Source organism: Streptomyces sp. NPDC003943, assembly GCF_053605265.1.
This window is the reverse complement of sequence record NZ_JBSGIW010000016.1, coordinates 57,265-108,093: the sequence shown is the minus strand read 5'-3', so window position 1 is coordinate 108,093 and position 50,829 is coordinate 57,265. Positions and strand designations below refer to the sequence as shown.

Annotated in this window: 47 protein-coding genes and 1 pseudogene (1 of these 48 only partly in view); 28 read left to right on the top strand and 20 right to left on the bottom strand. The window is 72.9% G+C overall.

Annotated features, from left to right (window positions below):
• Window positions 1-113: 113 nt before the first annotated feature.
• The 3 genes from ACWEV0_RS10145 to ACWEV0_RS10135 form a co-directional block, all read right to left on the bottom strand.
• A complete protein-coding gene (locus tag ACWEV0_RS10145; protein ID WP_453148128.1) occupies window positions 114-677 on the bottom strand; it encodes a hypothetical protein in 564 nt (187 codons plus the stop codon).
• Window positions 678-857: 180 nt separating this feature from the next.
• Window positions 858-1,622 carry a bestrophin-like domain gene (locus ACWEV0_RS10140; RefSeq protein ID WP_453148126.1) on the bottom strand — a complete coding sequence of 255 codons (765 nt, stop codon included), beginning with the start codon at window positions 1,620-1,622 and terminating at the stop codon, window positions 858-860.
• Between the two features lie 121 nt (window positions 1,623-1,743).
• On the bottom strand, window positions 1,744-1,878 hold the full coding sequence (locus ACWEV0_RS10135) for a hypothetical protein (protein WP_453148124.1): 135 nt from the start codon (window positions 1,876-1,878) through the stop codon (window positions 1,744-1,746).
• A 340-nt stretch (window positions 1,879-2,218) separates the two neighbouring features.
• Between ACWEV0_RS10135 and ACWEV0_RS10130 the strand changes: the two genes are divergently transcribed.
• The 3 genes from ACWEV0_RS10130 (at window position 2,219) to ACWEV0_RS10120 (ending at window position 5,908) form a co-directional block, all read left to right on the top strand.
• Window positions 2,219-2,347 carry a hypothetical protein gene (locus ACWEV0_RS10130; protein ID WP_453148122.1) on the top strand — a complete coding sequence of 43 codons (129 nt, stop codon included), beginning with the start codon at window positions 2,219-2,221 and terminating at the stop codon, window positions 2,345-2,347.
• Window positions 2,348-2,876: 529 nt separating this feature from the next.
• Window positions 2,877-3,689 (top strand): SAM-dependent methyltransferase, encoded by an 813-nt coding sequence (locus ACWEV0_RS10125; RefSeq protein ID WP_453148121.1) that lies wholly within the window; start codon window positions 2,877-2,879, stop codon window positions 3,687-3,689.
• Window positions 3,686-5,908, top strand: coding sequence for a putative bifunctional diguanylate cyclase/phosphodiesterase (locus ACWEV0_RS10120; protein ID WP_453148119.1), 2,223 nt, complete (start codon window positions 3,686-3,688; stop codon window positions 5,906-5,908). The genes ACWEV0_RS10125 and ACWEV0_RS10120 overlap by 4 nt, the downstream gene beginning before the upstream one ends.
• Before the next feature lie 32 nt (window positions 5,909-5,940).
• Here the strand turns inward: ACWEV0_RS10120 and ACWEV0_RS10115 are convergent, their stop codons facing one another.
• Window positions 5,941-6,837, bottom strand: a complete 897-nt coding sequence (locus ACWEV0_RS10115) for a LysR family transcriptional regulator (protein WP_453148117.1) — start codon at window positions 6,835-6,837, stop codon at window positions 5,941-5,943.
• Between the two features lie 95 nt (window positions 6,838-6,932).
• Between ACWEV0_RS10115 and ACWEV0_RS10110 the strand changes: the two genes are divergently transcribed.
• The 4 genes from ACWEV0_RS10110 to ACWEV0_RS10095 all read left to right on the top strand — a co-directional run bounded on the left by ACWEV0_RS10110 (window position 6,933) and on the right by ACWEV0_RS10095 (window position 11,357).
• Window positions 6,933-7,652 carry a succinate dehydrogenase gene (locus tag ACWEV0_RS10110; RefSeq protein WP_453148115.1) on the top strand — a complete coding sequence of 240 codons (720 nt, stop codon included), beginning with the start codon at window positions 6,933-6,935 and terminating at the stop codon, window positions 7,650-7,652.
• 1 nt (window position 7,653) lies between these two features.
• Window positions 7,654-9,606 carry a fumarate reductase/succinate dehydrogenase flavoprotein subunit gene (locus ACWEV0_RS10105; protein WP_453148114.1) on the top strand — a complete coding sequence of 651 codons (1,953 nt, stop codon included), beginning with the start codon at window positions 7,654-7,656 and terminating at the stop codon, window positions 9,604-9,606.
• Window positions 9,603-10,352, top strand: a complete 750-nt coding sequence (locus ACWEV0_RS10100) for a succinate dehydrogenase/fumarate reductase iron-sulfur subunit (protein WP_453148113.1) — start codon at window positions 9,603-9,605, stop codon at window positions 10,350-10,352. The genes ACWEV0_RS10105 and ACWEV0_RS10100 overlap by 4 nt, the downstream gene beginning before the upstream one ends.
• 171 nt (window positions 10,353-10,523) lie before the next feature.
• On the top strand, window positions 10,524-11,357 hold the full coding sequence (locus tag ACWEV0_RS10095; RefSeq protein ID WP_453148111.1) for a class II glutamine amidotransferase: 834 nt from the start codon (window positions 10,524-10,526) through the stop codon (window positions 11,355-11,357).
• A 34-nt stretch (window positions 11,358-11,391) separates the two neighbouring features.
• Here the strand turns inward: ACWEV0_RS10095 and ACWEV0_RS10090 are convergent.
• Both ACWEV0_RS10090 and ACWEV0_RS10085 read right to left on the bottom strand, forming a co-directional pair.
• Window positions 11,392-13,788: pseudogene (locus ACWEV0_RS10090) on the bottom strand (ATP-binding cassette domain-containing protein).
• A 9-nt stretch (window positions 13,789-13,797) separates the two neighbouring features.
• Complete coding sequence (locus ACWEV0_RS10085; protein ID WP_453148109.1) at window positions 13,798-14,838, bottom strand: MsnO8 family LLM class oxidoreductase; 1,041 nt, start codon at window positions 14,836-14,838, stop codon at window positions 13,798-13,800.
• Window positions 14,839-14,913: 75 nt separating this feature from the next.
• On the opposite strand from ACWEV0_RS10085, the gene ACWEV0_RS10080 reads away from it, so the two are divergent.
• On the top strand, window positions 14,914-15,402 hold the full coding sequence (locus ACWEV0_RS10080; protein ID WP_453148108.1) for a phosphatase domain-containing protein: 489 nt from the start codon (window positions 14,914-14,916) through the stop codon (window positions 15,400-15,402).
• Window positions 15,403-15,410: 8 nt separating this feature from the next.
• Here the strand turns inward: ACWEV0_RS10080 and ACWEV0_RS10075 are convergent, their stop codons facing one another.
• Window positions 15,411-15,626 carry a dodecin gene (locus ACWEV0_RS10075; protein ID WP_453148107.1) on the bottom strand — a complete coding sequence of 72 codons (216 nt, stop codon included), beginning with the start codon at window positions 15,624-15,626 and terminating at the stop codon, window positions 15,411-15,413.
• A gap of 236 nt (window positions 15,627-15,862) precedes the next feature.
• Here ACWEV0_RS10075 and ACWEV0_RS10070 point away from each other — a divergent pair, with 236 nt between their 5' ends.
• From ACWEV0_RS10070 to ACWEV0_RS10060, 3 genes are all read left to right on the top strand, one after another.
• Window positions 15,863-17,110 (top strand): extracellular solute-binding protein, encoded by a 1,248-nt coding sequence (locus ACWEV0_RS10070; RefSeq protein ID WP_453148105.1) that lies wholly within the window; start codon window positions 15,863-15,865, stop codon window positions 17,108-17,110.
• 183 nt (window positions 17,111-17,293) lie between these two features.
• On the top strand, window positions 17,294-18,121 hold the full coding sequence (locus ACWEV0_RS10065; RefSeq protein ID WP_453148103.1) for a GNAT family N-acetyltransferase: 828 nt from the start codon (window positions 17,294-17,296) through the stop codon (window positions 18,119-18,121).
• The gene (locus ACWEV0_RS10060; RefSeq protein WP_453148101.1) at window positions 18,118-19,188 is read left to right on the top strand and encodes a lysophospholipid acyltransferase family protein; all 1,071 of its coding nucleotides are present in this window, start codon (window positions 18,118-18,120) and stop codon (window positions 19,186-19,188) included. Before ACWEV0_RS10065 ends, ACWEV0_RS10060 begins: the two co-directional genes overlap by 4 nt.
• Here the strand turns inward: ACWEV0_RS10060 and egtD are convergent.
• From egtD to egtA, 4 genes are read right to left on the bottom strand one after another with little or no spacing between them, the layout of a single operon-like run.
• On the bottom strand, window positions 19,083-20,048 hold the full coding sequence (egtD, locus tag ACWEV0_RS10055; protein WP_453148099.1) for an L-histidine N(alpha)-methyltransferase: 966 nt from the start codon (window positions 20,046-20,048) through the stop codon (window positions 19,083-19,085). The genes ACWEV0_RS10060 and egtD overlap by 106 nt on opposite strands.
• Window positions 20,045-20,797, bottom strand: coding sequence for an ergothioneine biosynthesis protein EgtC (gene egtC, locus ACWEV0_RS10050; RefSeq protein WP_453148097.1), 753 nt, complete (start codon window positions 20,795-20,797; stop codon window positions 20,045-20,047). The genes egtD and egtC overlap by 4 nt, the downstream gene beginning before the upstream one ends.
• The gene (egtB, locus tag ACWEV0_RS10045) at window positions 20,797-22,116 is read right to left on the bottom strand and encodes an ergothioneine biosynthesis protein EgtB (RefSeq protein WP_453148095.1); all 1,320 of its coding nucleotides are present in this window, start codon (window positions 22,114-22,116) and stop codon (window positions 20,797-20,799) included. Before egtB ends, egtC begins: the two co-directional genes overlap by 1 nt.
• Window positions 22,113-23,381, bottom strand: coding sequence for an ergothioneine biosynthesis glutamate--cysteine ligase EgtA (gene egtA, locus ACWEV0_RS10040; protein ID WP_453148093.1), 1,269 nt, complete (start codon window positions 23,379-23,381; stop codon window positions 22,113-22,115). Before egtA ends, egtB begins: the two co-directional genes overlap by 4 nt.
• 175 nt (window positions 23,382-23,556) lie before the next feature.
• Between egtA and ACWEV0_RS10035 the strand changes: the two genes are divergently transcribed.
• The 3 genes from ACWEV0_RS10035 to ACWEV0_RS10025 all read left to right on the top strand — a co-directional run bounded on the left by ACWEV0_RS10035 (window position 23,557) and on the right by ACWEV0_RS10025 (window position 25,071).
• Window positions 23,557-24,378: a TIGR02452 family protein gene (locus ACWEV0_RS10035; RefSeq protein ID WP_453148091.1), complete on the top strand. Its 822-nt coding sequence runs from the start codon at window positions 23,557-23,559 to the stop codon at window positions 24,376-24,378.
• A gap of 65 nt (window positions 24,379-24,443) precedes the next feature.
• Window positions 24,444-24,614, top strand: a complete 171-nt coding sequence (locus ACWEV0_RS10030; protein WP_453148090.1) for a hypothetical protein — start codon at window positions 24,444-24,446, stop codon at window positions 24,612-24,614.
• An 82-nt stretch (window positions 24,615-24,696) separates the two neighbouring features.
• Entirely contained in the window at window positions 24,697-25,071 is a 375-nt protein-coding gene (locus tag ACWEV0_RS10025; protein ID WP_453148088.1) for a hypothetical protein, read from the top strand.
• Between the two features lie 81 nt (window positions 25,072-25,152).
• On the opposite strand, the gene ACWEV0_RS10020 is transcribed toward ACWEV0_RS10025, so the two are convergent.
• The 3 genes from ACWEV0_RS10020 to ACWEV0_RS10010 all read right to left on the bottom strand — a co-directional run bounded on the left by ACWEV0_RS10020 (window position 25,153) and on the right by ACWEV0_RS10010 (window position 28,202).
• Window positions 25,153-26,553, bottom strand: coding sequence for a flotillin family protein (locus ACWEV0_RS10020; protein ID WP_453148087.1), 1,401 nt, complete (start codon window positions 26,551-26,553; stop codon window positions 25,153-25,155).
• A gap of 82 nt (window positions 26,554-26,635) precedes the next feature.
• The gene (locus ACWEV0_RS10015) at window positions 26,636-26,854 is read right to left on the bottom strand and encodes a hypothetical protein (RefSeq protein WP_453148085.1); all 219 of its coding nucleotides are present in this window, start codon (window positions 26,852-26,854) and stop codon (window positions 26,636-26,638) included.
• Between the two features lie 73 nt (window positions 26,855-26,927).
• Complete coding sequence (locus ACWEV0_RS10010) at window positions 26,928-28,202, bottom strand: MFS transporter (RefSeq protein ID WP_453148083.1); 1,275 nt, start codon at window positions 28,200-28,202, stop codon at window positions 26,928-26,930.
• 204 nt (window positions 28,203-28,406) lie between these two features.
• Here ACWEV0_RS10010 and ACWEV0_RS10005 point away from each other — a divergent pair, with 204 nt between their 5' ends.
• The 3 genes from ACWEV0_RS10005 to ACWEV0_RS09995 all read left to right on the top strand — a co-directional run bounded on the left by ACWEV0_RS10005 (window position 28,407) and on the right by ACWEV0_RS09995 (window position 31,085).
• Window positions 28,407-29,429, top strand: coding sequence for a LacI family DNA-binding transcriptional regulator (locus ACWEV0_RS10005; protein WP_453148081.1), 1,023 nt, complete (start codon window positions 28,407-28,409; stop codon window positions 29,427-29,429).
• Between the two features lie 33 nt (window positions 29,430-29,462).
• Window positions 29,463-29,783: a hypothetical protein gene (locus tag ACWEV0_RS10000; RefSeq protein ID WP_453148079.1), complete on the top strand. Its 321-nt coding sequence runs from the start codon at window positions 29,463-29,465 to the stop codon at window positions 29,781-29,783.
• A 114-nt stretch (window positions 29,784-29,897) separates the two neighbouring features.
• Complete coding sequence (locus ACWEV0_RS09995; RefSeq protein ID WP_453148077.1) at window positions 29,898-31,085, top strand: thiolase family protein; 1,188 nt, start codon at window positions 29,898-29,900, stop codon at window positions 31,083-31,085.
• 115 nt (window positions 31,086-31,200) lie between these two features.
• Here ACWEV0_RS09995 and trxA read toward each other — a convergent pair whose 3' ends face one another.
• A complete protein-coding gene (gene trxA, locus ACWEV0_RS09990) occupies window positions 31,201-31,566 on the bottom strand; it encodes a thioredoxin (protein WP_453148075.1) in 366 nt (121 codons plus the stop codon).
• Window positions 31,567-31,685: 119 nt separating this feature from the next.
• Here trxA and ACWEV0_RS09985 point away from each other — a divergent pair, with 119 nt between their 5' ends.
• Both ACWEV0_RS09985 and ACWEV0_RS09980 read left to right on the top strand, forming a co-directional pair.
• Window positions 31,686-33,119, top strand: a complete 1,434-nt coding sequence (locus ACWEV0_RS09985; protein WP_453148073.1) for a dihydrolipoyl dehydrogenase family protein — start codon at window positions 31,686-31,688, stop codon at window positions 33,117-33,119.
• Entirely contained in the window at window positions 33,116-34,072 is a 957-nt protein-coding gene (locus ACWEV0_RS09980) for a hypothetical protein (protein WP_453148071.1), read from the top strand. The genes ACWEV0_RS09985 and ACWEV0_RS09980 overlap by 4 nt, the downstream gene beginning before the upstream one ends.
• On the opposite strand, the gene ACWEV0_RS09975 is transcribed toward ACWEV0_RS09980, so the two are convergent.
• Window positions 34,069-34,692 (bottom strand): LysE/ArgO family amino acid transporter, encoded by a 624-nt coding sequence (locus tag ACWEV0_RS09975; RefSeq protein ID WP_453148069.1) that lies wholly within the window; start codon window positions 34,690-34,692, stop codon window positions 34,069-34,071. The genes ACWEV0_RS09980 and ACWEV0_RS09975 overlap by 4 nt on opposite strands.
• Before the next feature lie 70 nt (window positions 34,693-34,762).
• Between ACWEV0_RS09975 and ACWEV0_RS09970 the strand changes: the two genes are divergently transcribed.
• On the top strand, window positions 34,763-35,668 hold the full coding sequence (locus ACWEV0_RS09970) for a LysR family transcriptional regulator ArgP (RefSeq protein ID WP_453148067.1): 906 nt from the start codon (window positions 34,763-34,765) through the stop codon (window positions 35,666-35,668).
• Window positions 35,669-35,735: 67 nt separating this feature from the next.
• Here the strand turns inward: ACWEV0_RS09970 and ACWEV0_RS09965 are convergent, their stop codons facing one another.
• On the bottom strand, window positions 35,736-36,302 hold the full coding sequence (locus ACWEV0_RS09965; RefSeq protein ID WP_453148065.1) for a TetR/AcrR family transcriptional regulator: 567 nt from the start codon (window positions 36,300-36,302) through the stop codon (window positions 35,736-35,738).
• A gap of 204 nt (window positions 36,303-36,506) precedes the next feature.
• Between ACWEV0_RS09965 and ACWEV0_RS09960 the strand changes: the two genes are divergently transcribed.
• The 5 genes from ACWEV0_RS09960 (at window position 36,507) to ACWEV0_RS09940 (ending at window position 44,667) form a co-directional block, all read left to right on the top strand.
• A complete protein-coding gene (locus tag ACWEV0_RS09960; RefSeq protein ID WP_453148063.1) occupies window positions 36,507-37,958 on the top strand; it encodes a purine-cytosine permease family protein in 1,452 nt (483 codons plus the stop codon).
• Between the two features lie 28 nt (window positions 37,959-37,986).
• Window positions 37,987-39,630 (top strand): amidohydrolase, encoded by a 1,644-nt coding sequence (locus ACWEV0_RS09955; protein ID WP_453148061.1) that lies wholly within the window; start codon window positions 37,987-37,989, stop codon window positions 39,628-39,630.
• A 91-nt stretch (window positions 39,631-39,721) separates the two neighbouring features.
• Complete coding sequence (locus ACWEV0_RS09950; protein WP_453148059.1) at window positions 39,722-40,261, top strand: cupin domain-containing protein; 540 nt, start codon at window positions 39,722-39,724, stop codon at window positions 40,259-40,261.
• Window positions 40,258-40,662, top strand: a complete 405-nt coding sequence (locus tag ACWEV0_RS09945; RefSeq protein WP_453148057.1) for a VOC family protein — start codon at window positions 40,258-40,260, stop codon at window positions 40,660-40,662. Before ACWEV0_RS09950 ends, ACWEV0_RS09945 begins: the two co-directional genes overlap by 4 nt.
• A 285-nt stretch (window positions 40,663-40,947) precedes the next feature.
• On the top strand, window positions 40,948-44,667 hold the full coding sequence (locus tag ACWEV0_RS09940) for a choice-of-anchor D domain-containing protein (protein WP_453148056.1): 3,720 nt from the start codon (window positions 40,948-40,950) through the stop codon (window positions 44,665-44,667).
• A 193-nt stretch (window positions 44,668-44,860) separates the two neighbouring features.
• Here the strand turns inward: ACWEV0_RS09940 and ACWEV0_RS09935 are convergent, their stop codons facing one another.
• The 3 genes from ACWEV0_RS09935 to ACWEV0_RS09925 form a co-directional block, all read right to left on the bottom strand.
• Window positions 44,861-45,505 (bottom strand): DUF305 domain-containing protein, encoded by a 645-nt coding sequence (locus ACWEV0_RS09935; RefSeq protein WP_453148054.1) that lies wholly within the window; start codon window positions 45,503-45,505, stop codon window positions 44,861-44,863.
• A 91-nt stretch (window positions 45,506-45,596) separates the two neighbouring features.
• Window positions 45,597-45,989: a DUF6153 family protein gene (locus ACWEV0_RS09930; protein WP_453148052.1), complete on the bottom strand. Its 393-nt coding sequence runs from the start codon at window positions 45,987-45,989 to the stop codon at window positions 45,597-45,599.
• A 177-nt stretch (window positions 45,990-46,166) separates the two neighbouring features.
• Entirely contained in the window at window positions 46,167-46,454 is a 288-nt protein-coding gene (locus ACWEV0_RS09925) for a tetratricopeptide repeat protein (RefSeq protein ID WP_453148132.1), read from the bottom strand.
• Between the two features lie 186 nt (window positions 46,455-46,640).
• Between ACWEV0_RS09925 and ACWEV0_RS09920 the strand changes: the two genes are divergently transcribed.
• The 3 genes from ACWEV0_RS09920 to ACWEV0_RS09910 form a co-directional block, all read left to right on the top strand.
• Window positions 46,641-47,606, top strand: coding sequence for a pirin family protein (locus ACWEV0_RS09920; RefSeq protein WP_453148050.1), 966 nt, complete (start codon window positions 46,641-46,643; stop codon window positions 47,604-47,606).
• Between the two features lie 206 nt (window positions 47,607-47,812).
• Entirely contained in the window at window positions 47,813-49,396 is a 1,584-nt protein-coding gene (locus ACWEV0_RS09915; RefSeq protein WP_453148048.1) for a sigma-70 family RNA polymerase sigma factor, read from the top strand.
• Window positions 49,397-49,662: 266 nt separating this feature from the next.
• Window positions 49,663-50,829: the start of a non-reducing end alpha-L-arabinofuranosidase family hydrolase gene (locus tag ACWEV0_RS09910; RefSeq protein WP_453148047.1), read on the top strand. Its footprint extends 1,224 nt past the window's final position; the window shows 1,167 of its 2,391 coding nt (coding positions 1-1,167); it begins with the start codon at window positions 49,663-49,665; the stop codon falls past the right edge of the window.

Here is a 50,829-nt window from a genome sequence, read left to right as displayed (position 1 = left end):
GCCCCCGAGTCCCGGCCAGGACTCGGGGGCGACGGGCGTTGCGGGCGTTCCCGCGGTGACAGGTGTGCCCGGTGGCGAGGGCCGTGCCGGGCGGCGAGGCACCGTCCGCGCCGTCAGTGGCGCCGGGCCGCCGCCGCCTTGCGACGGATCACGTAGACCACACCGCCCGCGGCGACGAGCACCATGGCCCCGCCGCCGGCCATCGCCCAGGCGCCGGCCGAGTCCACCGAGCCGCCCAGACCGCCCTGCACCCCGCGCGGCGGGACGAGCACGGTCGAACGGGCCGAGGGCGTCGACGTCGCGCCGCCGCTGATGGCCAGGTCCACGGAACCCTGGACCCCACCCGTGCAGTTGAACGAGACGGTGTAGACGGCACCCCGCTTGGCGTCGAGGTCCACCGTGGCGGTGGCCGCCGAGCCCGGCGCGATGGTGACCGTGTCGAAGATGCCTGACGAGGCCGTCGCCGTACTGGCGCAGCCCGGGGCACTGAGCGTGACCCGGCCGCCCGGCGCGACCACCGAGGGGGAGACGACGAAGAGGCTCGCGACCTTCCCCGGCCGTCCGCCGGCCTTGGGCGCCGGGACTCCGTCGGCGGCCGCGGATACTGCGACGGGGGCGGTCAGGGCGAGGGCGGCCGCCCCCAGAACTGTGATGGACGCGGCACGTATCGCGCGCATGATCAGACCTCCGGGTCCCCGAGGAGCAGCTGCGGAAGGGGTTTCCACAAAGGCAGGGGATGCACCTCGATACCCGAAACGCTAGGAGCGCCCTATCACAGTCGCGATCCCAGGCGCGCGAATGGGGCACCGGTGTCCCCCGAACGGCCCACGGCCCGTCCGCCGTCACGGCACCCCGGGTCAGCCCGTGAGCTGCGGGAACAGGTCGGTGAACGGCCCGGCGGTGGCCGCGATGCCCCGTCCGAACGGCGCGTCGAAGTCCCAGATCAGGAACAGCAGGAAGGCGATGAGCGCGCTGAACAGGCCGGCGAGCAGCAACTCCCGTCCGGTGCGCCGGATCTGGAGCGTGAAGATCAGGCCCACCGTCACCAGGGCGCCGATGATGAGGCCGAACCAGACCACGCCCGGCATCGTCTCGCCCGCGTTCTGCCCGCGCGCGCCGCGCGCGTCGTCGACGACGGCGACCTGGTCCACGAGCGGCTGGTACGCCTGGCCCTCGAAGTCGTTGGCGGGCTGGTAGTCCGTCACGCCGCGGCGGATCTTCTCGAGCAGCTCCGTCCCCTTGTCGCTGAGCTCGCCGTGGTCCGCCATGTACGGGAACTCCTCGTCGACGACGTACGACACGTACGCGTCGATGTCTGCCCGGATCTTCTGCCGCACCGGCACCGGGTAGACCTCGACCCGCTCGGAGATCTCGTGCAGCGCCTGCGCCTCCTGTCGCACGGTCTCCTGGGCGGCGCTGCGGGCCTCCCAGACGCCGGCGATGGCGAGGCCGAGGACGATGGCGTACACCACGCCGATCATCATCGTCATGTACTCGATGACGTCAGGGGTCTCGCTGGGGTCGTCGTCCTCGGGGATCCGGCGATGGTTGAAGACCACGATGGCGAGCACGACGGCGCACGCCGCGGCCATCGCGAGAGTGAGAACAAGCCATTCGGACAAGGTTTCTCCAGAATCGTCAGAATCGTCGTAAGAGGTTGATCAGGTGCCAGGTGCCAGGTGCCAGGTGCCAGGTGCCAGGTGCCAGGCGATCAGGTGGTCGGCCGGTCGGGCGGTCGGGAGGTCAGCGGGACGAGCGGGGGCGCAGGATGGCCGTCGCCAGTACCGCCGGGGCCGTGACGAGCAGGGTCGTGGTGAGCACGTTCGGGGAGCTCTTGGGCTTGGCCCGGGCCGCGCGCTTGTAGTGCGGCAGAGCCACCGGCCCGGGGGCGGGCGGACGCGGGCGCACGGTCGGCGAAGGGGGCGGGGACGGCGGCGGTGGCGTCGGCTCCGCCTCCGGCGTGGCCGGATCCGGGGCGGGGCGCGGCGGCGCGGGCCGGGGCGGGGCCGGCTTCGGCGGGGGAGCATGCCGCGGCGGCTTCGGCGCGGGCGGCGGCGGTGCGGGCTTCGGCTCCGGCTTCGGCTTCGGCGGATGTGTCGGGTGCGGCGGATGCGTGGGGTGCGGAGGGTGCGACGGGTGCGGGGGATGGCTCGGGTGCGGGGGATGCGACGGGTGCGGCGGGTGGCTCGGGCGGCAGGGCCCCGGCCCGACGGACACGATGGCGACGCTCGACCCGTCCGGCCCGGTCGAGGCGTACGCGCACGCGTCGGCGGTCGCGGGCACGGGTGTGGCGAGCAGCCACACCAGCGCGCCGGCCGCGAACGGCCGCGTCAGGAGCGGCCCGTAGCGGGACAACCCGTTCTGAGACAAGAGAGACACGCCGAGCAGCTTGATCAGACGCGTCGCCCCGGCGGGCCGGAACGGCCCCGGATTCCCCGGATGGAGCGGATCTCGCGGTGTACGGGTTTGACGTTTCGGCGTCTTCTGTCGACTCACGCGTGATCAACGCCGCCAACGCCCTTGCCGTTGCGGGTGGTTAGGGAGTATTGAGAGACGTCCGACGAGGTCCGGAGCCGTCCGTGCCCGGAACTGGCCGGTTGTCGCCGCTCGTTGGTCGGGACCGACCGGGCCGCGGCCCTCCGGGCTGCGACGGAAGCCTCGTTCGAGCATCCGCGCGACCATGTGCACGTGAATGTGCACGGTCTGAAGGCGTGAACTCTTCCTTACCTACCGCACATGCCATTGGCGTGTGACCAAGAACGGATCGCGAATTTCCGTTTCTACTCGCTCTCTCGGCGGGCGATCAGTAGCCTCAGCTCGAACGTCGGCCGCGCACACCTGGCCGCATCCCCCATGGCGACTTGTTGGAGACTTTGATGGAGCGTCCCGCCTGGGCCCCGCCGGGCATCGATATTTCGGTGCCGAGCGTGTCCCGTATGTACGACTTCTATCTGGGCGGCTCGCACAATTTCGAAGTGGACCGGGAAGCGGCCCGGAAGGCCATGGAGTTCCTGCCGGGGCTGCCGAAGATCATGCAGGCGAACCGTGCCTTCATGCGCCGAGCCGTACGCCACGCCGTCGACAACGACGTCACCCAGTTCCTGGACATCGGCTCCGGCATACCGACCTTCGGCAACGTCCACGAGGTCGCCCAGGCCGCCACGGACCAGGCGCGGGTCGTCTACGTCGACCACGACCCGGTCGCCGTCGCCCACAGCCGGGCCGTGCTCGACGGCGACGACCGCACGGCCGTGGTCGCCGCCGACCTGCGCAAGCCGCGCGAGATCCTGCACAGCCCCGAGGTCGGCGAACTCCTCGACCTGGACCGCCCGGTGGCCCTGCTGCTCGTCGCCGTGCTGCACTTCCTGGAGGACGCCGACGAGCCCGCCGCCGCCGTGGCCGAGCTCCTCGACGCGCTCGCGCCCGGCAGCCTCCTGGTCGTCACCCACGCCTCCTACGAGGGCGTCCCGGTCCCGCAGGAGCGGGCCGCCGGCACCGTCGGCGTCTACCGCGACATCCGCAACCCGCTGGTGATGCGCTCCCGCGAGGAGATCGCCCGCTTCTTCGAGGGCACCGAGCTCGCCGAGCCCGGACTCGTCCCGATGCCGCTGTGGCGGCCGGACAGCCCGGACGAGGAGGAGGATCCGTACGCCTTCTCCGGCTACGCAGGGGTGGGGCGCAAGCCGTGAAGGTGTCCTCCACGACCTCCGTCGCCGACGCCGACGGGCCCGAAGACAGACTCAGGCGGTTCGTGACCATCTGGAGCCGTGCCGTGTTCCCGGTCACCGCCACCTCGATGACCCGCCAGGAGTTCGAGCGGCACCTGCTGCCGCCGGCCCGGGAGCTGTGCGCGGCCCTGCACGCCCGGCCCTTCGACAGCGCCCCCGCGCACCGCGTCGGGCAGGCCCTGGTGGCCGCCCACTGCACCGACCCGGACGCGCTCGCCCGCAGCCTCGGCGTGGTCGACGCGTACCTGGTGCTCTACTGCGCGGAGGGCGCCGACGGCGCGGGCACGGCGGAGGGTGCCGTGCCCGACACGGCGCTCGACGCACCGCTCGACGCCGAGGAGCTGCGCGCCCGCTGCTCCCGGCTCCAGCACGCCATGGCCGCCGGCTTCGCGCAGGCCCTGCGCGAGCGGACGCTCGCCGAGCAGGAGTCCATCGCCCACTCGGCGCTCTCGGCCCGCAGCGCCGCCGAGTTCGCCCTGCACGCCACCGAGAGCCGCTTCCGCGCGGTCTTCGAGGGCGCGGCCATCGGCATCGGCATCGCCGACCTCGACGGCAACGTCCTGGAGGTCAACGAGACCCTCACCCGGATGTTCGGCGGCCTGGAGCACACCGTGCTCAGCCGCAACATCGTCGACTGGGTGCACCCCGAGGACGGCCCGCACGTCTGGCGGCTCTACGACGAGCTGGTCCGCGGCGAGCGCGAGAACTACCGCGTGGAGAAGCCGTTCTACCGCAGCGACGGCACCGCCCTGTGGACCAACCTCACCGTCTCGCTGCTGCGCGACGCGGCCGGCGTCCCCCGCTACCAGCTGGCGCTCATGGAGGACACCACCGAGCGGCGGCTGCTCAACCTGCGGCTGCGGTACGAGGCGACGCACGACGCCCTCACCGGCCTGCCCAACCGCACGCTGTTCTTCGAACGCCTGGAGAAGGCCCTCGGGCCGGGCGCCGACAGCCGCTTCGGGCTCTGCTACCTCGACCTCGACGGCTTCAAGGTCATCAACGACAGCCTCGGCCACTCCACCGGCGACCGGCTGCTCGTCGAGGTCGCCGACCGGCTGCAGAGCTGCGTCACCGCGCCCGGCGAGATGGTCGCCCGGCTGGGCGGCGACGAGTTCGTCGCCCTGACCACCGGGCCCGGCACCGAGCGCCAGGTCGCCGAGCTCGCCGAGCGGATGCTCGCCGCGCTCGCCACTCCCATCGGCGTCGACGGCCGCGAACTCACCGTGCGCGGCAGCGTCGGCATCGTCGAGGGGCCGGCGGGCGAGCGGACCGCGGCCGAGGTGCTGCGCAGCGCGGACATCACCATGTACCGGGCCAAGTCGGCGGGCGGCAACCGCTTCGAGTACGCCGACGCCGAGGCCGACGCGCGCGCCATCACCCGGCACGGGCTCACCACCGCGCTGCCCGCGGCCCTGGAACGCGGCGAGTTCTTCATCGAGTACCAGCCGCTGGTCCACCTCGGCGACGGCAGCGTGCACGGCGCCGAGGCGCTCGTCCGGTGGTGCCACCCGCAGCACGGGGTGCTCGGGCCCGACCGGTTCATCCCGCTCGCCGAGAACACCGGCCTGATCGTGCCGCTCGGCCGCTGGGTGCTCCAGGAGGCCGTGCGGCAGGCCCGCTTCTGGCAGGACGAGGCCCCCGGCGGCCAGCCGGCCACCGGCCCGCTGCGGATCAACGTCAACCTGTCGCCGACCCAGCTGCACCACCCGGGCCTGGTCGCCGAGACGGTCGACGTCCTGGAGCGCGCCGGACTCGAACCGGGCGCGCTCTGCCTGGAGGTCACCGAGTCGGCCCTGATCGGCGCGGACGAGGACCTGCTCAAGCCGCTGCGGCAGCTCGCCGAGATGGGCGTGGACATCGCGCTCGACGACTTCGGCACCGGTTACTCCAACCTGGCGAACCTGCGCCGGCTCCCGGTGAGCGTCCTCAAGCTGGACCGTTCCTTCACCCAGGGCATGCAGCAGCACCCGGCGGACCCGGTCGACCTCAAGATCGTCGAGGGCATCGTCCAGCTCGCCCACAGCCTGGAGCTGGCCGTCACCGTCGAGGGCGTCGAGACCGGCGCCCAGGCACAGCAGCTGCGCGACCTCGGCTGCGACACGGCCCAGGGCTGGTACTACGCGCGTCCCGGCGCCCCGGACCGGATCCGCTCGCTGGTGCTCGCGGACGCCGTCTAGGGCCTGTCCGGCCATGCTCCGCCGGACCGGCCTCAGTCCTTGGGGGCGCCCCTGCGGGAGGCCATGAGCAGCTTCTGCAGCTCGCGGGCCGCCCGCGGAGGCGCCACGTCGCTGCGGTGGGCCAGCGCGATCGTCCGGCGCAGGCCCGGCCGGGCCAGGGCCGTGACCCGCAGGTCGCGGCCCGTCCGCGCCGCGACCATGGCCGGCACGACCGCGAGGCCGAGCCCGGCCCGTACGAAACCGAGCACCGCGTCCATCTCGCCGCCCTCCACCGTGAACGACGGCTCGAAACCCTCCGCCCGGCAGGCCGCCACGGTCAGCTCCCGCAGGTCGTAGCCGTGCCGGAACATCACGAGCGGCTGGTCGCGCAGATCCGCGATCCTGACCGGCCGGCGCGGCGCGGGCGCCGAGGCCGCGGAGACCACCACCAGGTCCTCGGTGAGCAGCTCCACCGTGGTCAGCGCGGGCGACGGCGTCGGCAGCGGCAGCACCACCAGCGCCAGGTCGAGCGCGCCGCGCGCCAGGTGCCGTACGAGGTCGTGCGAGCCGCCCTCCTCGATGAGCAGCCGGATCCCCGGGTGCAGGTCGTGGAAGGTGCGCAGCACGTCCGGCAGCAGCCCGGTGCACAGGCTGGGCGTCGCCCCGAGCCGCACCCGGCCCCGCCTGAGCTGCACCAGCTCCTGCACCTCGTGGCGCGCGGTGTCGGTGTCGGCGAGGATCCGGCGGGCCAGCGGCAGCAGCGCCTCGCCCGCGTCGGTCAGTGTGATGTTGCCCCGGGCCCGGCTGAACAGCTCCGCGCCCAGCTCCTGCTCCAGGGCCTTGATCTGCTGCGAGAGCGAGGGCTGCGAGACATGGACCCGCTCGGCGGCCTGGGTGAAGTGCCGGGTCTCGGCCACGGCGACGAAGTAGAGGAGCTGCTGGAACTGCATGGCACCAGCCTACCCGCGCCCATAGCCTGCGCCTATCGAGATCAGCCGAACCATGTCTTGGACCTCTCGGGGCGGTCGCCCCTACCGTCGCTGACATGGCTCTGGCAACCAAGTCCGATCGGCGGACCGCGCCGCCGCCCGCCCCCACCCGCGGCTTCTGGGCGTCGACCATCGGCAAGAAGACCGTGATGGCCGTGAGCGGCCTGATCATGCTCGCCTATCTCGTCGCCCATGTCGCGGGCAACCTCAAGGTCTTCTTCGGCCCCGAGGAGTTCAACGGCTACGGCCACTGGCTGCGCGTCATGGGCGCCCCGGTGCTGCACCACCACTGGGGCCTGTGGATCGCCCGCGTCGTGCTGCTCGCGTCGGTCGTGGCGCACGCCGTCTCCGCGTACCAGCTCAGCCGGCGCGACCTCAAGGCCCGGCCCACCCGCTACGTACACCGCCGCAAGCGCTCCTCCTACGCCACCCGCACCATGCGCTGGGGCGGCGTGATCGTCGGCCTCTTCGTCGTGTGGCACGTCCTCGACCTGACCACCGGCACCGTGCACCCCGGCGGCTTCGAGGAGGGCAAGCCCTACCAGAACGTCGTGGACACCTTCTCCACGTGGTACGGCGACGTGATCTACATCGTCGCCATGCTGGCCGTCGGACTCCACGTCCGGCACGGCTTCTGGAGCGCCGCCCAGACCCTCGGCGTCGGCAACGCGCGCCGCGAACGCGTCCTGAAGTTCCTGGCCGACGCCCTCGCGCTCGTGCTGACCGCCGGCTTCGTCTCCGTACCCGTCGCCGTCATGACCGGAGTGGTGAGCTGACATGACCCTTTCCGACCACGCCGCCTACGAGGTCGGCGAACCGATCGCCGACACCAAGGCCCCCGCCGGCCCCATCGCCGAACGCTGGGACACCCGCCGCTTCCAGGCCAGGCTCGTCAACCCCGCCAACCGCCGCGGCCACCGCGTCATCGTCGTCGGCACCGGCCTCGCCGGCGGCTCCGCCGGCGCCACCCTCGCCGAACAGGGCTACCAGGTCGTCCAGTTCTGCTTCCAGGACTCCCCGCGCCGCGCCCACTCCATCGCCGCCCAGGGCGGCATCAACGCCGCCAAGAACTACCGCAACGACGGCGACTCCATCCACCGCCTGTTCTACGACACCGTCAAGGGCGGCGACTTCCGCGCCCGCGAGTCCAACGTGCACCGGCTCGCGCAGATCTCCGTCGAGATCATCGACCAGTGCGTGGCCCAGGGCGTGCCCTTCGCCCGCGAGTACGGCGGACTGCTCGACACCCGCTCCTTCGGCGGCGTCCAGGTCTCCCGCACCTTCTACGCCCGCGGCCAGACCGGACAGCAGCTCCTCCTCGGCGCCTACCAGGCGCTGTCCCGGCAGATCGCCGCCGGAAACGTCGAGCTGCACGCCCGTACGGAGATGCTCGACCTGATCGTCGTCGACGGCCGGGCCCGCGGCATCGTCGCCCGCGACCTCGTCACCGGCGAGATCTCCACGCACTACGCCGACGCCGTCGTGCTCGCCACCGGCGGCTACAGCAACGTCTTCTACCTCTCCACCAACGCGATGAACTCCAACGCCACCGCCGTCTGGCGGGCCCACCGGCGCGGCGCCTACTTCGCCAACCCCTGCTTCACCCAGATCCACCCCACCTGCATCCCGCGCACCGGCGACCACCAGTCCAAGCTCACCCTGATGAGCGAGTCGCTGCGCAACGACGGCCGCATCTGGGTGCCGAAGGCGGTCGGCGACACCCGCCCGGCGAACGAGATCCCCGAGGACGAGCGCGACTTCTACCTGGAGCGCGTCTACCCCTCCTTCGGCAACCTCGTCCCCCGCGACATCGCCTCCCGGGCCGCCAAGAACGTCTGCGACGAGGGCCGCGGCGTCGGCCCCGGCGGGCAGGGGGTCTACCTCGACTTCGCCGACGCCATCCGGCGGATGGGCCGGGCCGCGGTCGAGGAGAAGTACGGCAACCTCTTCGACATGTACGAGCGGATCACCGCCGAGAACCCGTACGAGGTGCCGATGCGGATCTACCCCGCCGTGCACTACACGATGGGCGGACTCTGGGTCGACTACGACCTCCAGACCACGATTCCCGGCCTCTTCGCCATCGGCGAGGCCAACTTCTCCGACCACGGCGCCAACCGGCTCGGCGCCTCCGCCCTGATGCAGGGCCTCGCCGACGGCTACTTCGTGCTCCCGGCCACCATCAACGACTACCTGGCCCGCCACCCGCACGCCGAGGCCGTCACCGACGCCCACCCGGTCGTCCGCGAGGTCCTCGCCGAGACCGAGGACCGGCTCCACCTCCTCCTCGCCGTCGACGGCGACCGCACCCCGGACTCCTTCCACCGCGAACTCGGCGAACTCATGTGGGAGTTCTGCGGCATGGCCCGCACCGACGAGGGCCTGCGCAAGGCGCTGCGCCGCATCCCCGAGATCCGCGAGGAGTTCTGGCGCCGCATCAAGGTGCCGGGCACGGGCGAGGAGTTCAACCAGTCCCTGGAGAAGGCCAACCGGATCGTCGACTACCTGGAGCTCGCCGAGCTGATGTGCCTCGACGCGCTGCACCGCGAGGAGTCCTGCGGCGGCCACTTCCGCGAGGAGTCCCAGACCGCGGACGGCGAAGCCGCCCGCCGCGACGAGGAGTTCTCGTACGCCGCCGCCTGGGAGTTCCGGGAGACCGGCGCCCCGGTGCTCCACAAGGAAGACCTCACCTTCGAACACGTCCACCCCACCCAGCGGAGCTACGCATGAGGCTCACCCTGCGCGTCTGGCGCCAGAAGAACGCCGACGCCGAAGGCGCCATGGCCACCTACGAGGTGGACGGCATCTCCTCCGACATGTCCTTCCTGGAGATGCTCGACACCCTCAACGAGGAACTGATCCTGCGCGGCGAGGACCCCGTCGCCTTCGACCACGACTGCCGCGAGGGCATCTGCGGCGCCTGCAGCCTCGTCATCAACGGCGACGCCCACGGCCCCGAGCGCACCACCAGCTGCCAGCTGCACATGCGCTCCTTCCGCGACGGCGACACCATCGACGTCGAACCCTGGCGGGCCGCCGCCTTCCCCGTCGTCAAGGACCTGGTCGTCGACCGCTCCGCCTTCGACCGCATCATCCAGGCAGGCGGCTACGTCTCCGTCCCCACCGGTTCCGCACCCGAGGCCCACGCCACCCCGGTACCCAAGGCCGACGCCGACCTCGCCTTCGAACACGCCGAGTGCATCGGCTGCGGCGCCTGCGTCGCCGCCTGCCCCAACGGCTCGGCGATGCTCTTCACCTCCGCCAAGGTCAACCACCTCGGCGTCCTCCCGCAGGGCGCCCCCGAGCGCGAGACCCGGGTGCTCGACATGGTCGCCCAGATGGACGCCGAGGGCTTCGGCGGCTGCACCCTCACCGGCGAGTGCGCCACGGCCTGCCCCAAGGGCATCCCGCTGTCGTCGATCGCGGCCATGAACAGGGAGTGGCTGCGGGCGCGCCGCAAGGCCGGGCGTTCCTAGGGGGTGTCTCGCCGATCAGGCCGGGCTCGCCGAGACACCCCCTAGCCGGCGCCGCTGTGGCGACCTCCGGGCGGGGCGCCGAGAATGGGAGGGCCGGAAGGTGAGCACGGCGGCGCCCGCCCGCGGAGGGGTCCCGGCCCCGAGATCCGGCAGGGACCCAGGTGATCAGGGATGTGCCGCTGGCTCGCGTACTGGGGAACACCGGTGCTGCTCGACACCATTCTCTACAGACCGGCCCACTCACTGATCGACCAGAGCCTGCACTCCAGACTCGGCGTGGAGACCACCAACGGCGACGGGTTCGGAGTCGGCTGGTACTCGCCGGAGAACGACACTCCGGCGCTGCTGAGAGACGTCGGCCCGGCCTGGAACAACCGCAATCTGCGGGAGCTGGCGGACCACGTCCGGTCCCCGCTGTTCTTCGCCCACATCCGGGCGTCGACCGGGACGGCGGTCCAGCAGTCGAACTGCCACCCCTTCCGGCACGGCCGCTGGATGTTCATGCACAACGGCGCCATCTCCGGGTTCCCCCTGGTGCGTCGTGACCTCACCCTGGGGGTCGACCCCGGGCTGTACGCGGACATCGAGGGCACGACGGACTCCGAGGTGATGTTCTATCTCGCGCTCACCTTCGGCCTCCAGCAGGACCCGCCCGCCGCCGTCGCCAGGATGGCGGGCGTCGTCGAGCGCGTGGGCCGCGAGCACGGGGTCGAGCACCCCCTCCAGATGACGCTGGCCATCACCGACGGCGAGCGCCTCTGGGCCTTCCGCTACTCCAGCGCTCATACCTCCCGCTCGCTGTACTACAGCAGTCAGGTCGAGGCGCTGCGCAGGCTCCACCCCGACGTCGCCTTCCTGCGGGAGGTCTCCGACGAGACCCGCCTCGTCGTCTCCGAACCCCTCGGGGACCTGCCCGGTGCCTGGAACGAGGTGCCGGAGAACAGCTACGGCGTCGTCCAGCCCGGCACCGACGAACTGCACCGGTTCGCCCCGACGCCGGCCTGACGGCGTCACCCGCCGGGCACGCGCGCCGCGGGCGTCACAGGCCGAGCCGGGCCGCCAGGTAGGGCGCGGTGCGGCTGCCGGGCACCCGGGCCACCTCCGCGGGCGGCCCCTCGGCCACGAGCCGGCCGCCCTCGTCGCCACCCCCCGGGCCCAGGTCGAGCACCCAGTCGGCGCCGGCCACCACGTCCATGTCGTGCTCGACGACCACCACCGTGTGGCCCGCGTCGACGAGGCCGTGCAGCTGCCGCATCAGCACCTCCACGTCCGCCGGGTGCAGTCCCGTCGTCGGCTCGTCCAGGACGTACAGGGTGTGCGCCCGGCGCGGCCGCTGGAGCTCGGCGGCCAGCTTGATGCGCTGGGCCTCCCCGCCCGACAGCTCCGTCGCCGGCTGGCCGAGCCGCAGATAGCCGAGGCCCACGTCGAGCAGCGTGCGCAGACTGCGGGCCGCCGCCGGGGTGTCCGCGAAGAACTCCGCCGCCGCCTCCACGGTGAGGTCGAGCACCTCCGCGATGGTCAGCCCGCGCAGCCGCACCCGGAGCGTCTCCGGGTTGTAGCGGGCGCCCTGACAGTCCGGGCACGGCGCGTACGTGCTCGGCAGGAACAGCAGCTCGACGGAGACGAACCCCTCGCCCTGGCAGGTCTCGCAGCGCCCGCCGGTGACGTTGAAGGAGAAGCGGCCCGCCTTGTAGCCGCGCGCCCGGGCCTCCTCCGTCTCCGTGAAGAGCTTGCGCACCACGTCGAACAGACCCGTGTACGTGGCCAGGTTGGAGCGCGGGGTCCGGCCGATCGGCTTCTGGTCGACCGTCACGACCCGTGCCACGCCCTCCTGTTAGCCGGCGGCCTCCGTCAACGCGCCCACCAGCGTCGACTTGCCCGATCCCGACACACCCGTGACCGCCGTGAGCACTCCGAGCGGGAACGCCGCGCGCAGACCGCGCAGATTGTGCCGGGTGACCGGCCCGAACCGCAGCCGGCCGGCCGGTTCGCGCACCTCCCGCTCTTCCGGCGCCGCCCGGTCGAACAGGAACCGGCGGGTCGCCGACTCCGCCACCTCCGCAAGGCCCGACGGGGGTCCGCTGTGCAGCACCCGGCCGCCGTGCTCCCCGGCCCGCGGCCCCACGTCCACCAGCCAGTCGGCGCGCCGCACCACATCCAGGTGGTGCTCCACCACGAACACCGTGTTGCCGGCCGCCCGCAGCCGCTCCAGGGCCACGAGCAGCGCCTCCGTGTCCGCCGGGTGCAGCCCGGCGGACGGCTCGTCGAGCACGTACACGACCCCGAACAGACCGGACCGGAGCTGGGTGGCGAGCCGCAGCCGCTGCAGCTCCCCGTTGGACAGCGTCGGCGTCGCCCGGTCCAGGCTCAGATAGCCGAGACCCAGCTCCGTGACCGTACCGATCCGCGCCACCAGGTCCCCGGTGAGCACCCGGGCGGTCTCCGATCCGCCCGAGCCGTTCTCCAGCGTCCGTGCCAGCTCGTTCAGCGGCAGGGCGGCGAGCTCGGCGATCGTACGGCCCGCGAAGGTCACCGCGAGCGCCTCGGGCCGCAGCCGGCTGCCCCCGCACACCGGGCACGGGGCGCTGGTGAGGAAACGCTCGGCCTTCGCCCGCAGCGTCGCGCTCTTCGAGTCGGAGAAGGTGTGCATCACATAGCGCCGGGCGCTCATGTACGTGCCCTGGTACGGGCGTTGGATGCGCCCGGCCTCCCGTACCGGATGCACCGTCACCACCGGCTGTTCGTCGGTGAAGAGGATCCACTCCCGGTCCTCGGCCTTCAGCTCCCGCCACGGCCGGTCCACGTCGTACCCGAGCGTGTCCAGTACGTCCCGCAGGTTCTTGCCCTGCCACGCCCCCGGCCAGGCCGCGATGGCGCCGTCCCGGATCGACAACCCCGGGTCGGGCACGAGCAGTTCCTCGCTCGTCTCGTGCACCCGGCCCAGGCCGTGACACGAAGGACAGGCCCCGGCGGCGGTGTTGGGGGAGAAGGCGTCGGAATCGAGACGCTGCGCTCCCGGCGGATAGCTGCCCGCACGGGAGAAGAGCATCCGCAGCGAGTTGGACAGCGTCGTCACCGTGCCCACGGAGGAGCGCGCGTTCGGCGCCGCCCGCCGCTGCTCCAGCGAGACCGCCGGCGGCAGCCCCGTGATCTCCCCGACCTTCGGCGCCCCCACCTGGTGGATCAGCCGGCGCGCGTACGGCGCCACCGACTCGAAGTAGCGGCGCTGCGCCTCCGCGTAGATCGTGCCGAAGGCGAGCGACGACTTCCCCGAACCCGACACCCCGGTGAAGACGGTCAGCGCGTCACGCGGGATGTCGACGTCGACGCCCCGCAGATTGTGCTCGCGCGCGCCCCGGACCCGTACGAACGGGTCATGGGGTGCGGCCGGAGTGGCGGGGCTGGGGGTGAACGGGTCGGTGCCGGTGTCGCGCATCCGCCGATTCTAGGCCCGGCTTGCCACGTTTGCCCTGGTCAGCCCGGCCAGCCGGGCGAGCGAGCGGTACGAGTCGAGCAGCGCGCCCCGGTCGTGGGTGCTCGTCGTCACCAGGACCTCCTGCGCGCCGGTCTCCCGCACCACGCGCGCCAGCGCGTCGGCGACCTGCTCCGGCGTGCCGTACACATGACCGCGCAGCCCGGACTCGTAGAAACCGCGCTGCTTCTCCGACATCTCGAGCGTCTCGATCCGCTCGGGCGGCAGCAGCGGCGGGAACTCGCCCCGGGTCCGCGAGTACGCCAGCGACCACGCCTCCGGCATCAGCAGCCGTCGCGCCGCCTCCTCCGTCCCCGCCACGGCGACCGTGCCCGAGACCACCACATACGGCTCCGCGGCCCACGGCGACGGCCGGAACGCGGCCCGGTAGGTGTCGATCGCTTCGCGCAGCCGGGCCCGGCCGCGCAGGTCCCCGACGACCAGCGGCAGCCCGGCCGCCGCGGCGATCGCCGCGCCCTCACCCGTGGCGAGCACGAACGGCGGCACCCGCAGGCCCTCGGCGGGGCGGGCGTGGACCTGGCGGTGGACGGTCTGCTCGCCGGTGAACCAGCCGAGCAGCTCGTCCAGTTGCTCCGCGAACCGGTCCGCGTCCTCCTTGTCCCGGCCGAGCGCCCGCCGGATGCCGTCGGTGAAGCCGACGGAACGTCCCAGGCCCATGTCGATCCGCCCGGGAAACAACGACTCCAGGACGCCGAACTGCTCCGCCACCACCATCGGCTGGTGGTTCGGCAGCATCACCCCGCCCGTCCCGACCCGGACCCGGCTGGTCGCCGCCGCAACGGCGGCCGCCAGCACGGTGGGCGCCGAGCCCGCCACACCCGGCACGCCGTGGTGCTCCGACACCCAGAACCGGTGGTAGCCCAGTGCCTCCGCCTCGCGCGCCAGGCGAACCGTGTCGCGCAGCGCCTGGCCGCCGTCCTCGCCCTCCCGGGTGCGGGAACGGTCGAGAACGGAGAAGCGGATGCCGTCGAAGGCGGACGGCGGCGTCGTCATGGTGCTCACAAAGGGTTCAACACCACGCGCCGCCGGGGATTCCCCGAGGCGCGGCGCGCTCCCTAGGCTGGGGGAGTGACCCGACACCGCAGGCCCGTGGCCGTCTTCGACCTCGACAACACCCTCTCCTCCACCGCCCACCGTCAGCACTTCCTCGAAGGGCGCCCGCGCGACTGGGACGGCTTCTTCACCGCCGCCCCCGAGGACCCGCCGCTCGCGCGGGGCGTCGCGCTCTGCCGGGAGACCGCGGAGGAGTGCGACATCGTCTACCTCACCGGCCGGCCCGAGCGCTGCCGCCGCGACACCCTCGACTGGCTCGCCGCGCACGGGCTCCCGGAGGGACCGGTGCACATGCGCCGCGAGCGGGACTTCCGCCCGGCGCGGCAGACCAAACTGGACGTGCTGCGCCGGCTGGAGCGCGAGCGCGAGGTGCGGATGCTCGTGGACGACGACGAGCTGGTGTGCGACGCCGCCGAGGCGGCGGGGTTCACCGTCGTACGCGCCCGGTGGGCGGCGGAGTCGGAGGCGCTGAAGGAGGCGCAGGAGACGGAGGGACGGACCTGAGTTGCGCCTCAGGCGCTGTCCTCCAGTCGGAAGCCCACCTTGAGACCCACCTGGTAGTGCTCGATCGCCCCGTCGACGAGATGGCCGCGCATCTGCGTGACCTCGAACCAGTCGAGGCCCCTGAGGGTCTGCGAGGCGCGCTCGATCCCGTTGCGGATGGCCTGGTCGATTCCTTCGGTGGACGTGCCGACGATCTCGGTGACGCGGTAGGTGTGGTTCGACATGGAGCCGGACTCCTCTCGGGGTGCCCTCGGTGCGTTCCCTCCACCGTGCCCCACCGGCCCGGGGTCCGCGACACGTCCGCCGCCGGCCGGGCGCTGCGCCGCCGCCCGGATCGCGGCCCGCGGGGACTTGACCATCCCTATTGGTCCAGACCAGAATCCAGGCCACCAACCCGCGCGAACCTCCCGTTCGGTCCCCCCACACGTCGGGTCAGCCCCCTACGCAGAAGGTGACCAACGTGAAGAACCGCCGTCTCGTCTGTGCCCTTGCAGTCGTCTCCGCCCTCGCCCTCGCCGGGTGCGGGCTGCTCCCGGGCGGCGGGAGTTCCACCAGGACGGTGAACGTGTGGCTGATGCGCGACAGCGTCAGCGACGACTTCCTGAAGCGGTTCAAGGAGTCCTTCGAGGCCGAGCACGACGGCGTCGAACTCCGGGTCACCATCCAGGACTGGACCGGCATCGGGAAGAAGGTCACCGAGGCCATCGAGGGCCCCGGCGGCCCGGACGTCATCGAGGTCGGCAACACCCAGGTCGCGCGGTACGCCGACACCGAGAAGCTCTACGACCTCACGCTGGAGTCGGTCCGCGACCTCGGCGGCCAGGACTGGCTGCCCGGTCTCGCCCAGCCCGGCAGCATCGACGGCGCCCAGTACGGCATCCCCTGGTACGCGGCCAGCCGCATCGTCATCTACAACAAGGACCTCTTCGAGCAGGCCGGCGTCAAGCCGCCGAAGAGCCGCGCCGAGTGGCTCACCGCGACCGAGAAGCTCGACCAGGGCGACGAGCAGGGGATCTACCTGGCCGGCCAGGACTGGTACACGCTCTCCGGCTTCATCTGGGACGAGGGCGGCGAACTCGCCGTCGACAAGGGCGGTGTGTGGGCCGGAGCCCTCGACACTCCGGCCGCCCTGCGCGGCATGGAGTTCTACAAGGAGCTCCAGTCGCTCGGCGACGGCCCGAAGGACGCCGACGAGCAGAACCCGCCGCAGGCCGAGGTCTTCGCCAGGGGCGACGTCGCCCAGATCATCGCGCCGCCCAGCGCCGTCCCCGCCATCACCAAGGCCAACCCCGCCCTCAAGGACAAGCTGGGCTACTTCGCCATACCCGGCAAGAAGCCCGGACGGCCCTGCGCCGTGTTCACCGGCGGATCCGACCTGATCGTCCCGGAGAACGCGCCCGAGCGCACCGCCGCCATCGACGTCGTCAAGGCCCTCGCCGGCGAGAAGTGGCAGGGCGAACTCGCCCGCGCCATGAACTACGTGCCCAACAAGACCACCCTCGCCTCCGTCGTCGCCGGCCAGGAGGCCACCGCCACCATGGCCGTCGCCGCCGCCCGCGGCCGCGCCACCCCCAACTCGCCCCAGTGGGCCGACGTCGAGGCCGACAACCCCATCAAGCCCTACATGACCTCCGTCCTCATGGGTGACGACCCCAGGAAGGCCGCCGAGAACGCCTCCGACAAGATCACCGACAGCCTCGCCGAGTAGGGGAACCGCCCAGCGGGGCGGAGCCGGCCCGGACCGCTCCGCCCACCATTCAGCGCCTCCACACCAACCGGCCCCCGGACGGTCACGTCGAATCCAGCCGGCAGCGGAAGAAACGAGGGGCCGGGCCACCGCTCGCACGGCCCGGCCCCGACCGTCCCTTCCGTACCGCCGGAGGAGCCCGACATGGCCGCCGTACCCCTCGCCCAGCCCGTCGCCGTACCCGTGGACGGACCCCTCGCCGCCGTACCGGCCCAGCCGCACCCCGACGGCGCCCCGCAGCCCCGCTACGTCGTGGGCCTCGCCCGCGACCAGGAGGACGTCCGGGCCGCCCAGCGGCTGCGCCACCTGGTCTTCGCCGGCGAGATGGGCGCCCACGTCGACGGGCCCGAACCCGGTCTCGACAGCGACGCCTTCGACGCCTACTGCGACCACCTCCTGGTACGCCGGGAGGACACCGGCGAGGTCGTCGGCACCTACCGGGTGCTGCCGCCCGAGCGCGCCGCCGTCGCCGGACGGCTCTACTCGGAGAGCGAGTTCGACCTCACCCGGCTCGCCCCGATCCGCCACGACCTCGTCGAGGTCGGACGTTCCTGTGTGCACCCCGCCCACCGCAACGGCGCCGTCATCGCCCTCGTCTGGGCCGGTCTCGCCCGCTACATGACCCGCACCGGGCACAACTGGCTGGCCGGCTGCTGCTCCGTCCCGCTCGCCGACGGCGGCACCCTCGCCGCCACCACCTGGGACACCGTGAGGACCAAGCACCTCGCCCCCGAGGAGTACTGGGTCACCCCGCACCGGCTGTGGACCCCCGACGCCGCCGTGCCGCCCGCCCGGGGCCGCGTCGAACTGCCTGCGCTGCTGCGCGGCTACCTGCGGCTCGGCGCCTGGGTGTGCGGAGCGCCCGCGTACGACCCCGACTTCGGCTGCGCCGACCTCTACGTCCTGCTGTCGCTCGACCGCACCAACCCCCGCTACCTGCGCCACTTCCTCTCGCTCGCCCCGGCCCGGTGAGCACCCCCGCCGCCGCGTCGCCGTGGCTGCCCACGGCACCCTGCACGCCCGGCCGGTGCGCCGCGCACCCCGGGCCCGCGGCCGCGGCCCGCGGCACCGCTGCCGCTGTGCTCCGGCTGACCGCCGGGCTCGCCGCGGTCCTCCTCGGCGTGCTGCTGTCCCCGCTCGCGGTCCCGCTCCCCGCGGCGGGGCGCCGGCTCCTCGTCCGGTGCTGGTGCCGGAGCGTGCTGTGGGCCTTCGGCGTACGGATCCGGGTCACCGGCCGGGCCGTGCCCCGCTCCGGGCCGCTGCTGGTCGTCGCGAACCACATCTCCTGGCTGGACATCCCGCTGATCGCCGCCGTGCTCCCCGGCCGGATGCTGGCCAAGCGCGAAGTGCGCGGCTGGCCCGTGCTCGGACCGCTCGCCGCGCTCGGCGGGACCCTGTTCATCGACCGTGACCGGCTCAGGAGCCTGCCCGGCACGGTCGGCGCGATGGCCTGTGTCCTCGCCGGCGGCGGCCGGGTGATCGTCTTCCCGGAGGGCTCGACCTGGTGCGGGCGGGCGCGAGGGGTGTTCCGCCCGGCCGCGTTCCAGGCCGCGGTGGATACCGGATCCGATATCCAGCCCGTACGGATCGACTACACACCCGTGGGGGCCGCCGCGTACGTGGGCGACGACACCCTGGGGGCCTCGCTGTGGCGGATCGCGACGGCGCGGCGGCTGGTCGCGGAGATACGGATATTGGATCCGATATCCAGCACCCAACATCCGGGCTCCAGCACCCAACATCCGGGCTCCAGCACCCAATATCCGATGTCCAGCACCCGATATCCGGGATCCGGCATCCGGTCTCCCGACCGCCGCACCCTCGCCCGCGCGGCCCACACGGCCGTCGCCCTGGATCCGACCTCCGATATCCCGGAGCCGACCTCCGATATCCAGGATCCGCGCTCCGGGGCCGCCCTCCCCGCCGTCCCCGCTCAGCCCACCGTCGCCAGAGAGAGCGCGAACCGCCCCGCCTCGTCCGTCCACCAGCGCGACAGCGTCAGTCCCGCCTCCGCCAGTTCCGCCCGCACCCCCTCCTGACGGAACTTCGCCGAGATCTCCGTCCGCAGCTCCTCACCCGCCTCGAACGGCACCACCAGATCCAGCTCCGGGATCTTCACCACGAGCGCGTGCCGCGCCCGCAGCCGCATCTCGATCCACTCCCGCTCACGGTCCCAGAGCGCCACATGGTCGAAGTCCTCCGGGCGGGCGTCCGCCCCGAGCTCCCGGTCGATGACGGCGAGCACGTTCTTGTTGAACGCCGCCGTCACTCCGGCCGCGTCGTCGTAGGCCGCGACCAGTGTCGCCTCGTCCTTCACCAGGTCCGTGCCGAGCAGCAGCGCGTCACCCGGCGTCAGCATCCCCCGTACCGCCCGCAGGAACCGCTGCCGCTCGTCCGGCAGCAGATTGCCGATCGTGCCGCCCAGGAACGCCACGAGCCGCGGCCCCGGCGTCGCGGGCAGATCCAGACCGTGGGTGAAGTCGGCCACCAGGGCGTGCACGGTGAGTTCCGGCAGGTCCGCGAGCAGCACCGCGCCCGCGCCCTTCAGCGCCGCCTCGCTCACGTCCACCGGTACGTAGGCGACCAGCTCCGGCAGCAGGGCGTCGATCAGGTACCGGGTCTTCTCCGAGGACCCGGAGCCCAGCTCCACCAGGGCCCGCGCCCCGGTCGCCGCGGCGATCTCCGGGGACCGGGCGATGAGGATCTCGCGCTCGGCGCGCGTCGGGTAGTACTCGGGCAGCCGGGTGATCTCCTCGAACAGGTCGCTGCCGTGCGCGTCGTAGAACCACTTGGGCGGCAGCTCCTTCGGGGTGCGGGTCAGGCCGTGGAGCACGTCGGCGCGCAGCGCGGCGTCCGTGGCGTCCTCGGGGAGGGTGCGGGTCAGCTGGAAGGGGCTCACGGGGAGGGCTCCTCGATGGGGCTGAGGACGACGCCGGTGCGGGCGGCGGTGAGGACCGTGCGGTCCGGCACCGCCGTCCAGCGCGGATCGTCGTCGTACGGTTCGGAGGCCACGACCGTCCGGTCGGGCCCGGTGAGGTAGCAGAGCGAATCCCCCCACGTGGTCGCCGCGATCGTCGCCCCGTCGGTCAGCAGCAGATTGAGCCGGGCGCCGGGGGCGGCCTCCGCCACCTCCCGTACGGTTCCGGCGAGCGCCCGCCCGGGCGGCTCCCCGGCGCGCAGCCGGTGCAGCGCGAGCGCCCAGATCAGGGCCGAGTCCGTGCGCGCCTCCAGGGCGAGCAGCGCCGGGGCCGGCAGGGTCGCCGCCACCGGGGCCAGCACGTCCGGCCAGCCCGGTATGGCCCCGTTGTGGCTGAACAGCCACCGGTCGGACGCGAACGGCGCCGCCGCCGCCTCCCCGTCCGGGCCCGGCACGGTGGCCCCGCGCACGGCGGCGAGCAGCGCCCCGGTCCGTACCACCCGGGCCAGATCGGCGAAGCCCGGGTCGCCCCAGATCGGCGTGGCCCGCCGGTAGCGGGCGGGCACCGGATCGCCCTCCGCGTACCAGCCGACCCCGAAACCGTCCGCGTTGACCACTCCGCTGCGCTGCGTCTTCGGCTCCCAGGACTGCCGCTCCAGGGAGTGCGGGGGACGAAGGAGCAGCTCTCCGAGTGCCAAAGGGGCACCGAGGAAGGCCAGATGACGGCACATCAGGCGGGCTCCGCGTTCCGGGCGGTGCGGAAGCCGGAGAAGATCTGGCGCCGCACCGGCAGGTCCCAGTTGCGGAAGGTGCCCCGGCAGGCCACCGGGTCGACGGCGAAGGAGCCGCCGCGCAGCACCTTGTGGGCGGGCCCGAAGAACACCTCCGAGTACTCCTTGTACGGGAAGGCCCGGAAGCCCGGATACGGCAGGAAGTCGCTGGCCGTCCACTCCCACACGTCACCGATCAGCTGCCGCACCCCGAGCGGGGACGCGCCCTCGGGACAGCTCCCGGCGGCCGCGGGCCCCAGGTGCCGCTGCCCCAGGTTGGCGTGTACGGGCTCGGGGTCGGCGTCGCCCCACGGGTAGCGGCGCGAGCGGCCGGTCGCCGGGTCGTGCCGGGCGGCCTTCTCCCACTCGGCCTCGGTGGGCAGCCGGCGCCCGGCCCAGCGCGCGTAGGCGTCCGCCTCGTACCAGCTCACGTGCAGCACCGGCTCGTCCTCGGCCACCGGCTCGGTCGCCCCGAACCGGCGACGCAGCCACTGCCCGCCCTCGTGCCGCCAGAACAGCGGTGCCTCGATGGCATGTTCACGGATCTGCGCCCAGCCCTCCGGCTGCCACCACCGCTCGTCGCGGTAGCCGCCGTCGGCCATGAAGGCCAGATAGGAGCCGTTGGTGACGGGCACGGTGTCGATGAAGAACGACGGGACGATCCGGGTGTGCGCGGGGCGCTCGTTGTCGAGCGCCCACGGCTCGTCGGACGTGCCCATGATGAAAGGGCCGCCCGGCACCAGGACTTCGTGCTCCAGCGGGCCGCCGGACTCCTTCACCGGCGGGGGAGGGGCGGACAGGGCCGCGGGCCCCGTCCGCAGCTGATGTGTGATCAGCATGGTCTCGTCGTGCTGCTGTTCGTGCTGCGCGATCATCCCGAAGGCGAACGCCGCCTCGACCAGCGGCCCGGCCCCGTCGAACCGGGCGCCGTCGAGGACGTCCAGAATCCGGCCGCGTACGTCCGCCGCGTACGCCCGCGCCTCGGCGGGCGCGAGCAGCGGCAGCGACGGCCGCGACGCGCGCGGGTGCTGGAAGGCGTCGTACAGCGGGTCGATCTCGGGCCGCAGCGCTTCCCGTCCGCCGACGGCCCGCCACAGCCACTGCTCCTCCTGGTTGCCGATGTGCGCCAGGTCCCACACCAGCGGCGACATCAGCGGCGAGTGCTGCGCGGTCAGTTCACCGTCGTCCACGCACGAGGTGAGCAGCGCGGTGCGCTCCCGCGCCCTCGTCAGCGCCACCACCGCCCGCTGCTTCACATCCCGTTCGGCCGGCGCGGTCATGACGCCACCTCCTGCAGCTCGTCGGCCGGGCACGCGCCCCGCAGTACGTACCGTTCGTGGAAGGCGGCCACCCCGCCCGTCACCTCGGCGGTCGCCCCGATCCGGGGCAGCGCCTCCAGGGCGGCGGCGAACACCGAACGCGCGGCGGTGCGCAGCGCCGGATCCGTGAGGCCGTCCCGGGCCGCCGCCCGCCACAGCGGATTGCGCGGCGCCGGACCGGGCCCGGCGAGCGCAGCCAGCGGCGCCACCGCCCGCTCGGCCGCCTCGGCAGCCACCGGGTCCTCGAAGAGTGCCGTGGTCACGGCCACCGGCACCATCCAGCCGTCCCGGCCGGACTGGGCGTCGATCATGCGCAGCTCCATGTGCCCGCGCGGCCGCACCGGCGGGAAGAGAGTCGTCAGGTGGTAACGCAGGTCGTCCGTGTCGGCGCGGCGCGGCGCGCCCGTGCGCAGCCACTGCCGGAAGGTCAGCCCCTCCGGCACCGCCCACGGCCCGCTCTCGGTCCGTACGCACATCACCGGCGTGTCCAGGACGTGCGCCGCCCACTCGGCACGGGGCTCGCCGTCCGCCGACGGGGCCAGCGCCCGCGACGGATCGAGCTCCGTCCACAGCGCCTGCCGGGTCGACCGCCAGCCGGTCCGCCGCCCGCCGTGCACCGGCGAGTTGGCGAACGCCGCCACCAGCACCGCGCCCAGCAGATGCGCGAGCCGCCAGCGCCGCCGGTAGCCCAGCGGCCCGGAGTCGTCCAGCCCGGCGTCGAGACAGACCTGCACGGACGCCGACTCGCACATCATGGCCCGCCCGGCCGGACCCGTCCGGCCGAGGACGAGCTCCATGGCGTCGTAGCGCGGTTCGTGCAGCACCCGCGCGCGGGGCGCGTGCCACGGGTCGACCCCGTAACCGCTGAGGCCGAGTCCGAGGGGAGCGAGCGCCTCCCGCACCGCCCGCAGATCGGCGGCGAGCGAGTCCAGGCACTCCATGAGGGAGGCGGCGGGCCGCGAGCTGAGCTCCAGCTGCCCGCCGGGTTCGAAGGTGAGCGCCGCCACCAGCGGCAGCGCCCGTACGGTGTCGATCGCCGCGGCCAGCCGGGCCGGCGCAACGGGAAGACGGGGATCACGCAGTTCGTGGACGAGCCACTCCAGCTCGGCCCCGACCGTGCGCGGCGGCCCCGTCTTGAAACAGATGCCCCGCAACAGGGCCTCGGCCTCGCTCTCGGACAGCGGAGGACCGCCCCGGGGTATGCCGCTCGACGACGGTGTCGTCATCGCTTCACCTCCTGGGAAAGCGCTGATTCCACCTAAAGCCACGACTCCCGGGCGTGCAAGAGCGCCTCACGGGCCACCGCCGGGCACCGCCGGGGCCCGTCCGGCGGATCAGGGCCCGCCGCGAAAGGGAAAATCCTTTGCCGCCCCGGCCGCGGGTCGATCATGCTTTCGGGACATGAGCGCACGACTGCGGGCCCTGGCCCGCGAGACCGAGGAGATCGTGGCGGCGGGCCGCTACACCACCCCCGACGGCCGGACCGTCGACCTCGCCGGGCAGCTGACCGCGGCCCTGGCCGGGACCGCACTGCACGGCCCAGGACCGGTCGCCGTCACGCCCGACACCGACCGCACGACCACCCTCCAGGTCACCGGCGAGAGCAGCCTCGCCGCCGCCCGCCGCATGACCCGCGAGCAGCCGGGCGCCCCCGTCGCCGTCCTCAACTTCGCCTCCGCCCGCAACCCGGGCGGCGGCTACCTCAACGGCGCCCAGGCGCAGGAGGAGGCCCTGTGCCGCTGCTCCGCCCTGTACGCCACGCTGCTGCGCGCGCCCGAGTACTACGAGCACCACCGCGCCGAAAGAGACCCCTTCTACACCGATCGGGTCATCCACTCGCCCGACGTGCCCGTCTTCCGCAACGACGGCGGACGACTGCTCGACGAACCCTTCACGGTCGGCTTCCTCACCTCACCCGCCCCCAACGCCGGGGTGATCCAGCGCCGCACCCCCGAGCTCGCCGACCGCGTCCCGGCCGCCCTCGCCACCCGCGCCGAACGGGTCCTGGAGACCGCCGCCGCGCACGGCTACCGCCGGCTCGTGCTCGGCGCCTGGGGCTGCGGGGTCTTCCGCAACGACCCGGCCGTGGTCGCGGGCGTCTTCAAGGCGCTGCTCACCGGCGGCGGACGGTTCGCCCGCCACTTCGACGAGATCGTCTTCGGCGTGCTGGACCGGACCCGCGACCGGGCCACCCTCGGGGCCTTCCAGCGCGTCCTGGGCTGACATGCGGCTCTCGTACCCCCGTGCGAGTCTGGAACGAGATCCAGCCAGGAACGGGAGGCACGATCGTGGGCAAGAAACAGACCCGGGTCAACAAGGGTGCCCGCACCGGCGGCCATGAACACCGGACGGCCCCCGCCGCCAAGGAGACCCCGCACGAGCCCGTCAGGTCCGAGGCACCGCGCCCGACCCTGGACGTACCGTCGCACCGCAGGGAACGGAAGTTCGGGCACAACTGAGTCACGGGACGGGGGCGGTTGACCGCCGAAGGGGCGAGGTGTGGATGATGTACCTCCGTTCACGCTCGTCCCTGGGGGGAACATGCGTACCATCCGTCGCACGGCCGGCGTCGCCGTCCTGTCCGCCGCCGTGCTCGCCGGACTCACCGCGTGCACCGCGTCCACGTCCGACACCGACGCGACACCGGAACCGGCCACCTCGGCGCCGACCGCTCCCGGGAACATGGCGCAGGGCGACGGAGAGTTCATGGCCGACCTCAGAGGCGGCAGCGTCGAACGAGCCATGGGCCAGCTGACCGGCGGGATGCAGGTCGAGGACGTCTCCGGCCAGGGGCGGCAGGTCCCCATGAACGCCACCGACTGGAAGATCTGCACCCAGGATCCCGCCCCCGGGGCCCGCATCGAGCCGGGGAAGAGGATCGTCCTCGGCGCGGTGAAGCAGGACGAGAGCTGCTGACGTACGAACCCACCGTACGAGAAAGGGGCCGGGCGCGACTTTCCGCGCCCGGCCCCTTCGTTCACCCGGTCAGGCGCCCGGTCACGTGTCGTCGCCGACCGTGATCTCCTCCGTACGCGGCGCGGGCACCGCCGCAGCGGGGGCCGCGTTCGCGTCCGGCTTCATGTTGCCGAGCAGCTGACGGGCCAGCCCGAGACCCGCACCGCCCATCGTGAGCGCCTTGGCGAACATCTCCGCCATCCCGTCGGCGCCGTTGAGCAGCACCATCTGGTCGACGTTGCCGAACGCCGACGCACCGGCCTCGACGATCTCCGGCCACTTCTCGGCCAGCTGCTGCGCGACCACGGCCTCCTGGTTCTCGGCGAGGGCAGCGGCCCGCGCCTTGATGGCCTCGGCCTCGGCGAGACCCTTCGCCCGCGTCGCCTCCGCGACCGCCAGACCCCTGGCGTGCGCCGCGGCCGCCTCCGCCTCACCCGTCACCCGGGTGGCCGTCGCGGTCGCCGCACTCGCCAGTTCGGTCTGCTTGGCCTCGGCCTCGGCGGCCAGGATCCGGGCGTCGCGCTCGGCCGCCGCCAGCGTCCGCTGCTCGTACGCGCGCGCGTCGGCCGGCTTGCGGACGTCCGCCTGGAGCTGCTGCTCCCTGCGGTCGGCCTCCAGCTTGGCGACCCGGGTCTCCTCGACCACCACCTCCTGGCGGGCCGCGGCGTCGGCCAGCGGACCCGCCTGCCGGGCCTTCGCCGCCGCCTGGTCCCGCTCGGCCTGGTAGCCGGCCTGGAGGATCTCGCTGTCCCTGGTCGCCTCAGACATGCGCGCCGCGGCCATCTGCTCCGCCTCGGTCGCCCGCCGATTGGCTTCCGCCTGCGCGATACGGGCATCGCGCTGGACGGCCGCCGCGTGCGGCGCGGCCAGGTTCTTGATGTAGCCGGTGGGGTCCTCGATCTCGTGGATCTGCAGCGAGTCCACGATCAGACCCAGCTTCTCCATCTCCGTGCCACAGGCCTGCCGGGCCTGCCCGGTCAGCTTCTCCCGGTCACGGATCATGTCCTCCACCGTCAACCCGCCCACGATGGAGCGGAGATGACCGGCGAAGACGATGTGCACCCGCTCCGACATCAGCTTCTGCTGATCGAGGAAGCGGCGGGCGGCGTTGGCGATCGACACGAAGTCGTCGCCGACCTTGAAGATCACGACACCCCGCACCTTCAGCGGAATGCCCTGGTGCGTGACGCAGTCCACGGACAGCTGGGTCTCGTTGAGGTCGAGTGACAGCTTCCGCACCGCCTGGACGCCGGGGATCACGAGCGTGCCCCGTCCGGTGACGATCCGGAAGCCCATGCCTTCGCCGAGGCCCTCCGTCTTGTGGTTCGAACCCGAGATGACCAGCGCCTCGTTGGGCTCGGCGACGCGCCACATCAGTTTGAAAAGAGCGATCAGAACGACGACGGCGCCTGCGACGGCGCCCGCCAGGATCCCGAGGCTCATGGGCAAGGTCCCCCTTCACCGGACCCGTGCGGTTCCGGTGAAGGGAGTGTGCGCCCGGGGCGCCCGGCGATCAATGGATCGGTCAACTGTCGTACGCGGCTGTGACATACACGGTGCGTGGAGGGAGATGTTCCACGACCATGACGACCGTGCCGACCTCGATCCGGTCGCCGCCCGAGGCCGGGTACGCGAGGAAGTGCTCGGCGCCGCCGCGGATCCGGACGATCACCTCGCCCACGAGGCCGGGTCCGACGGTGCCGGTCACCCGGCCGAGCAGGCCCACCATCGAAGCGTCGTCCATGACCACACGGTACGTCAGAACCCGCTGCTCCGGGGTCTCGCGGGGGAGCTCTTGGGCCGGCTCGCGGACCAGCTCAGCGCACGCCGCGGATCGGGCGCACCGCGAGCGCGCCGAGCACCGAGAGCACGGCGGCGACGAGGAACAGTGCCGTGTAGCCGCCGCTGAGCGAGACGATCAGCGAGGCGACGAACGGCGCCACGATCTGCGGGCCGGCGTTGGCGACGTTCAGCACGCCCATGTCCCGGGCCGCGTCCTCCGCCCTCGGCAGCACCATCGTCACCAGGGCGGTGTCCACTGCCATGTAGCAGCCGAAACCGAGGCCGTTGACGACGGAGAAGGCGAGCATCGCGGCCCAGCTCGTCGAGACGGCCGGGATGACGAGGGCGACGGCCGCGAGTGCGGCCGAGGCGCCGACGAACAGCTTGCGCCGGTCGAAGCGGTCGGAGAGCCAGCCGCCGAGCACCGTGGAGACCACCATCGCCACCGAGTTGAGCGGCGTCAGAACGGCCACGGCCGCCTCGGCGGTCATCCCGGCGGGCAGGTCGGTGTGGTCCTTGAGGATGTAGAGCTGGAAGCCGGCCACCGCGAAGTAGCCGAGGATCAGCAGCGCGCGGCCGATGAACGCCCAGCGGAAGTCATGGGCCTTCAGCGCGCCGCCGAAGGCCGCGAGCTGCGCCTTCACCGGCATCGGCGCCCTGGCCGGCATCCGCTCCTCGCGGGCGCAGGACGTGAACAGGACGGCGGTCGCGGCGACGATCGCGCCGAAGACCAGGTAGCCGGTGCGGTAGTGCTCGGAGAAGGCCGCGCCGACGAGCGCGCCGATGGTCGAGCCGATCGGCAGGCCGAGGCCCACGGCGGCGGACGCCTTGCCGCGCGAGGTGAGCGGCACCCGGTCGGGCACCACGGAGGTGAGGGCCGCCTGGTAGATGTTCATCACGGCCTGCCCGAGACACCAGGCGATCATCACCAGCAGGATCGTGTGCACGCTGCCGAGCAGCAGCATCACCGGCAGGGCGAGCAGCCCGCCCGCGAGGATCCACGGGTTGCGGCGCCCCGAGCGGTCGGAGAGCGCGCCGGCCACCGGATTGAAGACGGTCGCGAAGATCGCGGAGACACCCGAGACCAGACCGAAGTTGGCCACCTTGTCGGCCGGCGCGATGTCCTCGATCTGGAGCGCGAGGAGCATGCCGGGCACGCCGATGTAGAGCGCGTACATCGCCGTGTTGCCGGCGAGCAGCAGCGGCAGCAGCCCGCGCGTCGGCCGCGGTCCGGCAGCGGAGGCGGGGCCGGCGTCGGCGGCGGCGCCGGGAGCGGCGCCGGGGGACGTGCCGGGGGAGGAAAGGGCCACGGTGCCCTCCTGGGGTGATCGCCCGATGCGGGGCGGGAGGCGGAAATGAACGAGAGGTGGTGCGGGTGGTGGTCCACGGGTCGTCGATGCACGTGGTGACGGCGTGGTGACACGTGTCAGTGACGCGTGTAAACCTTGTGTAGCACTCGATTCCGGCCATCCGCCAGACCCTGCGCCGGATCGTTCTGGAAAGATGCCGAATCGATGAGTCAGTCACCCAAGGCGTCCGCCGGACGCTCCGTCCCCACCAGCGCCGATGTGGCGCGGCTCGCGGGGGTCTCCAGGGCCACCGTGAGCTACGTCCTGAACAACACCGCGGCCGTACGCATCAGCGAGCCCACCCGCCGCCGCGTCCGGGAGGCCGCCGAAGAGCTCGGCTACGTCCCGCACGCGGCCGCCCGCAGCCTGCGCGCCGGCCACAGCCGGACCGTCCTGCTGCCCACCGCCCATGTGCCGGTCGGCCCCCTCTACAGCCGCTTCCTCAACGAGCTCCAGTGGGCCCTGCGCCGGCTCGACTACACCGTGGTGCAGCACGGCAGCGTCGGCCTCGACCCCGACGAGGCCGCCCGCGCCTGGGCCGAGCTGCGCCCGGTCGCGGTGATCTCGCTCGGGCAGCTGGAGCTGACCGCCGCCGGTGTCGAACTGCTCAAGCGGGCCGGCGCCAGGGCGGTCATCTCGCTCGGCCCGCAGCGGATCGAGGGCACCCACGCCCTCGTCATGGACCAGACCCGGGTCGGCCGCGTCGCCGGGGCCCACCTCGTCGAGCGCGGCCGGCGGACCATCGGCGTGGTGATGCCCGAGGAGCCCGGCCTGGAGATGTTCTCCGTCCCGCGCCTGGAGGGCGTACGCGCCGCCGCCGAGGAAGCCGGCGCCGCCGTCGTGCCGCTGCCGCTGCGGTACGAGGAGGAGCCGGCGAACGCGCTCGCCGGCCGCTGGCGCGAGCTGGGCCTGGACGCCGTCTTCGCGTACAACGACGAGTACGCGATGCTGCTCATGCGGGCCCTCCAGGACGCCGGGATCGCGATCCCCGAGGAGACCGCCGTGGTCGGCGCGGACGACCTGGTGCTCGGCCGGCTGCTGCGGCCCCGGCTGAGCACGGTGCACGTGGACATGGTCGGCGTGCGGGAGCTCGCCCAGCTGGTCGACCGCGCGGTCCGCGACCCCGACGCCGCGCCCGAACGGCACGAGCTCCTCGACTCTCGGGTGGTGCACCGCGAGTCCAGCTGAGCGCCGACGGCCCCACCGGCTTAGCGTCGGTCCATGAGCACACACGCCAAGAGGCCACAGCCGAAGGGCGGGCGCCCGCAGCGCTTCGAGATCCTGCTGGTGCCCGAGCACGTGGAGGACCGGGGCGGGGACTCCGTGGAGAACAGCGCCGTCCGCTCGGCGGTCGTCGAGGCGAGCGGACGCATCGGCGAGTCCGGCTATCCGATCTACGAGGGTCACGGCCTGGTCGCCGAGATCGACCCCGAGACGCGGACGGTGGAGAAGCTGCTCGTCGACGGCCGGGAACTCGACTACGGCCTGACCGCGCTGATCAGAGGGCCGGAAACCGCTCGCGGCGGCCCGAAGGGGCGTTGACAGAACGGACGGTCGGGCGGAGACTCGGGCCCGACGGGAGCGAAGATTGTTTCACCAGGCGAACGACGCTCCCGAACCGTCCGTCCAAGGCGCAGGTCACGTGGGAGAGAACCGATGAGCATCCGCGACGTCTACATCGTCGACGCCGTCCGCACCCCGATCGGAAAGTTCGGTGGCGCGCTCTCCTCCGTCCGCCCCGACGACCTGGCCGCACATGTCGTCCGCGCCCTCGTCGACCGCAGCCCCGCCCTCGACCCGGCCCGTGTCGACGACGTGTTCTTCGGCGACGCCAACGGCGCCGGCGAGGACAACCGTGACGTGGCCCGCATGGCCGTGCTGCTCGCCGGGCTGCCCGTCTCCGTGCCCGGCGTCACCGTCAACCGGCTCTGCGGCTCCGGCCTCGAGGCCGTCATCCAGGCCGCCCGCGCCGTCGCCCTCGGCGACGCGTCCGTGGCCATCGCGGGCGGCGTCGAGTCGATGTCCCGCGCCCCCTGGGTGCTGCAGAAGCCGGAGCGCGCCTTCCCGGCCGGCCACCAGCAGCTGCACTCCACCACGCTCGGCTGGCGGATGACCAACCCGCGCATGCCCGCCGAGTGGACCGTCGCCCTCGGCGAGGGCGCGGAACTGATCGCCGACAAGCACGCGATCAGCCGCGAGCAGCAGGACGCCTTCGCCCTCGCGAGCCACCAGAAGGCCGCCGAGGCATGGGCCAAGGGGCTGTACGACGGTGAGGTCGTCCCCTACGAGGGCGTCGACCTGGCACGGGACGAGTGCATCCGCGACAGCACCTCCATGGAGGCCCTGGCCAAGCTGAAGCCCTCCTTCCGCCGTGACGGAGGCACCGTCACGGCCGGCAACGCCTCCCCGCTCAACGACGGCGCCGCGGCCCTCCTGCTCGTCGACGAGGCGGGCCTGCGCGAGACCGGGCGCGAGCCGCTCGCCCGGATCCGTGCCTCCGCCGTCACCGGCATCGAGCCGCAGCTCTTCGGGCTCGGCCCGGTGGAGGCCGTGCGCCGGGCACTGGACAAGGCCGGCCGCGACTTCGCCGATCTGACCACCTTCGAGCTGAACGAGGCCTTCGCCGCGCAGTCCCTCGGCTGTCTCGCCGAGTGGCCGGAACTGGACCCCGCCGTGGTCAACCCGCGCGGCGGCGCCATCGCCGTCGGCCACCCCCTCGGCGCCTCCGGCGCCCGCCTGGCCGGCGCGGTCGCCCACCAGCTCGCCGCGGCCGGCTCCGGCACGGGCCTCGCCGCGCTGTGCATCGGCGTGGGCCAGGGACTCGCGCTGGTCCTGGAGCGCTGACACCCCGCGTACGCCGGAGAGGGCTCCGGGGACACCCGGAACCCTCTCCCGCCGGACCGCGGCCCTGCCTCTGAGCCTGTGACCGCTCCCGAAACTGCTGCTGTGACCGCTCCCGTTACTGCTTCTGGGCCTCGGCGATGGACTTGCGCACCTCGTCCATGTCCAGCTTGCGGGCCTGGCCGATGACGTCCTCGAGGGCCGCCTCGGGCAGCGCGCCGGGCTGGGCGAAGATGGCGACCTTGTCGCGGACGATCATCAGGGTCGGGATCGAGCGGATCTCGAACGCCGCCGCCAGCTCCTGCTGCGCCTCGGTGTCCACCTTGGCGAAGACCAGGTCCTCGTGGCGCTCGGACGCGGCCTCGAAGACAGGACCGAACTGACGGCACGGACCGCACCAGGAAGCCCAGAAGTCGATCAGAACGAAGTCGTTGTCGCTGACGATCTGGTCGAAGTTGTCCTTGGTGAGCTCTACGGTGCTCATGCTTCCTGCCTCTCCGGGGCGGTCTCCTGGCGGTTTCCTCACGGTCCCCTCGGGACCCGCCACGCACAACGGCGTATCGAGCCGCGCTATTCCAGGCCGCGGCCCCCAGACTGGAACCCATGACACTCGAGTACGACGTAGTGGTCCTGGGCGCGGGGCCGGTCGGGGAGAACGTGGTGGACCGGGTCCGGGCGGCCGGGCTCAGCTGCGCGGTGGTGGAGGCCGAACTGCTCGGCGGCGAGTGCTCGTACTGGGCCTGCATGCCCAGCAAGGCGCTGCTCCGGCCCGCCATCGCCCGCTCCGAGGCCCGTAAGGTGCCCGGGCTGCGCGGCCACGCCTTCGGACCGCTCGACGCCCACGAGGTCTTCGCCCACCGCGATTCCGTCGTCGGGAACTGGCAGGACGACGGCCAGGTCGACTGGGTGCGGTCGACCGGCGCCGACCTCTACCGCGGCCACGGCCGGCTGGACGGCCCCCGCCGCGTCGTCGTGCAGGCACCCGAGGGCGACCGTCACGAGCTGACCGCACGGCACGCCGTCGCCGTCTGCACCGGAAGCCGCGCGGTCCTGCCCGAGCTGCCCGGCCTCACCGGCGCCCGGCCCTGGACCAGTCGCGAGGCGACCAGTTCCAGCCAGGTGCCGGACCGGCTCGTCGTCGTCGGCGGGGGAGTGGTCGCGGCCGAGATGGCGACGGCCTGGCAGGCCCTGGGCTCGCACGTCACCGTGCTCGTACGGGGCGGGGGACTGCTGGCCCGGATGGAGCCGTTCGCCGGCGAGCACGTCGCCGCCGCCCTCACCGAACGCGGCGGCGAGGTCCGCACGGGCGTCTCCGTCACCGCGGTGGTACGGGACGGCAGCACCGGCCCGGTCACCGTCGTCCTGGCGGACGGCGACCACGTCGAGGGCGACGAGGTGCTGTTCGCGACCGGCCGCAGGCCGCGCACCGAGGACATCGGCCTGGACACGGTCGGCCTGGAGCCCGGCTCCTGGCTCGACGTCGACGACAGCATGCGGGTGGCCGGATCCGACTGGCTGTACGCCGTCGGCGACGTCAACCACCGCGCGCTGCTGACCCACCAGGGCAAGTACCAGGCCCGGATCGCCGGTGCCGTCATCGCCGCCCGCGCCAAGGGCGCCGCGGACCCCGCCCCCTGGGGCCCGCACAGTGCGACCGCCGACCACGCCGCCGTGCCCCAGGTCGTCTTCACCGACCCCGAAGCCGCTTCCGTCGGACTCACCCTCGCCGCCGCCCGTGACGCCGGCCACCCGGCCCGGGCCGTCGACCTCGACCTGACCTCAGTCGCCGGTGCGGGCCTCTACGCCAGTGGCTACCGCGGCCACGCCCGCCTGGTCGTCGACCCGGACCGCGAGACCGTCCTCGGCGCCACCTTCGTCGGCCCCGGCATCGGCGAACTCCTCCACTCCGCCACCGTCGCCGTCGCCGGCGAGGTTCCCATCTCCCGCCTCTGGCATGCCGTTCCCGCCTACCCCACCCTGAGCGAGGCATGGCTCCGGCTCCTGGAGGCGTACCGCGACGGAGCGGGCAGCTCATGACCGCGCCGGAGCGCGTCAACGACTACGACGCCTCCTGCGCCCACTGCGGCGGCCCGGTCCCCGCGGGCACCGGGCTGCTGCGGCACGGCTCCAAGGGGTGGGAGGTCTACCACGCGGATCACGCCCCCGAGCCGGGTCCGCCACCTCGCGGTGACCATCCGGGCTGGCACCGGCGCCCGTTGCTCTCGTTGGATATCGGATCCACCGGCCATCGTCCGGCTGTCGACCGGATCCGGTCCGCGGCGCTGCGCGGCAGCGACGGCACGGCTCGCGATTGGGTCCTGGATGTTGGATCCGAGATCCAGCCTTCGAATCCTGGATCCAACCTCCACGGTCTGGGAGCCAACGTCCTGGATCAAGGACCCAACCTTCAGGATCCAGGAGCCGACGCCCCGGACCGTGGATCCGATCTCCCGGATATTGGATCCAGGGCCTCAGACATCGCATCCGAAATCCAGGATCCAACCGCCGCCCTCGACGAACTCGCCACCCTCGTCGCCGCCCATCTCGCAGCCGGTCAACTGCTCGTCGTCTGGTACGCCCCCCACGTCCTCTCCACCCTCCACGCCGAGCTCCTCCGCCACGACCTCGCCCCGCTCACCACCCGCCTCCCCGCCGGCGTCGCCCCGATCTGCGACCCCCTCGTCCTGGACCGTCACGCGGACCGCTACCGCACCGGCAGCCGTTCCCTCCGCTCCGTCGCCGCCTGGTACGGCGTCCCGCACGCCCGCCCCGGCGACCCCGGCTCGGACGCCGAGGCGGCGCTGCTGCTGGCCGAGGAGATCGCCGCCCGCCACGCGCCGCTGGCCCGGCTCTCCCGGCCCGCCCTGCACACCGAGCAGATCCTGTGGCACGCGGAACAGGTGAGCCGTCATCCCGAGTCCGCCGACTGGCCGTTCACCCCGGTGCGGCCGCAGCCGTGGGAGCCCTCGCCGGGCGACGCCGGCGCCTAGGCACCGGCGACCAGCATTCCGCCCATGGCCAGCATGGTCGCCGCAACCAGCCCGTCCAGTACGCGCCAGGCCTTCGGCCGGGACAGGATGCCGCTCAGCAGCCGGGCGCCGAAGCCCAGTGCGAAGAACCAGCTCAGGCTGGCCAGGGCCGCGCCCACGCCGAAGGCCCAGCGCAGGTCGCCGCGGTCGGAGGCGAGGGAGCCCAGCAGCAGCACGGTGTCCAGATACACATGCGGGTTCAGCCACGTCATGGCCAGGCAGGTCAGGACCGCCCGGCGGGCCGAGCCGGCGTCCGGTCCGCCCGCGGTCAGGGCGGCGGACGGATCGGGGCGCAGCACGCGCCGGGCCGCGAGGAAGCCGTAGCCGAGCAGGAACGTCCCGCCCAGCAGGCCGACCGCGGTCAGTGCCGCCGGCCACGCCGTGACCACCGCGCCCACCCCCGCCACGCCGAGCGCGATGAGCACCGCGTCCGACACGGCGCAGATCGCGACCACCGCGAGGACGGCGTGGCGGCGGGCGCCCTGGCGCAGGACGAACGCGTTCTGGGCACCGATGGCCACGATGAGGGAGAGTCCGGTTCCGAATCCGGCGAGTGCGGCGGCGAGGATGCTGCTGGTCATGGCCCCGACCGTAAGGACGAGGGCACTGATGAGTACAGCTAAAGATTCTTAGGTACCCTTAGCCGTACTTATGGACGAGCTTCCCCTGGACCAGGTGCGGACGCTGCTCGCGGTGGTCGACGAAGGCACCTTCGAGGCCGCGGCCGCCGCCCTGCACGTGACCCCCTCCGCCGTCAGCCAGCGCGTCAAGGCCCTGGAGCAGCGCACCGGCCGGGTCCTGCTGATGCGCACCAAACCGGTGCGCCCCACCGAATCCGGCGAGGTGGTGGTGCGCTTCGCCCGCCAGCTGGCGCGGCTGGAACGGGACACCCGCGCCGAACTGGGCCTGGCGGCCGAGCAGGGCCCGGTCCGGATCCCGATCGCGGTCAATGCCGACTCCCTGGCCACCTGGTTCCTGCCCGCGCTCACCCGGGTGCCGCAGAACCCGCCGATCTGCTTCGAGCTCTACCGCGAGGACGAATCCCACACCACCGCCCTGCTGCGCGAGGGCCGGGTGATGGCGGCCGTGACCTCCTCGCCCGACCCGGTGGCCGGCTGCACGGTACGGCGGCTTGGGCTGGCCCGCTACCGGGCCGTGGCCGCGCCCGAGTTCGCCTCCCGTCATCTCACCGGGCCCCTGCCGGAGGACCTCCGGGACGCCCCGACCGTGGTCTTCGACCGGCGCGACGGGCTCCAGGACGCCTTCGTCCGTTCTCTCACCCGGGGCCGTTCGGGCGCCGGGCGGATCCGCCACCTGGTGCCCACGTCCGACGGGTTCCGGGACGCGGTGGCCTTCGGCCTCGGCTGGGGCATGGTGCCCGAACCGCAGGCCGAGCCCCTCCTGCGCTCCGGGAGGCTGGTGGAACTGGCCCCGACACGGCCCATGGACATCCCGCTGTACTGGCAGCAGTGGAAGCTGGACTCGCCGGCCCTGTCCACGGTCGCCGAGGTGGTGGCGACAGCCGCCGCCGAGGCACTGCTGCCGCCCGGCCGGTGACGCGGCACCGGGGGTCCTTCCCCTGGCGGCGGCGCGGCGGAGTCGCCGGTGATCGGCCGGGCGAGTCCTAGCCCGCGTCGACTCGCGGCACCAGCAGTGCCGCCGCTGCCCTCGCCGCCTCCAGCGCGGGCCGCCGGTCCCGGCCCGGTTCCTCGCCCAGGACCACTCGGGTGCTCAACCCGTCAAGGAGCGCGAGGAGTTCGGAGGCGCGGGCGGTGACGTCCATGGCGGCGAAGCGGCCTTGGGTGACGCCCTTGGCGAGGAGCAGTTCCAGGTCCTCGTGCCAGCCCCGGTCGAGTTCGCGCTGGGCGGTGCGGAGTTCCTCGTTGGCCGGGATGCGGGCCCAGAGTTCGATCCAGAGCGTCCAGCGCGGGTCGCGGGGGCCGCGCGGGAGGTAGAGCTCGATGAAGAGGTCGAGGCGGCGGGGCGCGGTGAGGCGGCGGGCGAGGAGGGCGCGGCGTTCCTCGGCGAGGGCCGCCTCGCTCCAGCGCAGGGCGGCGAGCAGGAGCAGGTCCTTGCTGCCGAAGTAGTAGAGGATATGGCCGCCGCTGGTGCCGAGCCGGTCGGCGAGGGCGGACATGGTCAGTGCCGCCAGGCCGTCCTCGGCGATGGCGGTCATGGCCTCCTCCAGCATCCGCTCCTGCGTGATGCTCCCGTCCCGCCGCCGTCCCGCCCGCGCTGCCCCTGCCACCGGTGCCGTGCCCTTCCTGGTCACCCACTGCCGTACGGCACGACCCTAACCGCTTTCCGCCGGGGTCTTGACGCGGCCGGAACCTCTCCCACATCTTGAATGCCGTTCAAGAAATTAGAACGCCATTCAAGAAGAGAGGGGTGCGGTATGCCCGGACACGAGACGACGCCCGACGCGGCCGACGCAGCCGGCACAGCCGGTACAGGGGGCAGAGCGGACACCACCGGCCCGGCGGGCCGCGACGAGGTCTTCCAGGTCGAGGGCCACGGCATCGACCCCATCCCCGACGCCGAGCGCCACGGCGGCGCCAAGGACCTCTTCTGGCTCTGGTTCGGCTCGAACCTGACCTTCACCTACGTCATCAACGGCGCCCTCGCCGTCGCATTCGGCCTGTCCTTCTGGCAGGCCACCCTCGTCGTCGTCCTCGGCGGGCTCTCCTTCTTCGTCATCAGCGCCGCCGGACTCAGCGGCGTCCGCACCGGCACCGCCACCCTCGTCATCTCCCGCGCCGCCTTCGGCGTCCGCGGCAACTGGCCCGCCGGACTGCTCAACTGGGTCGTCAGCATCGGCTACACCATCGTCAACACCGTGGTCGGCACCCTCGCGTTCGAAGCCTTCCTCGCCGACCTCGGCTGGCGCGACGGCCACCTGCCGCGCGCCCTCGCCCTCGCCGTCACCCTCGCGCTGACCTTCGCCGTCGCCCTCTGGGGCCACGCCACCGTCCAGTGGGCCGAGCGCTGGATGGCCTACGTCCTCGCCGTCGGCTTCGCCGCCCTGATCGTCCTCGTCCTGCCCGGCGCCGACACCACCGCCCCCGCCGCCGCGCCCGGCGCCTCCGGCTGGAGCCTGGCCCTCGTCGTGATGCTGGCCGGCCCCTTCTCGTACGTGCCGATGCCCGCCGACTACACCCGCTACCTGCCGCGCACCACCGGCCTTCAGGCGCTCACCTGGAGCGGCGGCCTCGGCGGGCTGGTCTCCTCCGTGGCCCTCGGCATCGCCGGAGTCGCCGCCGCCACCCAGGCCGACATGACCGACGCCGTGGCCGGTACGGAGGGACTGCTGCCGGGCTGGTTCCAGCCGCTGTTCCTCGCGCTCGTCCTCGGCGGCTCGGTCACCAACTCGATCATCACGCTCTACTCCTCCAGCCTGAACCTCCAGGTCCTCGGCATTCCGTGGAGCCGCGCCCGCGCGATCCTGATCAGCGCCGCCGTCACCGCCGCCGGTTCCCTCGGCGCCCTGTTCCTCGCCGACTTCACCACCTCGCTGCTCTCCTTCCTCTCCCTCCTCATCATCGTGTTCGCCCCCTGGGGCGGCGTCTTCCTGGCCGACATGGTGCTGCGCCGCTGCCGCTACGACTCCGCGGCACTGCACGCGCACGGGCACGGCGCCTACTGGTACCGGGCCGGCTGGCACCCGGCGGGCACCGCCGCCCTGCTCGCCGGGATGGCCTTCGCCGCCCTCACCTGCGACTCCGAACTGTGGACCGGACCGCTCGTCGCCCCGCTCGGCGGCGCCGACCTCTCCCTCCTCGGCGCCGTCGTCTCCGCCGCCGTGTACGTCCCCCTCGCCCGCCGCGCCGTCCGGCCCGCCTCCGCCTGACATCCCCACCACCAGGAGAAAGACCCGCATGAACCACCCCGCCGACCTCCTCCTCACCCACGCCCGCATCCACACCGTCGACCCGGCCCTGCCCGAGGCCGAGGCGCTCGCCGTCCGCGACGGACGGATCGTCTGGATCGGCTCCGACGCCGAGGCCGGAGCCTGGGCCGGGCCCGGCACCCGGGTCCTGGACGCCGGCGGCCGGCTCGTCCTGCCCGGCTTCGTCGACGCCCACAACCACGTCCGCCTCGGCTCCGACGACGCCTGCGTCCAGCTCGCGGGCGCCCGCGACCTCGACGAGATCCACGCCCGGATCCAGACCTGGCGCGCCGCCCACCCCGGCGCCGGCTGGATCGAGGCCGAGGCGTTCGACTACTCCGCGATCCCCGGCGGCCGGATGCCCACCGCCGCCGACCTGGACCCGGTCACCGGCGACACGCCCGCCCTCGTCCTCTCGTACGACGTCCACACGGCCTGGCTCAACACCGCCGCCCTGCGCCGTCTCGACGTCCGCGCGGACCGCACCGACCTGCCCTTCGGCACCGCCGTCACCGACCCGGCCACCGGCGAACCCACCGGCTTCGTCAAGGACTTCGCCGTCAAGGGCCTCTCCCGCGAGGGCCACCGCGCGCTGCGCGAGCTCGGCGTGCCGTGGGCCTCGGCCGACCGCCAGTACGGGCGGCTCGCCAAGAGCCTCGACGACGCCATCGGCTACGGCATCACCACCGTCGTCGAGCCCCAGAACTCCCTCGACGACCTCGCCCTCTTCCGGCGCGCCCGCGCCGAGGGCCGGCTGCGCTCCCGGATCGTCGCCGCGCTCTTCCACCCGCGCGGCACCACCGACGCCGACCTGGACGAATTCGCCGCGGCCGCCGCCGAGTTCGCCGACGAACGGCTGCGCGTCGGCCCGCTCAAGCTCTACATCGACGACGTCGTCGAACCCCGCACCGCCGCCCTCCTCGAACCGTACGCGGGCTGCGGCCACCACCGCGGCGACACCTTCTACCCGCCGGAGGAGTTCGCCGAGCTGCTCACCCGCCTCGACGCCCGCGGCTTCCAGTGCTTCGTGCACGCCACCGGCGACCGGGGCATCCGCACCGTCCTGGACGCCGTCGAGCGGGCCCGTGCCGTCAACGGCCCGCGCGACGCCCGCCACCAGATCGTGCACGTCGAATGCCTCGACCCCGCCGACACCCCGCGGTTCGCCGCGCTCGGCGTCACCGCCTGCATGCAGCCCCGGCACGCCGCCCCCGACATCGCCGGTCCCGGCCAGGACTGGGCCGAGAACATCGGACCCGAGCGCTGGCACAAGGCGTGGCCGCTGCGGAGTCTGCACCGCGCCGGGGCCCTGCTCGCGCTGTCCAGCGACTGGAACGTCGCCGAGATGGACCCCATGATCGGCATCCACGCCGCGGTCACCCGCCGCCCGCCCGGCGGTGGCGCGGCCTGGACCGCGGAGGAGACCATCGACGTCACCACCGCCGTCGAGGGCTACACGATGGGCTCCGCCCGCGCCAACTTCCTGGAGCACGAACGGGGTTCGCTCACCGTCGGCAAGCTCGCCGACTTCGTCGTGCTGTCCCGCGACATCCTGCGCGTCGAGCCCGACGCCATCCCCGGCACGGTCGCCGAGACGGTCGTCGTCGGCGGCGAGGTGGTGCACACCGCCTGAACCCGGCTCCGGTTCGTGAACACCCGGCCGTACCGGCGAACCCCGTAAACGGAATGGTGGGCTCGGTTTTCGGGAGCCTAAGGTTCCCGTCGTGATTGAAAATGCGACTACCGATCCCATCGCTCCCTTCGCCCCCGTGCTCACCCGGCACAGCGAGGCCGAGACCTGCGCCGACCCCAGCAGTGTCATGACGTTCCTGGCCGACTCGCACCAGACCGCCGACGGTTTCACCAGCTACCGTTCCACCTTCGCCAAGGGAGCCGTCGGCGCGCCCGCGCACTTCCACACCAGGGCGACCGAGCTGTTCTTCGTCATCAGCGGCTCCCTCCAGGTGCTCGTCGGCGAGGAGATCACCGTCCTCGACGCCGGCGACTTCCTCGCCGTGCCGCCGCACACCCCGCACGCCTTCGCCGCCGCACCCGGCCGCGAGGCCGACGTGCTGTTCGTCTTCACCCCCGGCATGGGCCGTTTCGACTACCTGCGCCTGCTCGGCCGCGTGACGCGCGGCGAGGCCGACCCGAAGGAGATCGCCGCGTCCGCCGAGCGGTACGACAACCACTACGTCGACAGCCCGGTCTGGCGCGCCGCCCTGGAGGCGTCCGCGGAGGCGTCCCCGGAGGGATCCGCGTGATCGACGCCACCACCCACGTCCGCGTCGCCCGTCCCTCCCGGGACCTCGCCGCCGCCGAGCGGTTCTACGTCGACGGCCTCGGTCTCGACGTGCTGTGGCGCGAGAACGCCCCCGCCCCCGGCGAGCACGAACTGCTGATGGTCGGCCCGGCCGGCGGCGGCTGGCACTTCGAGCTGACCCTCGACCCGGCCGCCGAACCGCCCCTCGTACCGACCCCGACCGTCGACGACCTCTTCGTCGTCTATCTCGGCCGGCCGGTCGAGGACGCCCTGATCGACCGTCTGATCGCCGCCGGGGGCACCCGGGTGACGTCCCACAACCCCTACTGGGACGAGTACGGCGCCACCGTGGCCGACCCGGACGGCTACCGGCTCGTGCTCTGCTCCCGCACCTGGGGCTGAGCCCGCGGAGAGGCCGGCAATCGGCACGTGCGCTCGCGTACGCGGCACGTGCGCGGCCGGAACCGGCCGCCCGGTCCGGGAAAGCGGGCAGGAACCTCCGTCCAGGGGGTTCCCCCGCCACCCGACCAGGTGAAGCATGCCGTTTCGGTGACGCGGACGCCGCCGAGTACGACAGGTTCGCACCACCATGTCCTCGGCGGGGCACGTTCCGGTCTCGCCCCACGCGCGCACACGAGAGTGGAGACGATGACCGGCAGACGCAGGACGCTTGCCAGAATCCTGACGATGTGTCTGATCCTCGGCACCGGCGGCGCGTTGTCGTCGGCCGCCGCCACCACGGCTGCCGGCGCCGCCGAGGCGGCCCCCGGCGCCCCGGCAGACGATCGGGTCGCCGCCGATCAGAACACCATCTCCACCGACAACCTGCGCACCGGCTGGGACCGCAACGAACCCGGTCTCGCCCCCGGCCAGGTCTCCAGCTCCGACTTCGGCCAGCAGTTCTCCACCACCGTCGACGGCCAGGTCTACGCCCAGCCCCTCGTCGTCGGCGGCACCCTCGTCGTCGCCACCGAGAACAACAAGGTGTACGGGCTCGACCCGGCCTCCGGGAAGACCAACTGGACCAGGAACCTCGGCGCGCCCTGGCCCGCCTCCGCGATCAACTGCGGCGACCTCGTCCCCAACATCGGCGTCACCTCCACCCCCGTCTACGACCCGGCGAGCGGCTCCCTCTACCTCACCTCCAAGGTCAACGACGGCGCCGACACCCAGCACCCCAGCTGGTACGTGCACGCCCTCGACCCCGCCACCGGCGGCGAACGCAGCGGCTGGCCCGTCAAGGTCGCGGGCGCCCCCACCAACGACCCGGGCCGCTCCTTCAACCCGTACACCGCGGCCCAGCGCCCCGGGCTGCTCCTCATGAACGGCTCCGTGTACGCCGGTTTCGCCTCCCACTGCGACCGCGGCCCGTACGTCGGCTACGTCCTCGGCGTCAACACCAGCACCCGCAAGACGACCCTGTGGGCCACCGAGGACTCCTCCGCCGACGGCAAGGCCGGCATCTGGCACAGTGGCGGCGGCCTGGTCTCCGACGGCGCCGGCCGGATCCTCTTCACCACCGGAAACGGCGTCACCCCCGCGCCCGGCCCCGGCAAGATGCCGCCCGGCCAGCTCTCCGAGTCCGTCGTCCGGCTCGGCGTCAACAGCGACGGCACCATGTCCGCCCAGGACTTCTTCGCCCCGAGCAACGCCAACCAGCTCGACCTCAACGACACCGACCTCGGCTCCGGCGCCCCCGTCGGCCTCCCCGACAGCTACTTCGGCACCAGCGCCCACCCCCACCTCCTCGTCCAGATCGGCAAGGACGGCCGGCTCTTCCTCCTCGACCGCGACGACCTCGGCGGCCGCAGCCAGGGACCGAACGGCACGGACAAGGTGCTCGGCGCCTTCGGACCGTACGAGGGGGTCTGGGGCCACCCGGCCGTGTACGGCGGCGAGGGCGGCTACGTCTACACCGTCGGCTCCCGCGGCCCGCTGCGCGCCTTCCAGTACGGCCTCACCGGCGACGGAAAGCCCGCGCTCACCAACACCGGCCGCAGCCCCGAGACCTTCGGCTACACCTCCGGCTCGCCCGTGCTCACCTCCACCGGAACCAACGCCGGCTCCGCCCTCGTCTGGTCGATCTACTCGGACGGCGCCAACGGTGCGAACGGCCAGCTCCGCGCGTACGACGCCGTCCCCGTGAACGGCACGCTCAAGCTGCGCTGGTCCGCGCCGATCGGCACCGCGTCCAAGTTCGCCACCCCCGGCACCGACGGCGGCCGGGTCTACGTCGGCACCCGTGACGGCCACGTCCTCGCCTTCGGCCGCCCCGCCAACGCCGCGCTCAACAGCAACCCCGTCGACTTCGGCAAGGTCGCCGTCGGCAGCACCGGAAACGCCACGGCCACCGTCACCGCGACCCGTGACGTCACCGTCAACTCCGCGAGTACCCCGTCCGGCAGCGCCTTCTCCGCCAGCCCGAGCGGACTGCCCCGCACCCTGCACGCGGGCGACACCTACTCCGTACCCGTCTCCTTCGCGCCGACCACGCCCGGCTCCGACAGCTCGGTGCTCACCCTCGTCACCGACCTCGGCGAGAGCGCCGTCGGCCTGACCGGTTACGGCACCCGGCCCGGCCTCCACGCCTCGCCCGCGTCACTGGACTTCGGCACAGTCGCCACGTCCACGAGCAAGTCGCTCGGCATCACCTTCACGAACACCGGCACCGGGCCCGAGACCGTCTCCGCGTCCGCCCCGCCCGGCGCGCCGTTCAGCGCGACCGGCCTCCCGGCCAACGGCACCGTCGTCCAGCCCCAGCAGTCCGTCTCCGTCCAGGTGACCTACACCCCGACGGCCGACGGCACCGACTCCGGAAGTCTCTCCGTCACCGGCCAGAACGGCACGGCGACCGTCGACCTCAAGGGCACCGCCGTCACCGGCCAGGCGAAGCTGACCCTGACCCCGACCTCGACCGACTTCGGATCCGTGAAGGTGGGCCAGTCCCTCACCAAGACCTTCGACATCAGCAACAGCGGCAACATCCCCCTCACCGTCACCAAGGCCAAGGCGCCCGCGGCCCCCTTCCAGGTCAGCACCCCCATCAGTGAGGGCCAGGTGCTCAACCCCGGCGACGTGATCCACCAGGCCGTCACCTTCGCGCCGACCTCCGTCGGCACCGTGAACGCGAGCTACGAACTCACCGCCGACGACGGCCAGGGCGCCATCGCGGAGGGCCTCACCGGCACCGGCGCCGCCGGCACCGGCGTCACCGTCCCCGGCCCCAACGCGGGCGGCTGGAGGCTCAACGGCAACGCCCAGATCTCCGGCACCGACCTCCAGCTCACCCAGGCCACCGCGAACCAGCGCGGCACCGCCGTCTGGCCCGTCCCGGTGCTCACCGACGGCCTCAAGGCCACCTTCACCACCGTCATCGGCGGCGGCACCGGCGCCGACGGCCTCGGCTTCGCGCTCCTCGACCCGGCCAGGACCACCCCGAGCGCGCTCGGAGCCCTCGGCGGCGGCCTCGGTTACAGCGGCCTGCCCGGCGTGGCCGTCACCTTCGACACGTACGACAACGGGACCAACGACCCCTCGGCCAACTTCGTCGGCATCGCCACCAGCGGCAGCGGCTCCAGCCTCACCTACGCCTCGACCACCACCAACGTCCCCAACCTGCGCTCCGGCACCCATGCCGTGACCGTCGCCGTCACCGGCAAGACCCTCACGGTCTCCGTCGACGGCACCCAGCGGCTCAGCACCAGCGTGGCCTCGCTCCCGCCCAGCGCACTCCTCGCCTTCACCGGCGCGACCGGCGGCAAGACCGACATCCACGCCGTCCGCAGGGCGACCGTCACCGCCACCGCGTACGCCGTTCCGCCGCCCGGCCCCAACGGCTGGACGTACAACGGCAGCGCCGCGATGTCGGGCACCAGCCTCGAACTCACCCCGCTCCAGACCTACCAGCGCGGTTCGGCCGTCCAGGCCACCGCCGTGCCCTCGGCCAACCTCAGGGCCCGCTTCACCGCCACCATCGGCGGCGGCACCGGCGCCGACGGGATGACCATGATGCTCCTCGACGCGAGCAAGGCCACGCCGAAGGCGCTGTCCGCCAACAGCGGCGGCAGCCTCGGCTTCGCCGGACTGCCCGGCGTCGCCGTCACCCTCGACACGTACGACAACGGCGCGGGCGACCCCTCGGCCAACTTCGTGGCGGTGGCCACCGGCGGCAGCGGCTCCACGCTCACCTACGCGGCCACGGCCACCAACGTGCCGAACCTGCGCTCCGGCAGCCACACCGTCGACGTCGTCGTCACCAGTACGGGCCGTCTCCAGGTCAGCGTCGACGGCACCCGGGTCATCGACGTCGCCGTGACCCTGCCCAAGAACGTCCTGGTCGGCTTCAGCGGGGCGACCGGCGGAAGCACCGACCGCCACACCGTCACCGGGGTGCGGATCGGCTACTGACAGCGGCAGGGCGACAGCGCGGTGACGCGCGTACGGGCGGCGGCGGCCTCATAGGCCGTCGCCGCCCGTACGCGCGTCACCCGCCACCGCCGGACGAAGGTCCGGCCGCCGTCACGCCGCCCGACGACCGGGTCGGCGCGGGCGGGTGGGCGAAGGCCCGGCGCCGTCCGCCGGCCCGGTCGGCGCGGGCGGGTCAGAGCCGCGCGAGGATCTGCTTCAGCCGGTCGATCTCGGCGGTCTGCGTCCGCACCACGTCGTCGGCGACCCGCTTGGCCTCCGGGTCGCTGCCGCTCTGCTGCTCCGTCTTCGCCATGGACACCGCGCCCTCGTGATGGGCGATCATCAGCTCGGCGAACTTCCTGTCGAAGCCCTTGCCCTTCGCGGCGGCCAGGTCCTTCATCTCCTGGTCGGTCATCATCCCGCCCATGCTGTGGCCGCCGCCGCCCATGGACTCCGGCTTGCCCCAGCTCTTGAGCCAGGACTTCATCTTCCGGATCTCCGGGTCCTGGGCCTTCTCGACGTCCCCGACGATCTTCTTGATCTCTGGGTCCTGGGCGCGGGTGTCGGCGAGCTTCGCCATCTCCAGGGCCTGCTCGTGGTGCGGGATCATCATCTGGGCGAACATCACGTCGGCGTCGTTGAACGTGCCGGTGCCCTGTTCGCTCCCGTCGGTGGAGGCCGTCGCGCTCGCGGTCGCCTTGCCGCCGTGGTCCATGCCGGCCATGGAGTCGCCGTCGGAGCCGCCGCAGGCGGCGAGCAGCAGCGCGGCGGCGGCCAGGCCACCGGTCAGGGCGAGCTTGCGGGCGGTGCGGTTCTCGAAGGTCATGAGGGCACGCATGTGGATCACACCTCGTGTGTGTCGGTGGTTCTGGGGTGGTGTCGTACGCGTATGCGGGCAGCGTGAGGCGCCCGCGTGACGGCGGTACGGCCTATGTCCGCAGGATCGACAGCGAGGCGAGGTCGGGCGGCCGGGGCGGCGGCGCGTTGGGGGCGAGGGCCGGGCGCAGCCGGGCCGGGAGCGGCGCGGTGCGGTCCGGGCGGCGAGCGAGGGCGGCCCGGACGAGCCCGGCGAGCAGCCAGGCACCGAGGACGGCCACGCAGAGCGTGGTCATGTCCATCCCGGTTCCGGAGTCGTGGGAGGAGGGCGCGGAGTCGGCGGGGTGGGCCGGAGCGGAGGCGTGTGTCATGGCGCCGCCGTCCATGGCGGCGGCCGGGCCCTCGGGGTGGCCGACCGAATGCATCACGAAGACGCCGAGCGCGAGCACGACGACGAGCAGCAGATGCGCCAGGGCGGCGTTGTGCCGCTCTCGTCCGGTGTGCACCGCGAAGACCTCCTCCGCTCCTCTCGGGCCGACCCTACCGGACACCCCGCGGATACCCCACGTGGGTACCTGTCGGCGAACCGCCCGAGGCCCCTGGAGCGCGCGGAGGCCGGCGGACACCCCGCGTCTTCAGGGTGTCCGCCGGCCTCCTCCTTCAGGCCCCGGCGGCCGCTCGTGTCACTCCGGCAGGTCGCCGACCATCGCGCCGGCCAGGCGCAGATGCGGCGCCGCCTCGTCGCTCCGGCCCTGCCGCTCCAGGGTGCGGCCGAGCATCAGCCGGGCGTAGTGCTCGACGGGGTCGCGCTCCACGATGACCCGCAGCTCCTCCTCGGCCCGGCCGAGCTGGGCCGAGTGGTAGTAGGCCCGGGCGAGCAGCAGCCGCTGCGCCGTCTGCTCCGGGTGCTCGGCCACCAGGCCGCGCAGGATCCGGGCCGCGGTCAGATACTCCTTCGCCTCGAAGAACATCTGCGCGCGGTCCCAGCGGTCGGCTGCCGTGCCGAACTCGTAGTAGGTCTCGTCGCTCACCGGGCCTCGTTTCTCCTGTCGCTGTGCTGACGGCTGCAACAACACCCGATGGTGGTTGAACATTCCATCAATATTGTGGTGCGGGTCCCCGCCCCACGGCGCCCCGACAGGAATAGGTTGAGCGCCATGAGCAATCTTGATCGCCAGGCCGCCCTCCAGGTCTGCGGCGGCCGGGGCTTCGTGGTCGCCGAACCGGTACGGGAACTCCTCAGTCCCCGCCACGTCCAGCTCGGCGAATCCACCGAGGTCCGCCGACTGCTCCCCAACCTGGGCCGCCGCATGGTCGGCGCCTGGGTCTTCGTCGACCACTACGGTCCCGACGACATCGCCGACGAACCCGGCATGCAGGTCCCGCCCCACCCCCACATGGGCCTGCAGACCGTCAGCTGGCTCCACGAGGGCGAGGTGCTGCACCGCGACTCCACCGGCAGCCTGCAGACCGTCCGACCGCGCGAACTCGGCCTGATGACCTCCGGCCGGGCCATCTCCCACTCCGAGGAGAGCCCCAGGACGCACGCCCGCTACCTGCACGGCGCCCAGCTCTGGGTGGCCCTGCCCGACGCCCACCGGCACGTCGAGCCGCACTTCCAGCACCACGCCGAACTCCCGCACGTCGCCGCCCCCGGCCTCACCGCCACGGTCATCCTCGGCGAACTCGACGGCGCCGCGTCCCCCGGCACCACGTACACCCCGATCGTCGGCGCCGACCTCGCCCTCGCCGCCGGCACCGAGACCCGGCTGCCGCTCGAACCCGACTTCGAGTACGCGGTCCTCGCCATGTCCGGCGAGGCTCATGTCGACGGAGTGCCCGTCCTCCCCGGCTCGATGCTCTACCTCGGCTGCGGCCGCACCGAACTCCCGCTGCGCGCCGTCTCCGACGCGGGCCTGATGCTCCTCGGCGGCGAGCCCTTCGAGGAGGAGATCGTCATGTGGTGGAACTTCGTGGGCCGCACGGACGAGGAGATCCGTCAGGCGCGGGAGGACTGGATGTCGGGCGACCGCTTCGGTGAGGTGAAGGGGTACGACGGAGGCCGGCTCGATGCCCCGGAGGTGCCCCCGACCCAGCTGAAGGCCCGGGGCAGGGTGCGCTGACGCGCGCGGCCTGCCGAGATCATCGGCTTGAAGGGGCCGTCAGCGAGTCGGCCGAGTGCGACCGGACACGCTCCCCGGGGCACCGGGCCTGCCATGCCGGCACGGGCCGGACCGTCCGGCCGAGGCGCGGGCTTTGGCCGTATGCCTTCGTCGCGGCTAGGGTGTGCCGCCGTACTCGGCGGATCGCTCCCCTGAAGAAGGTGGGAATGGGGCTCAAGGACGCAGACCACGCGGATCTGGTCGTCGCGGCGCAGGCCGGTGACGATCGGGCGCGCGAGGAACTCATCGCCGCGTACCTGCCGTTGCTGTACAACATCGTCGGGCGAGCGCTGAGCGGACATGCCGACGTCGACGACGTCGTGCAGGAAACCCTGCTGCGTGTGGTGCGCGACCTGCCCGCCCTGCGTGCCCCGGAGAGCTTCCGGTCCTGGCTGGTGTCGATCACGCTCCGCCAGATCAACACCCACTGGCAGCGGCAACACGCCCTCGCCGACCGGACCACGGTCATCGACGAGGCCCGCCGGATACCGGACGCCGCCGCCGAGCCCGTGGACGTGACGATCCTGCGGCTGCACGTGTCGGACGAGCGGCGCCGGGTCGTCGAAGCCGGCCGGTGGCTCGACCCGGACCACCGGATGCTGCTGTCGCTGTGGTGGCAGGAGTGCGCCGGCCTGCTCAGCCGGGAGGACATGGCCGCCGCGACCGGGCTCACGGTCGCGCACGTCGGAGTGCGCCTGCAACGCATGCGCGAGCAGCTGGAACTGTGCCGGACGATCGTCACCGCGCTGGAGGCCGATCCGCGCTGTCCGCAGCTGGACGGGACAGTCGCCGGCTGGGACGGTCACCATGCGTCGGTGTGGCGCAAGCGGATCGCGCGGCACACACGCGACTGCCCGGTCTGCACGGCGACGTCGGCAGAACGGGTTCCGGCCGAACTGCTGCCCCTCAGCCTCACGACGCTGGCCGTCCCGGCCGCACTGATCGCCGCGCTGGCCGCCAAGGGCTTGCTGTCGGGTACGGCGGCGAGCGCCGCCGGGCTGGCCGCGGCCGCCCCCGTCGCCGTCGGTACGACGACGGGGGGAAGCGGCCTGCACGGCGCTCTGATCGGCAAACTCCAGACGGTGACCGCTCATCCGCTGGTGAGCCTCGCGACCGGCGCGGTACTCATAGCCGGGACCGCCACCTACGCGACCTGGCCCGAACCGGCGCCTCGAGTGCCCGGCGTCACCGCCGCTCCCACGGTCGGCACTCCCACGCCCCTTCCGTCGCGCACCACCACCTCGGCCGGCCCGTCGCCGGCGAGTCCGTCGCCGGCGAGTCCGCCCTCGGTCGGCCCGTCCGCCGTTCCGGGCACCGTTCCGCTGGGCGCACAGTCGCTGGAGTCCGCGGACAGTCCCGGCCTGTTCGTCACGTACACGGGCGATTTCGCGGCGCTCGGCAGCGTCGCCGCGTCCGGCAGCGCGCAGGCACGTCAGCGGGTCACCTTCACGGTCGTCGGGGGACTGGCCGACACGCGGTGCGTCACCTTCCGCGCCGCGGACGGCCGGTATCTTCGCCACTCCTACCTGCGGCTGCGGCTGAGCACCGACGACGGCAGCGCACTGTTCCGTGAAGACGCCACCTTCTGTCCGCGTCCCGGGGCGGTCGCCGGGTCCGTGACCCTGCACGCGCACAACTACCCGGGATCGGTCCTCCGTCACCGCGACGGCGGCATCTGGCTCGACGGCTCCGACGGCACGCGGGCCTTCGCCGGCCAGGCCTCCTTCATCGTGCGCAGCCCCGGGGCCTGAGCACCGCTCCTCGGGCGATCCCGACCGAGTCGCACAGTCACAGCCGGTGCTCGGGCGCGACCAGGCCACGGCGTCCGGCATAACACTTTCTGTCTGCGAGATGCATCACCGGGCAATCCCGCGGACGGCGCGACTTTTCTGTTACGAGCCCGCGAGCTCGGAAGCCTCCACTTCAGGGGTGTCCTTCCCGCCGCCCGTCACGACGTGCCGGCGCGGCAGGGTCCCGACTTCCCCACTGACGTATCCCCCTGAAGAAAGCCCCTCACATGACGCGACACACCCACGAACCCAGGGCGAAGGGCCTGCACCGGCTCAGCCGGCGACGCCGGACATGGGCGATAGGACTGTCGGCCACGGCGCTGGTGGCCGGCGTCGTGACGCTCCTCCCCAGCTCCGCCGGAGCCGCGGGCCTGGGCACCCAGGCCGCCCCCTCGGGCAGGTACTTCGGCACGGCTGTGGCCGCCGGCAGGCTCGGCGACTCCGCGTACACCGCGATCGCGGACCGGGAGTTCAACATGGTCACCCCGGAGAACGAGATGAAGTGGGACACCGTCGAACCGTCCCGCGGCAATTTCAACTTCGGCCCCGCGGACCGGATCGTGGACCGCGCCCTGGCACACGGCCAGCGCCTGCGCGGCCACACCACGGTCTGGCACTCGCAGCTCCCCTCCTGGGTCGGCTCCATCCACGACGCGCAGACGCTGCGCAGTGTGATGAACCACCACATCACCACCGAGATCACCCACTACAAGGGCAAGATCTACGCCTGGGACGTGGTCAACGAGGCGTTCGCCGACGGCGGCAGCGGCCGGCTCCGTGACTCGGTCTTCCAGCAGGTGCTGGGCGACGGTTTCATCGAGGAAGCGTTCCGCACCGCCCGTGCGGCCGATTCCTCGGCCAAGCTCTGCTACAACGACTACAACATCGAGAACTGGTCGGACGCCAAGACCCAGGGCGTCTACCGGATGGTCAAGGACTTCAAGTCCCGCGGCGTGCCCATCGACTGCGTCGGGTTCCAGAGCCACTTCGGGGCGGGCGGCCCGCCGGCGAGCTTCAAGACCACCCTGGCCGGCTTCGCCGCCCTGGGCGTCGATGTCCAGATCACCGAGCTGGACATCGCCCAGGCATCACCCACCCACTACGCGAACGCGGTCAGCACCTGCCTGTCCGTGGCCCGGTGCACCGGCATCACGGTGTGGGGCGTCCGCGACAGCGACTCCTGGCGCCGCGGCGAAAGCCCCCTGCTGTTCGACAACGACGGCAGGCCCAAGCCGGCCTACAACGCCGTCATGAACGCCCTCCATCCCGGCTCCGGCACCAGCCCGGCCGAGCCGAGCGGCGGTACCGGTGAGATCAGGGGCGTGGCCTCCGGTCGCTGTGTGGACATCCCCGGCTCCGCCACCGCCAACGGCACCCCGGCGCAACTGTGGGAC

Excerpts from the sequence above, each read along its gene's own strand:
- ACWEV0_RS10145 (WP_453148128.1), bottom strand. The coding sequence starts at position 677 with ATGCGCGCGATACGTGCCGCGTCCATCACAGTTCTGGGGGCGGCCGCC.
- ACWEV0_RS10130 (WP_453148122.1), top strand. The coding sequence starts at position 2,219 with ATGGCGACGCTCGACCCGTCCGGCCCGGTCGAGGCGTACGCGCACGCG.
- ACWEV0_RS10125 (WP_453148121.1), top strand. The coding sequence starts at position 2,877 with ATGGAGCGTCCCGCCTGGGCCCCGCCGGGCATCGATATTTCGGTGCCG.
- ACWEV0_RS10115 (WP_453148117.1), bottom strand. The coding sequence starts at position 6,837 with ATGCAGTTCCAGCAGCTCCTCTACTTCGTCGCCGTGGCCGAGACCCGG.
- ACWEV0_RS10110 (WP_453148115.1), top strand. The coding sequence starts at position 6,933 with ATGGCTCTGGCAACCAAGTCCGATCGGCGGACCGCGCCGCCGCCCGCC.
- ACWEV0_RS10105 (WP_453148114.1), top strand. The coding sequence starts at position 7,654 with ATGACCCTTTCCGACCACGCCGCCTACGAGGTCGGCGAACCGATCGCC.
- ACWEV0_RS10100 (WP_453148113.1), top strand. The coding sequence starts at position 9,603 with ATGAGGCTCACCCTGCGCGTCTGGCGCCAGAAGAACGCCGACGCCGAA.
- ACWEV0_RS10095 (WP_453148111.1), top strand. The coding sequence starts at position 10,524 with ATGTGCCGCTGGCTCGCGTACTGGGGAACACCGGTGCTGCTCGACACC.
- ACWEV0_RS10085 (WP_453148109.1), bottom strand. The coding sequence starts at position 14,838 with ATGACGACGCCGCCGTCCGCCTTCGACGGCATCCGCTTCTCCGTTCTC.
- ACWEV0_RS10075 (WP_453148107.1), bottom strand. The coding sequence starts at position 15,626 with ATGTCGAACCACACCTACCGCGTCACCGAGATCGTCGGCACGTCCACC.
- ACWEV0_RS10065 (WP_453148103.1), top strand. The coding sequence starts at position 17,294 with ATGGCCGCCGTACCCCTCGCCCAGCCCGTCGCCGTACCCGTGGACGGA.
- egtC (WP_453148097.1), bottom strand. The coding sequence starts at position 20,797 with ATGTGCCGTCATCTGGCCTTCCTCGGTGCCCCTTTGGCACTCGGAGAG.
- egtB (WP_453148095.1), bottom strand. The coding sequence starts at position 22,116 with ATGACCGCGCCGGCCGAACGGGATGTGAAGCAGCGGGCGGTGGTGGCG.
- egtA (WP_453148093.1), bottom strand. The coding sequence starts at position 23,381 with ATGACGACACCGTCGTCGAGCGGCATACCCCGGGGCGGTCCTCCGCTG.
- ACWEV0_RS10035 (WP_453148091.1), top strand. The coding sequence starts at position 23,557 with ATGAGCGCACGACTGCGGGCCCTGGCCCGCGAGACCGAGGAGATCGTG.
- ACWEV0_RS10025 (WP_453148088.1), top strand. The coding sequence starts at position 24,697 with ATGCGTACCATCCGTCGCACGGCCGGCGTCGCCGTCCTGTCCGCCGCC.
- ACWEV0_RS10020 (WP_453148087.1), bottom strand. The coding sequence starts at position 26,553 with ATGAGCCTCGGGATCCTGGCGGGCGCCGTCGCAGGCGCCGTCGTCGTT.
- ACWEV0_RS10015 (WP_453148085.1), bottom strand. The coding sequence starts at position 26,854 with ATGGACGACGCTTCGATGGTGGGCCTGCTCGGCCGGGTGACCGGCACC.
- ACWEV0_RS10005 (WP_453148081.1), top strand. The coding sequence starts at position 28,407 with ATGAGTCAGTCACCCAAGGCGTCCGCCGGACGCTCCGTCCCCACCAGC.
- ACWEV0_RS10000 (WP_453148079.1), top strand. The coding sequence starts at position 29,463 with ATGAGCACACACGCCAAGAGGCCACAGCCGAAGGGCGGGCGCCCGCAG.
- ACWEV0_RS09995 (WP_453148077.1), top strand. The coding sequence starts at position 29,898 with ATGAGCATCCGCGACGTCTACATCGTCGACGCCGTCCGCACCCCGATC.
- trxA (WP_453148075.1), bottom strand. The coding sequence starts at position 31,566 with ATGAGCACCGTAGAGCTCACCAAGGACAACTTCGACCAGATCGTCAGC.
- ACWEV0_RS09985 (WP_453148073.1), top strand. The coding sequence starts at position 31,686 with ATGACACTCGAGTACGACGTAGTGGTCCTGGGCGCGGGGCCGGTCGGG.
- ACWEV0_RS09980 (WP_453148071.1), top strand. The coding sequence starts at position 33,116 with ATGACCGCGCCGGAGCGCGTCAACGACTACGACGCCTCCTGCGCCCAC.
- ACWEV0_RS09975 (WP_453148069.1), bottom strand. The coding sequence starts at position 34,692 with ATGACCAGCAGCATCCTCGCCGCCGCACTCGCCGGATTCGGAACCGGA.
- ACWEV0_RS09970 (WP_453148067.1), top strand. The coding sequence starts at position 34,763 with ATGGACGAGCTTCCCCTGGACCAGGTGCGGACGCTGCTCGCGGTGGTC.
- ACWEV0_RS09965 (WP_453148065.1), bottom strand. The coding sequence starts at position 36,302 with ATGCTGGAGGAGGCCATGACCGCCATCGCCGAGGACGGCCTGGCGGCA.
- ACWEV0_RS09960 (WP_453148063.1), top strand. The coding sequence starts at position 36,507 with ATGCCCGGACACGAGACGACGCCCGACGCGGCCGACGCAGCCGGCACA.
- ACWEV0_RS09955 (WP_453148061.1), top strand. The coding sequence starts at position 37,987 with ATGAACCACCCCGCCGACCTCCTCCTCACCCACGCCCGCATCCACACC.
- ACWEV0_RS09940 (WP_453148056.1), top strand. The coding sequence starts at position 40,948 with ATGTGTCTGATCCTCGGCACCGGCGGCGCGTTGTCGTCGGCCGCCGCC.
- ACWEV0_RS09935 (WP_453148054.1), bottom strand. The coding sequence starts at position 45,505 with ATGCGTGCCCTCATGACCTTCGAGAACCGCACCGCCCGCAAGCTCGCC.
- ACWEV0_RS09925 (WP_453148132.1), bottom strand. The coding sequence starts at position 46,454 with ATGTTCTTCGAGGCGAAGGAGTATCTGACCGCGGCCCGGATCCTGCGC.
- ACWEV0_RS09920 (WP_453148050.1), top strand. The coding sequence starts at position 46,641 with ATGAGCAATCTTGATCGCCAGGCCGCCCTCCAGGTCTGCGGCGGCCGG.
- ACWEV0_RS09915 (WP_453148048.1), top strand. The coding sequence starts at position 47,813 with ATGGGGCTCAAGGACGCAGACCACGCGGATCTGGTCGTCGCGGCGCAG.